Origin of the sequence: Polymorphospora sp. A560 (assembly GCF_045781765.1) — a bacterium.
GTDB lineage: Bacteria > Actinomycetota > Actinomycetes > Mycobacteriales > Micromonosporaceae > Polymorphospora > Polymorphospora lycopeni.
Genome location: NZ_CP122282.1, coordinates 4129508 through 4187178 on the forward strand (window position 1 = coordinate 4129508; position 57671 = coordinate 4187178).

Below are 57671 nucleotides of genomic sequence, written 5' to 3' on the forward strand. Positions count from 1 at the left end.
GCCGCCCGGCGACCTGGCCCGCCAGGAGGCACTGACCCGCCGCCTGCTGACCAGCCGCCCGGTGTACGCCGAACCGCCCCCGACCGACTGGCCGACAGCGGTGGAGCAGCATCTCGGCACCCCGGTCCTGGTGACCTCGGACGGCCCCACCGCCCGCCACAAAACCCCCCGCGTCCCCGGCCTGGCGCCGGCCGCGCGCTGACCCCGCCCGCGCCGGCGCCGCGGGCGGGGTCGCGGGCGGCCGGCACGGCCGGCGGCGCGGCCGCCGACGCGTTGATCAAGGACTTGTTGCGCGACATATGGTGCGAGTCGGGCACGCTTTGTCCTCGATCGAGCCTCATTGGCGGGCGGCGCCGCCCGGGCGAGAGGCAGCGGGCCGCGGCGAGGGCGGGGCAGCGCGGTACGCGGCGACAAAAGGGCTATAAAGGGTGAATGGCATGGTCGTGGTCCTGGCTGACCCACAGTTACCAGGAGCAGATCGTCGCGCCCGGCAAGCAGGCCGTCCTCCTGCTGCTCGTCGGACTCGTCCTCGGCTTCGCCTTCATCCGCACCAGCACCCGGCTGATCCGCGCCCAGGTCCGCTGGTGGCCCGGCAACGTGTCGGCCGGCGGGGTGCACCTGCACCACGAACTGTTCGGCGTACTGATCATGCTGGTGGCGGGCACCGTCAACTTCGCCGTACGCACCGACGGGCCGGCCCGCGACCTGCTCGCGTTCGCCTTCGGGGTCGGTGCGGGGCTGGTGCTCGACGAGTTCGCGCTGCTGCTGCACCTCGAGGACGTCTACTGGACGCGGCAGGGCCGGACCTCGATCGACGCGGTCCTGGTCGCCGTCGCCGGCACCGGCATGCTCCTGGTCGGTGCCGTCCCCTTCGGGCTTTCCGGCATCAGCGACGCGGAGGCCTCGGCCCGCTGGCTCGCCGTGGCGGGTGTCGTGGTCAACCTGAGCCTGAGCGTCGTCACCGCGCTGAAGGGCAAGCCGTGGCTGGCGCTGCTCAGCGTGGCCGTGTCGCTGGCCGGGCTGCTGGGCGCGATCCGGCTGGCCGCGCCCGACAGCCCGTGGGCCCGGCGGTTCTACCGCGACCGGCCGGATCGGCGGCGCCGGGCCACCGTACGGGCGACACGGTGGACCCGGCGCAAGAACCGGCTGGTCGACCTGCTCGGCGGCCCGCTGCTGCCGACCCCTCCCCCGGACCGCCACCCCGACGCCCCGGACTGACCGCCCGGCCATAAGTGGAGCGCCGGCCGATCACGGAGAAACCGTGCCCGGTCCGCACGGTATGTCGCGCGACAACTCCTTGATCGACGCGGCAAGCCGGCGCCGGCGCGGCAAGCCGGCGCTCGCGCGGGGCGCCGGGCCAGGGGCCGGGGCGGTCAGCTTGCTACGCGGCCGCCGGTCACGGCCAGGGTCTCGGCGGTGATGTAGCTGGACTCCTGCGAGGCGAGGAAGACGTACGCCGGCGCCAGCTCGGCCGGCTGCGCGGCCCGGCCGAGCGGGGTCTGCTCGCCGAACGACGCCACCTTGTCCGGCGGCATCGTCGCCGGGATCAGCGGCGTCCACACCGGACCGGGCGCCACCGAGTTGACCCGTACGCCCTGGCCGATGACCTCCTTGGCCAGCGCCCTGGTGAAGTTCACGATCGCCGCCTTGGTGGAGGCGTAGTCGAGCAGGTTCGGCGACGGTTCGAAGCCCTGGATCGACGACGTGTTGATGATCGTGGCGCCGGGCGGCATGTGCGGCAGCGCGGCGCGGCACAGCCAGAACATGGCGTACACGTTGGTCTTGAAGACCCGGTCGAACTGTTCGGTGGACAGTTCCGCGATCCCGTCGACCGACATCTGGTAGGCGGCGTTGTTGACCAGGATGTCGACGCCGCCGAACTCCTCGACGGCCCGCTCGACGAGCCGGCCGCAGTGCGCCTCGTCGCGTACGTCGCCGGGGACCGGTACCGCGCGCCGGCCGGCGGCCTCGACCAGTTCCACCGTCCGCTTCGCGTCGTCCTCCTCCTCGGGCAGGTACGACAGGAGCACGTCGGCGCCCTCCCTGGCGAACGCGAGCGCGACGGCCCGGCCGATTCCCGAGTCGGCGCCGGTGACGATCGCCTTGCGGTCGGTCAGCCGGCCGCTGCCCCGGTACGTCTCCTCGCCGTGGTCGGCCTCCAGCCGCATCGCCTCGTCGGAGCCGGGTGCGGACTGCTGTTCGGCGCCCTGCGCCTGCGGCCGGGGGTACTGGGTGCGCGGGTCCTGCCGGGTGAACTGGTCGGGCATGCTCCGAATCTCCTCGTCTCGCCGGGCGGTGCCGGACGCACCGCGGTTGATCTTCTTCCTTTCCTGTCCGGACCGGTTCAATCCCCCGATCCGCCGCGCACCCTCGATCCGCCGGCGGCCCCTAATCCACCGCGCCGCCTCGATCCGCCGCGACGAGGTGGTCGAGGGTGTCGCGGCGGCGGGTCGGGGCCCGGCCGGCCGGGGCGGGCGGCTCGGCGCCCGGGTCGGCCAGCGGCGGCACCGGCCGGGTCACCGGCGCGGCGCCGGTCACCGTGAGCGGCTCCCCGTGGTGGCACAGGTCGACCGACGCGGCCGGCCCGCCGCCGTCGAGGCGGTACGTCACCGAGCCGGCGGGGCTGCCGGGGCCGGTGCCGGCGGTGACCGCCACCCGCAGCCGCAGCCCACGCCAGGCGATCGAGAACCGCAGCGCCGGCAGGTGACTGGGCAGCCGGGGCACGAACGACAGGGTGCCGTCGTGGTCGCGCAGGCCGCCGAAACCCATCACCACCGCCGTCCACGCCCCGGCCAGCGACGCCACGTGCAGCCCGTCGCCGGTCTTGTCGCCGAGGTTGCGCAGGTCCTGCAACGCCGACTCGGCCAGGTAGTCGTGGGCGAGTTCGAGGTGCCCCACCTCCGCCGCCAGTACCGCCTGGCTGGACGGCGACAGCGAGGAGTCGCGTACGGTGCGCTGCTCGTAGTAGGCGAAGTTGCGGGCCTTCTCCTCGGGCGTGAACGACTCGCCGCAGCACAGCATCGCGAGGACCACGTCGGCCTGCTTCACCACCTGCTTGCGGTACAGCTCGAAGTACGGGTAGTGCAGCAGCAGCGGATAGTCGTCGGCGCCGGTGCCGGCGAAGTCCCACTCGGCGAGCCGGGTGAACCCGGCCGCCTGCTCGTGCACGCCGAGCTTGTCGTCGTACGGCAGGTGGGTCGCCGCCGCCGCGGCCCGCCAGGCGGCCGTCTCGTGCCGGTCGACGCCGAGGTCGGCGGCCCGGTCCGGATACCGGTCGGCGGCGTCGGCCGCGGCCCGCAGGTTGCGGCGGGCCATGACGTTGGTGAACAGGTTGTCGTTGACGACCGCGGTGTACTCGTCGGGCCCGGTCACCCCGTCGAGGTGGAAGCCGCCCTCGTCGTCGTAGCGGCCGACGTGCCGCCACAGCCGGGCCGTCTCCACCAGCAGTTCGAGGCCGGCCCGCGCGCGAACCCGGTGTCGCCGGTCGCGGCGACGTAGCGCAGCACCGCGTCGGCGATGTCGGCGTTGATGTGCAGCGCGGCCGTGCCGGCGGGCCAGTAGCCGGAGCATTCCGGGCCGCCGATGGTCCGCCACGGGAACGCGGCCCCGGCCAGCCGCAGTTCGCGCGCCCGCTCACGGGCGGTCGGCAGGTTGGCGTGCCGCCACCGCAGCGCGTCCCGGACCGCGTCCGGGCAGGTGTACGTCAACACCGGCAGCACGAAGCTCTCGGTGTCCCACAGCACGTGGCCGTCGTAGCCGTTGCCGGTCAGGCCCTTGGCGGGGATCGGGGCGACGCCGGCCCGGGCGCCGGACTGCAGCACGTGGAACAGGTCGAACCGGACCGCCTGCTGCACCTCCGGGTCGCCGTCGAGTTCGACGTCGGCGAGGTCCCAGAAGTCGTCGAGCCGGGCCCGCTGCTCGGCGGCCAGCGCGTCCCAGCCGGCCCGGCGCGCGTCGTCGACCGCCGCGGTGGCCTCGGCACACAGCGCGTCGACCGGCGCCGTCCCGTCCACCGCGGTGGTGGCCCACGCGTACCCGATCAGTTTGCGGATCCGCAGCGTGCCGCCGACCGGCAGGTCGGCGGTGACCGTCGTACGCACCAGGTCCGGCCGCGCCGTCGACGTGCAGGTCACGCCGTCCGGGCCGGTGACGTCGTGGTCGACGGCCGACACGACCGGCAACCGGCTGCGCCGCGTACGGTGCGCCAGCAGCCCGCCGGTGCGCCCGGCCCGGTGCCGTACGGCGCTCAGCGGCGCGGTGAGCGCGGTCGCGGCCCGCGGGTCGTCGCGGTCCCCCGGGGTGTCCTCGTCGGCGAGCAGGTCCGACTCGATCCGCAGCCGGACCGGGTGGTCGACGGCGGTCACCTCGTAGTCGATCGCCGCCACCGCCGGCCGGGTCAGCGACACCAGCCGGGTGCTGCGCAGCCGGACCGCCGCACCGGCCGGGCTGATCCACTCCACGGTCCGCCGCAGCGTGCCGGCCCGCAGGTCGAGGACCCGTTCGTGGTGCGACAACGTCCCGGTGCGTACGTCGAACGGCACCTCGTCCACGTACAGCCGGATCAGCTTGCCGTTCGGCGCGTTGACGACGGTCTGGCCCCGCTCGGGGAAGGCGTAGCCGCTCTCCGGATAGTCGAGGTCGTACTCCTCGTACAGCGAGTTGAGGTAGGTGCCCGGCACGCCGGCCGGATCGCCCTCGTCGAGGTTGCCGCGCAGGCCGACGTGCCCGTTCGACAGCGCGAACGTCGACTCGGCCTCGGCCAGCCAGTCCAGGTCCAGGTCGGGTTCGCGGACCTGCCACGGCTCGACCGGGAAACGCGGCCGCGCCCTCATCGGGCCGCTCCGGGCGCGGCGGGACCGGGCGACGGGGCTGGTGCGGCGGGACTTGCCATCCGGTGGGGCCTTCCGGTCGGGTGCGATCGGTATGCCCCGGAACATCTCCACTCGCGGGCCGGCTGAATCCCACCACCGGGCGGGTGACAGGAAACTCCCAGGTTCGCCGGCCGGCGAACCCGGGAGTCCCGGCGCTCAGCCGGGCTTGCGGGCGACCCCGGCCCAGTAGTAGGCGGCGTTCGGGTCGGCCGGCGGTGGGCCGTCCGGCCGCCACGCCAGCACCGGCACCACGCCGGGCTCCACGAGTTCCCAGTCGCCGAAGAACCGCTCCACCTCGGTGCGGGTGCGGGGCACCAGGGTCATGCCGCCGCGGCCGGCCGCCTCGACCACCTTCGCCATCGCCGCCGGGTCGAAGTCCTGGCCGGGGTGGGTGACGACGACGTAGCTGCCGGGCGGCAGGGCGTCCATCAACTCCCGGGACGTGCCCCACGGGTCGTCCTCGTCGGCGATCAGCATCAGCATCGCGACCAGCATCAGGGCCACCGGCCGGTCCAGGTCGAGGGTGCGGGCCAGCACCGGGTCGGCCAGGATCGACGCCGGGTCGCGCAGGTCGGCGTGGATGTATTCGGTCGCACCGGCACCGGCGTCGCCGATCAGCGCCCGGGAGTGGGCGAGCACGATCGGGTCGTTGTCGACGTAGACCACCCGGGCGTCGGGGACGTTCCGCTGGGCGACCTCGTGCAGGTTGGGGCTGGTCGGGATGCCGCTGCCGATGTCGAGGAACTGCCGTACGCCGGCCTCGCGCACCAGGTGGTCGACGACCCGGTCGAGGAACCGGCGGTTCTCCCGGGCCATCGTGCGGATGTCCGGGATCGCCTCGGCGAAGGCGGCGCCGACCGCCCGGTCGACCGCGAAGTTGTCGGTGCCGCCGAGCCACCAGTCGTACATCCGGGCCGAGTGGGCCACCGTGATGTCGACGCCGGGCGGGGCGATCTCGCGATCGGCCCGGACGTCCCGATCACCGGAGTCGTCCACTGTGGTGTCCCGCGCCGCCACCGCACCGCTGTCCTGAGCCACGATCACGCCTCCCGTCGCATCGCCGTCGATCCAGCCGACCTTAGCCGGCACTCAGTCCCGCCGGCAGCCCCGCCGGCGCGAGAGGGGCACGGTGAGCGGACGCGGCCCGCCAGGCTAACCGGCATGGTCCAGGGCGAACTCCTCCGCGCCGATGTCCGCGTAGACGTCGTCGCCGTTCTCGTCCAGTTCGCCGACATCGTCGAACCGCCGGCTGAACTCACGGACCACCTCCAGCGGGTGGCCGACGTGGTCCGCCATCATCCGCCAGAGCGCCCTGGTCCGAACCGGATCCACCGAACCCACCCCCGCCGGGGTCACGTACACGGTGACGCGATCGGAGTGCTCCTCCTTCACCGCCTTGCCCAGGCAGAGGGTCACCCGGCACTCCCAGCAGACCAGCCACGCCGCTTCCGACACTTCGCCGTCATCCCGTCCGGGGCCGCACCGCCGGCCCGTGGTCGTCGCCCACCCTGACCTCGCCCACCCGCTGCCTCCCACGATCGCGGCGGTCTCCGGATGCCGGGGGCGTCGGGAACCCCATCCGGGGGGTGGGGCGGTCCGGGGTGTCGGCAGGTCCGTTGCGGACCGCCCGGGACCCGGCCGTGTGCCCCGTCCGGGGGCTAGGGTCCAGGGACGCCCGCGACGCCGGCGGGCACTCGGGAAGGGAGAGCGCCGGTGACGACGCCCGGTCCACGCACCGACGCCGACGTGCCCGGCTACGTGCGCGGACTCGGCCTGCCCGGGCTGGCCGACGTGCACGTGCACTTCCTGCCCGAGCCGATGCTGCGCAAGGTGTGGGCGTACTTCGACCGGGCCGAGCGGAACTACGGCCTGCCGTGGCCGATCCACTACCGCACCGACGAGGCCGACCGTCTGCGCCGGCTGCGCGCCCTCGGCCTGCACGCGATCCCCGCCCTGTCGTACGCGCACAAGCCCGGGATGGCGCGCTGGCTCAACGACTGGGCCGCGGACTTCGCCGGCCGGGTCCCCGGCGGGCTGCACTGCGCCACCTTCTACCCCGAGCCGGACGTCACCGACGTCGTCCGCGACGCGCTGCGGCGTGGGGCGCGACTGTTCAAGGTGCACGTCCAGGTGGGCCGGTTCGCCCCGGACGACCCGCGCCTCGGCGACGCCTGGAGCCTGCTCGAGGCGGCCGGGGTCCCGGTCGTGATCCACGCCGGCTCCGCGCCGCTGGCCGGCGAGCACACCGGCACCGCGCCCGTACGCCGGCTGCTCGCCGACCACCCGCGGCTCACGCTGGTGATCGCCCACCTCGGCATGCCCGAGTACGACGGGTTCGCCGACCTCGTCGAGGCGTACCCGAACGTCCACCTCGACACCACGATGGCCGGCACCGACTTCAGCGACCGGTTCGCCCCGCTGCCGCGCCGGTACGTCGACCGGCTCGCCGGTCTCGGCCACCGCGTCGCGCTCGGCAGCGACTTCCCCAACATCCCCTACCCGTACGCGCACCAGCTCGCGGCGCTGGCCCGGCTGGATCTCGGCGACGGCTGGATGCGCGACGTGCTGTGGCACACCGGCGCCCGGCTGCTGCGGCTGCCCGGCTGAGCCGCCGGGAGTCAGCGTCCGGTCAGGGGCAGCTCGCCGACGGTCTGTCCGCCGCTGGTCTCCCCCGTCGGGCGGAAGCCGAGCCGCAGGTAGAACCCCTCCGGCCCGGACTCGCCCGGCTCCCAGGTCACCGTCGCCCGGTCCGCGCCGCGCCGGCGTACCTCGTCGCACACCGCGCCGACGGCGAAGCGGCCGTATCCCCGGCCCTGGTGTTCGGCGGCGATGTTCAGCCGCCAGATGCCGGACCGGACGTCGCCCGGGTCGTCCGGGGTCCACCTGACGGCGAGGAATCCCATCACGAAGCCGACGAGCCGGTCGCCGTCGTAGACCAGCCGGGGCCAGGCGACCTCGGGCCGCGCGTACGCCTCGGCCAGCGACCATGCGACCGGCTCGACGAAACGCTCCTGCTCGGGCCGGATCGCCAGGCGGCAGGCCGCCTCGACGTTGTCCGGGGTGACCTTCTCCAGCCGTAATGACGAAGACATGCCGGCACCGTACAAACCCGACCCCGGTGGGTTCGACGGATTAACCGCCGGGCGGCGTGGCGGGGCGTGCCGGCGGAGGGTCCAGCGGCGGGAGCGGGCGGCCGCGCAGGACGGCGGCGAACAGCAGGCCGAAGCCGAGCGCCATCAGCGGCAGCCCGGGCCCGAACGGCAGCTCGCCGACCCAGTTGCTGCTGCTCCGCTCGGGCATCGCCCCGAGGCTGACCGCGACCACGGCGAGCGCGAGGAACATGCCGGCGACCCCGGCGGTCACCGCCGTCATCGCCGCCGCCACCGAGCGGCCGGCCCACAGGCTGGCCACGACCGCCCCGGCGAGGAAGGGGATCGTCAGCAGCGTCCACCCGCCGCCGGTGCTCAGGGTCGCGTACTCCCATCCCGAGTACCACCACAGGTACGACGGGCCGACCTTGAACCACGGCAGCAGGTAGCCGGCGAGGGCGGCGACGGCGCCGACCAGCATCGCCGCGTCGGGCGCGGGCCGGTAGGGCCGCTCGTGGGCAGTCATCGCGGTCGACGGTAACAGCGCCCGACCAGTGCGTTGCGGCACCGGTCCGGCGCCGGCCGGCCTACGCGTCGAGGAACTCGTCGACCATCGGGGCCAGCCACTCGGCCCGCTGCGGCAGGCTCGTGTGCGTGGTGCCGGGCAGCACCGCCAGCCGGCACCGCGGCAACCCCACCAGGTCGCCGGCGACGCCGCCGCCGAGCAGCCGGAACATCCGCACCGCGTGCTCCGGCACGACGATGTCGGAGTCGGCGAGCACGACCATGGTCGGGGCGGCGAGGGCGCGGATCTGGTCGGCGGACCAGCGCGGCGGGTCGGCGTCGAGCCGCTTCACCTTGCCGACCAGGTTCGCCCATCCGGCCGGGTCCGGGGCGGTACGCAGGTACTCCTCGTGGAACTGCGAGCCGCGCAGGTGCTCGGGCCGCAGGTCCTGGATGCCGTCGAGCAGGCCGGGGTGCAGGCCGGACTCGTCGAAGCTTCCCGAGGCCAGGACGAGGCGGCCGACGCGGTCGGGGTGGTCGGTGCCGAGCCGCAGGGCGACGCCCGCGCCCATGCTCCACCCGAGTACGTCGGCGACGTCGACGCCCAGGTGGTCGAGCAGGCCGACGACGTCGGCGGCGAACCTCTCGTACGTCAGCGGCCGGTCGGCGTCGGCGGTACGGCCGTGCGCCTGGAACTCGACGGCGACGACCCGTCTCGTCCTCGCCAGCAGTGGCAGGAGGGCGCCGAACGAGGTGCCGATCGCGGAGAGCGCGCCGTGGAGCAGGACGAGCGGCCGGCCCTCGGCGGTGCCGTGCTCCTCGTAGTACATGCGCAGGTCGTCGACGGTCGCGTAGCTCATGGCGGGTTCCCCTCGGTGTGGCGGTGCGGGCGACGTCCACACCGTGCGGCACGCCGCTTACGGCCGGCTTCAGCTCGGCTTACCGCTTGTAGGGTGGCCGGCATGCAGTTCGGCGTACTCGGGCCGCTCGCCGTCACCACCGACGCCGGCGGGCCGGTCACCGTACCCGGGGCCAAGGTCCGGGCGCTGCTCGCCGACCTGCTGGCGAACCGCAACCAGGTCGTCTCCGCCGACCGGCTCATCGACGACCTGTGGGGTGACGCCCCGCCCGCGAACGCCGCCGGTGCGCTCCAGGTGCGGGTCTCGCAGCTCCGCAAGGCCCTCGACGACGCCGAACCGGGCGCCCGCGATCTGGTCGAGTCCCGGCCGCCCGGCTACGTCCTGCGGACCACGGCGGTCGACGCGGACCGCTTCGCCGAACTGTCCGGGGCGGGCGACGTCGAGCGGCTGGCGGCAGCGCTCGAACTGTGGCGCGGCGAGCCGTACGCCGACATCGCCGACGCGGAGTTCGTCCGCGCCGAGGCGACCGGCCTGGCCGAGCGGCGGCTCGCCGTGCACGAGCGGCTGGCCGACGCCCGGCTCGCCCGCGGCGAGCACGACCTGGTCGCCGCCGACCTCGCCGCGCTGGTCGCCCGCTATCCGCTGCGGGAGGGCCTGCGGGCACTGCACCTGCGCGCCCTGTACGCCGCCGGCCGCCAGTCCGAGGCCCTGGACAGCTACGCCGACCTGCGCGACCGGCTCGCCGACGAGCTGGGTCTCGACCCCGGTCCGGACCTCGTCGCCCTGCACCGCCGGATCCTGGCGCAGGACGCCGGCCTCAGCGCGCCACCGAGGTCCGCGCCGCCGGCCGCCGCACTGGTGATGCCTGGGCCGCCGCCGGCCGCCGCACTGGTGCGGAACAGCATCCCGGCCCGGTTGGACGAACTGGTCGGCCGGGCCGAGGCGCTGACCGAGCTGCGCGTCCTGCTGGCCGGGCGGCGGCTGGTGACGCTCGTCGGGCCGGGCGGCGTCGGCAAGACGCGGCTGGCGACCGAGGCCGCCCGGGAGGCCGGCACCGCGCCGGACGGTGTGGACGGGCCGGTGTTCCCGGACGGGGTCCACCTGGTCGAGCTGGCGGCGCTGCCGGCCGGTGACCCGGGCGTCGCCGACCGGGTCCTCGCCGCGCTGGACGTCCACGAGAGCACGGGCGCCGGCGGCGCCGCCGGGGGCCGGCTGCTGGCGGCGCTGCGGCACCGGCGGCTGCTGCTCGTGCTCGACAACTGCGAACATGTGGTCGAACCGGCCGCCGACCTGGTCGCCCGGCTGCTGCGCGACGCGCCCGGGGTCACCGTACTGGCGACCAGCCGGGAGCCGCTCGGGCTGACCGGGGAGCTGCTGTGGGACGTACCGCCGCTCGCCGTGCCCGCCGACGACGGCGACGTCGACGCGGTACGCCGGTCGGCGGCGGCCCGGTTGTTCGCGGCCCGGGCCGCCGCCCGGCAGCGCGACTTCCGCCTCGACGAGCGGACGGCGCCGGCCGTCGCGCGGCTCTGCCGCCGGCTCGACGGCCTGCCGCTGGCCCTGGAGCTGGCGGCGACCCGGGTCCGGTCGCTCGGCCTGGCCGGTGTCGTCGACCGGCTCGACGACCGGTTCGGGCTGCTCGCCACCTCCGCCCGTGACGTGCCGGCCCGGCAGCGCACGCTGACCGCGGTGATCGGCTGGAGCTGGGACCTGCTCGACGACCGGGAACGTGCGGTGCTCGCGCGGCTCGCCGTGTTCGGCGACGGCTGCACCCTGGACGCGGCCCGGGCGGTCTGCGCCGCCGACTCCGACGTGCTGGGCCGGCTGGTCGACCGGTCGCTGTTGGTCCTGGACGAGACGGCCGGCGGCCCGCGCTACCGGCTGCTGGAGTCGGTCGCGGCGTTCGCGCTGGAGCGGCTGGCCGACGCCGACGCCGTACGGGCCCGGCACGCCTCGTACCACACCGAGCTGGCCGAGCGCGCCGATCCGGCCCTGCGCGGCCCCGGACAGCGGTCGTGGCTGGCCCGGCTCGACGCCGAGGACGCGAACCTGCGGCTGGCGCTCGCGTACGGCGACGGGTCCCGCCTCGCCGTCGCCCTGACCTGGTACTGGTTTCTGCGCGGGCGGTTCACCGAGGCGGCGCAGGCGCTGTCGGCGGCCGGCGACGACGCCCGGGCGGTCGCCTGGCGGGCCGGCTTCGCACTGTTGCAGGGCGCCCACGTGTCGCCCGCCGAGGCCCGCGCCGCCGTGGCCCGCGCCGCCGACCCGCGGGTCACCTGGTTCGTCGCGTACGCGCTGGTCGACCGCGGCGAGCTGGACCTGGCCGCGGAGCTGCTGTCCGTGGCGGCCGACGCCGGCGACCGCTGGACCGAGGCCGCCGTGCTCAGCTCCCGGGCCAAGCTGGCGCACGCCGCCGGTGACCTGGCCGCCCTCGAGCGCGACGCCACGCGCTGCGCCCGGCTGTTCGCCGAACTCGGCGACCGGTGGGGTCGGCTCCAGGCGACCGACTGGGTCGGTGGCCTCGCCGACCTGCGGGGCGAGTACGACCGCGCCGCCGCGATGCACCACGAGGGCCTGCGGTGGGCACGGGAGCTGACGCTGTGGCCGGAGGTGGGCAGCAAGCTCTCCTGGCTGGCGTGGATCGCCGTGCAGACCCGCGACTACGCCCGGGCCCGCGAGCTGGGTGAGGAGGCCTACCGGCTGGCGGTCGAGCAGGCCGCGCCGGCGGCGATGGTCTTCGCGGAACTGAGCCTGGGCATTGCGGCCCGTCGCGACGGCAAGCTCGACGTGGCGGTCACCCACCTGGAGCACCTGGTGGAGATGGGTCGCCGCGACCCCCAGCCGGCGCTGTTCCTGCCGATGGTCCTGCTGGAGCTGGGCTACGCGGCCGAGCAGGGCGGCGATCCGGCGGCCGCGCTGGCGCTGCACGCCGAGGCGTTCGACCTGGCGTGGGCGATGGCCGCCCAGCGGGACGCGGTCGGCGCGCTGGAGGGCATGGCGTCGGCGGCGGGTGACCCGGGCGTGGCGGCCCGGCTGCTGGGCGCGGCGCGGGCGGCCCGGTCCGCGGCCGACTTCGGGGCGGCGCCGGCCGAGCGTGACGCACTCGACCGGATCACCGCCCGGCTGGTCGCCGCGCTCGGCCGGGCCGAGTTCGACGCCCTGGTCGCGCGGGGGCGCGACCTGGGCCCGGCGGAGGCCCGGGCCCTGGTCCGGCCGTCGCCGGCTACCGCCCCGCCGGCCGGTACGTCGCGATGATCACGCCGTTCTTCATGACCCGGGTGTCGGCGAGTTCCAGGGTCGCCGTGGCGTCGGCGAGCGGGGACGTGACGCTGGGACCACCGACGAGGACCGGGTGGATCCAGAACACGGCCTCGTCGAGCAGGCCGGCGGCGAGCAGGGTGTGGGCGACCGGGCCGTAGCCGTACATGAGGATGTTCTTCCCGTCCTGGGCCTTGAGCCTGGTGACCTCCTCGACCAGGTCGCCCCGCAGGACCGTGGTGTTGTTCCAGGCCGGGTCGGTCAGGGTGGTCGAGGCGACGTACTTGCGGACGCCGTTCATGTAGCCGGCGCCGTCGGCCTCCGACATCTTCGGCCACGCCTCGGCGAAGCCCTCGTAGGTGGCGCGGCCCATCAGCAGGGCGTCGGCGCCCTTCTGCAACGAGTCGGCGAACGCACCGGCCTCGTCGTCGAAGTACGGCATCGTCCACATCGGGTTCTCGATGACACCGTCGAGGGTGATGTACGTCGACGCGATGATCTTGCGCATTGCTTCCTCCAGGCTGTTCTCCGTTGACACCCGGAACACTGCCCGCTCCCCCTTACGGTTTCCTTCAGGTGGCCTTACCGGTCACCCGGCGCGAGGTGTCGTACGGCCGTGCCACCGTGTGGGCATGACCGAATTCGTGACCTCTGCGGACGGGACCCGGATCGCCTTCGACGTCGAGGGTGACGGGCCGCCGGTCATCCTGATCGGCGGGGCGATGCAGTTCCGCGCCTTCGACCCCGACACCGTCCAGCTCGCCCACCGGCTCGCGGCCCGTGGCTTCACGGTCGTCAACTACGACCGGCGCGGGCGCGGGGAGAGCGGCGCCGGGTCGGTCGGTGCCCTGGAGTCCGAGATCGACGACCTGGCGGCGCTGGTCGGGCGGGTCGGCGGCCGGGCCGCGCTCTACGGGAGTTCGTCGGGCGCGGTCATCGCGTTGTGGGCCGCGCAGGCCGGGGTCGGCGCGACCCGGCTCGCGCTGTGGGAGGCACCGCTGGCGCTGGAGGGGCAGGGCGACGGCGGGGAGACCCTTCGCGGCCTGCGGGAGCGGATCGCGGCCGGTGACCACGAGGGCGCCGTCGAGTTCTTCATGCGCGACATGCCGCCGGAGTGGCTCGCCGGCTCGAAGGCCGGCCCGGCCTGGCCGGTGATGGTGGGGATCGCGCCGTCGCTGGTCGCCGACGCGGCGGCGCTGACGAGGGCGCAGGAGGCGCCGTGGGCGCGGCAGTGGTCGGCGGTGGACGTGCCGGTGCTGGCCATCGTCGGCGAGCGGACGCTGCCGCTCTTCCCGCCGGCCGCCGCCGCGCTGGTGGCCGCGCTCCCCCGCGCCCGGCGGGTGACCGTGCCGGGCACCGACCACGGCTGGCAGCTCGACGCGATGACCGACACCCTCGCCGGATTCCTGACGGACTGAGAAAGCGTCAACTGCCAGTTGACGACCGTTCGTCGTCAACTTATGGTTGACGCATGACGAACCCTGTTCAGATGCCCGCCGAGGTACGCCTCGACGACCTCATCGAGGGCATCAAGAAGGTCCACACCGACGCGCTCGAGCGGCTCTCCACCGCCGTCATCGCCGCCGACCACCTCGGCGAGATCGCCGACCACCTCATCGGCCACTTCGTCGACCAGGCCCGCCGCTCCGGCGCCTCCTGGACGGATATCGGCCGCAGCATGGGGGTCAGCAAGCAGGCGGCGCAGAAGCGTTTCGTCGCCAAGGCCGGCGACGTGCCGGTCTTCGATCCCAGCCAGGGCTTCAACCGCTTCACCGACCGGGCCCGCAACGTGGTCATGGCCGCGCAGGAGGAGGCCCGGGCCGCCGGCAACGACGAGATCCGCCCGGCGCACATGGTGCTCGGACTGCTGGCCGAGCCGGAAGGGCTGGCCGTCAAGGCGATCGCCGCCCAGGGCGTACCGCCGGAGCGGGTGCGCGACGTCGCCGCCGCCACCCTGCCGGCGGCGACGGCCGAGGTACCGGAGCTGATCCCGTACGACGCGCAGGCGAAGAAGGCGCTGGAGTTGACGTTCCGGGAGGCGATCCGGCTCGGTCACAACTACATCGGCACCGAGCACATCCTGCTCGCCCTGCTGGAGTTCGAGAACGGCACCGGGGTGCTCGCCGACCTCGGCGTCGACAAGGCCGCCGCCCGCGAGTGGATCGAGACCGTACTGCGCAAGTACCGGGCGTGAGGGTCCGCCGCGGTCAGCTCCCGTCGGCCGCGACGATCTGCCGCAACGCCCGTACGTGGGCCGAGTAGGCCCGGGCACCCTCGGGCGTGAGCGACAGCCACACCCTGCTGCGCAGGTCGCGGGTCGCCCGGTCCTGCCGGACGTAGCCGGCGTCGGCGAGCTGGGTCAGGTGCTTGCTGAGCGCGGACTTGGAGAGTCCGAGGTGGTCCTGCAGGTGCTGGAACTCCACCTTGCGGGCGGCGCTGAGCATGGCGCAGATCCGCAGCCGGTGGGGTGCGTGGATCATCTCGTTGAAGGCGGGGATCTCAGCGTCCATCGCCGTACGCCCGCCGGTAGACGTGTCCGGTACGCAGGACGACCGCGGCCGCCACGACACCTCCGACGATCCAGATCCACCAGGCGCCGGTGAGCGCCGAGACGGCCCAGCATCCGCCGAAGGTGGCGAGCATGACGGCCAGGAACGGGGCCATGTCGGTGAACTTCACCGCGGCCCACGACACTCCCTCGCGGTTGAGCCAGTACCTCGCCCCGAGAACGATCGCGACGACGGTCAGGGCGAGGCTCGCCTTGCCCGCGTCGGACGGCGGCAGGAGGCGGACCACATGGAGTCCGGCCACGAGGGCCGCCATCGCGACGAAGAACCAGCGCGGGATCGGCGGGTAGCGGACGGCGTCCTCGTCGTCGGCGAGTTGGCGGAGCATTTCCCGGGCCTGCCGGGGCGAAGGGTTCGACTCTGTTTCCATGACGGAAACTGTACGGGTGAGTTTCCATGATGGCAACTCACCCGTACGGCGGGGTTCGGGAAGGTCGGCGGCGTGCCGGCCGGGGCACCGTGGCCCCGACCGTCACGCCGTCCGGGTCAGCTCCCGGAGCAGGAGGCCACCGGAGCACGGTTGGCCCCGGTCCACGATCCGAGGAAGCCGAAGGTGGTGCTGGCGCCGGCCGCAAGGGTGCCGTTGTAGCTCACATTGCGGGCGGTCACCGCCGACCCACTGCTGGTGACCGTCGCGTTCCACGCGTTGGAGACGGTCTGGCCGTCGGCGAACGTCCAGGTCACCGTCCACTGCCGCAACGCCGTGTTCCCGGCGGTCACCCGCACCTCACCCTGGAACCCGCCCGGCCACTGGTTCAGCACCGTGTACGTGGCGGTGCAGGCACCGGCCGGCGGCGTGGGCGTCGGCGGGGTCGTGGGCGGGGTCGTGGGCGGCGTGGTCGGCGTCGTTCCGCCGAAGATGGTCGCCTCCCGCGCGGTGGCCCGGATGCCGTGCGGGCCGTTGAAGATGCGCTCGCCCCAGGTGGTGAGCCGGGCGGGGTCGAAGCTGGTGGCCATGTCCAGGATCGGGTCGGTGTTACCGCTCCACGACCACCCGAGGTAGCCGAGGTCGCGGGCGTCCGCCTCGGCGAGCAGGGTTTCGTGGTCGACCTCGCCGGCGTTGAACCGCCAGCCGAACTCGCCGATGACCAGCGGCCAGCCGTTGGCCTCGAAGTGGTCGAGGTAGCCGACGATGCTCGCCGCGGTGTTGTAGACGGCGTACATGTGGATCGACAGCACGGTGTTCCGCCGCACGTCGGCGTCGAGGATCGTCTGCGCGTCGTTCCGCATGACGGACTGCCAGTCCTGGCCCCAGTTCGGGCCGTCGACCATCAGCAGGTGCTGGAAGCCGTTGGCACGCATGCGCTGGATCGCGGCGGCGGTCGCGGCGGTCCACTGGCCGGCGTTCACGTTGCCGATCGGCTCGTTGCCGATGTTGATCACAACGTAGTTCTCCTCGCCCACCAGGGCGCTCTTCTGGCTGATCCAGTAGTCGACGGCCTCGTCCAGGGAGGCGGCCGCGCCCTCCTCGCCGTACCCGGTGGTGTCGTGCACCTCCAGCACGCAGATCAGCTTGTTCTGCTTGCACAGGCCGATCACGGCGGCGACGTCGTTGGACGGGCCCCACCGCTTGCCGGTGCCCAGCACGACGCGCACGGTGTTGGCCCCGAGCGCCTTGACGTCGGCGAACGAGTCGGTCTCGCCGGTGAACCAGACGTGCGGGTGGTTCACCCCACGCATGACGAACGGTTCGCCGTTGGCCTCGACGATGGTGGTCCCGTCGATGTGCAGACCGACCGCGGCGTGGGCCGGTGGTACGAACATCAGGGCGGAGGCGGCGAGCGCGACGATCGCGGCGCCGACGACGGTGAGTGGTCTTCTCATGAGCTGCCTCGAAGGTGAGGGCCGGCCCCGGAGCCGGGGCACGACGGCGTACGCCACGGGCATGGGCCCCGGCGAGCGCTGCCCCTGCGCTCGCGGACGTGCCCGGCCCGCTGACGTGTGACGATTGTCCCGGCTCGGGGACGAAGGTTACGCGTCGAGGCTGATCGATGCAATGTGAGCGCTCACCGACGCCGGGCCGGCGGGCACCGGACCGGCTCAGCACCCGGGCTGGTGGATCCACCCCACGCCGACGCCGTGGACGGAGTCGACGGCGCCGATCGTCCGTACGCACTCGACCGGGGCGTAGAGCATGTCGCCCCAGCTCACCGCGCCGGCGACCCAGGGCTGCGTCCAGGTGAACCGGGCTTCCCCGGGCGGCGTGTCGCGGTAGATGTTCGTCGTCATCCCGCCGGGCCATCCGGTCGGCGCCGCGAACCTCGTCCGTACGGAGATCCAGTTGGTCCCGCAGTTCCTGCTGTACCAGAGGTATCCCGTGCCGACACTCGTGGCGGAGAAGGTCACGATGTCGACCGTCTGGAGCAGGACCATGGAGGACGCACACCCGCTGTCGTACGGGTCCTGGTTGTCGTATCCGTATCCGCTGCGCGCGGCGGCCGGGGCGGCGCCGCCGAGGGCGGCGACGAGGCCCGCGACCACGGCGACCGCCACCGACGCCGATCGTCCGAATCCCATCCATCTCTCCGTTCCGGTCCGGCCGATCCGGCGACCCTCCGTCGCCGCGACCGCTCGACCCGGTGTCGACGCTAGGTCTGCGCGGGCCGGCCGGACCGGCCTCGTTGCACGGGCGAAGAATCCCGCAACGGCGGCTGTCGACCGCCCACCGAACGGCATCCGGCGGCCCCTGGGGGACGGCGCCGCACCGGCACTCTCGGGCAGGAAAGTTTCCGAATGTTACGAACGGCTGTCAGATATTGACATAGATCCCCTTCTCAGTCACGCTCGTCGATGCGCTTGATCCCCACCACAAATGGAGGCTCACGAATGTTCAGACGTGCTTCGAAGATGCTGGCGGCGCTCGTCCTCACAGCCGCGGCCACACTGGTCGGCGCCACCGTCGGCGCGTCCCCCGCCTACGCCGACGGCTGCTACACCTGGGGCCGCACCCTCCAGCAGGGCGCCTCGGGCGAGGACGTACGGCAGCTCCAGATCCGGGTCGCCGGCTACCCGGGCTACAACGCCCAGCTCGCCATCGACGGCGTCTTCGGCCCGGCCACCCGCTCGGCCGTCATCCGCTTCCAGCAGGCGTACGGCCTGGCCGCCGACGGCGTCGCCGGCCCCAACACGTTCAACCGCATCTACGCGCTGCAGGACAACGACTGCACCCCGGTCAACTTCAGCTACGCCGAACTCAACAAGTGCAACAGCACCTGGTCCGGCGGTGCGGTGTCAGCCGCGACCGCCCGCGCCAACGCGCTGGTCAGCATGTGGAAGCTCCAGGCGCTGCGGCGCGCGCTGGGCGACCAGCCGATCCGGGTGACCAGCGGCTTCCGCAGCTACTCGTGCAACAGCGCGGTCGGCGGCGCGAGCAACAGCCGGCACCTCTACGGCGACGCCGTAGACCTCGGCGCCGGCCCGCACACCCTGTGCCGCCTCGCCCAGCAGGCCCGCTACCACGGCTTCCGGCAGATCCTCGGCCCCGGCTACCCCGGCCACAACGACCACACCCACGTCGCCGCGGTAGGCGGCTGGTCCGCCCCGTCCTGCGGCATGTAACCCCCACTCCCCCGCGATCTTGCACTAGTCACCCGACAAACCCAGACAAAGGCGGGAGACAACTGCAAGATCGCGGGGGCTCGGGGGCGCCCGGGGCGCCCCGAAGCTCAGGGCTCGGGGGCGATGCGTACGCCCAGGGCGGCGGCGAAGACGTGGGCCAACTGGATCAGGTCGGCCGCCTCGACGACCGCGCCCCGCCAGTTCGTCACCCCGGCCACGTCCAGCAGCACACAGTCGCGGAACCGGGTGCCGGTCATCGTGGCGTTGTCGAACCGGGCGCCGGTCAGGTCGCAGCCGACGAACGCCGCCCCGCCCAGGTCGGCACCGGTGAAGTCGGCGCCGGTGAGGTTGCAGCCCTCGAAGCGTACGGCCGTGAAGCGGGTGAACCGCCAGCCCGACAGATCCATCCGGCACGCCTCGAACACCACGTCGCAGGCGACCGCGTCGACGAGGGCGAAGCCGGTCATCCGCGAGTCGGCGGCCCGCACCCGGAGCAGGGTCGCCGACGGCATCCGCAGGTTGGCCCAGTCGCCGCTCTCGACCAGACAGTCGGTGAGGCGGGCCCGGGACAGCGTCGTACCGGCCAGCGTGGTGTGGCGCATCCGGCACTGGGTGAACTCGACCGCCTCGGCCCGCCGGCCGGACAGGTCGAGGTCGACGAAGCCGAGCCGCTCGTAGCCGGCCTCGGTGTCGAGGTCGTGGTCGGGCAGCACGGCCGGGTCGAGTGACGCCGGCGGCCGCGGCCGGGCCGGCTCGGCCGGCACCCGCGCCGGTCGGGTTCGCGGTCGGGACAGGGACACCGGGTCACCCTACGGCAGCGCCGGGGCCGGGCCGGCACCTGCGGTGACCGGCGACACGTTCCGGAATGATCAAGCTCTGGACCAGCTTGTACGTCGAATAGACCCTACTTTTCCGGTAGGCGATCGACGACTGTGACGGAGTGACGCGATGACGGCCCTGCCCACCCCACTGGTCTCCACCGACTGGCTCGCCGATCACCTCGACGACCCCGACGTACGGATCCTCGACGCGACCGTGCACCTGGCCGCGCCGGAGCCGGGCAGCACGCAGTGGAGCCAGCGGTCCGGACACGACGACTACCTCGCCGCCCACATCCCGGGCGCGGCGTTCGCCGACATCATCGACGACCTGTCCGAGCCCGACGGCGGCTGGTTCACCAAGCCGTCCCCGGCCCGGTTCGCCGCCGCCGCCGGCCGCCTCGGTATCGGCCCGGACAGCCGCGTCGTCGTCTACTCGCTCGACCCGTTCTGGGCCACCCGGGTCTGGTGGCTGCTGCGGGCCAACGGCTTCGACAACGTCGCCGTGCTCGACGGCGGCTTCCGCAAGTGGACCGCGGAGGGCCGGCCGACCCGCGCCGGCGCGGAGAGCTACCCGGCGGCCGGGTTCGTCGGCAGCCCACGCCCGCAACTGTTCGCCGAACTCGCCGAGGTCGAGCGGGTCGTCGAGAGCGGCTCCGGGGCATGCCTGATCAACAGCCTGTCGCCGCAGGACCACCACGCGACGCAGACCAACAGCTACCCCCGCCCCGGCCGGATCCCCGGCAGCGTCAACGTGTTCGTCGGCGCGCTGCTCGACCCGGCCGACGGCACGTTCAGGCCGGTCGACGAGCTGCGCGAGATCTTCGCCGACGTACTGGCCCGGCCGGGCCGCAAGGTCACGTACTGCGGTGGCGGGATCGCGGCGACCGGCGACGCGCTGGCGCTGACCCTGCTCGGCGAGGCCGACGTCGCCGTCTACGACGGCTCGCTGCGCGAGTGGACCAGCGACCCCCGGCTGCCGCTCGAGGTCGGCTGATCCACCCACGCGCGTGGCGTCAGGCCGGGCTGCCGAACGGCGCCCACCCGGCGCTGCCGAGCGGACCCTCGCAGAACGGCGCGGTGCGGGCCGCCGGTCTCACGCCGTTGCCGGCCCCGTACTCCGACTCCTCCAGGTCCTCGGCGTAGAGGTCGAGTTCCACCGGGTTCGTCAGCTCCATGACTGCCTCCTTCTGATCGGACCGTCCCGGCCGTGACCGGCCGGGACACCGGGTGAGCGCCCGCTGGGGTCGGCGCTCACCCGGTGGCTGTGGGGTTTCCCAGGGCGACGGCGAACAACGGCTGCCGGCGTACGCCGTCGCAGTGCAACGGCCGGCGTACGGCGGCCGGCACCAGGCCGGCGAAGACGCAGCCGACCAGGTCACGGGCGACCGCGTCGAGCCACATCGCGTACGCGGCGGCGCCGGCGCGGGCCAGCAGCAGTCGGTAGCCGTGCCCGTCGCGGCGGGCGGTGGCCGACCCGATGTCGCCGAGGATCGTGACGATCGCGCCGGCGTCGGCAAACTCCGGGTCGGCGAGCAGGTCCGCGCCGGCGTCCCGATTCGGCAGCGGCAGCACCGGGGTGACGGTCCGGGTGGCCGCGTCGTAGCGGTGGACACCGGCCCGGAGGCCGTCGACACGCAACGCCACGACCAGCACCTCCAGCGGGTCGTGGTCGACCTCGGTCGGCCGGTCCCGGCGGTCCGCCGCGATCCCCGCCGCGACGGCCGCGCCGAGTTCGGGCAGCCGCAGCGGGGTGGCCGCGAACCGTCGTACCGCCCGCCGGCGCGACAGCGCGGTGAGCAGGTCGGACCGTCGTCCGAAGGCGGCCGGTACGGCCACCGGCGGCCCGGTGGCGGGCAGCGCGGGCAGGGCCGGGAGCCCTTCGGCGGGCGGGCGGGTGGCGTCGAAGGAGCGCAGCAGCGCGAGCGCGAGGCCGGCGGGCGAGGTCACGCGGGCACCTCCCGGTCTCCCGGGGCGCGCCGGTCCACCGCCCGCTCCAGCAGGTCGATCACGGCGGTGACGGGTTCGGCGGCACGGTCGACGCCGAGCACGGCGGCGAGCCCGGCGTCGTCCCACTCCGGGCGGGGCGGCGCGGTCAGGCCCAGCGGGATCGCGGCGGCGCCGGTGGCGGCCTGGGCGCAGCCGGCGTCGAGCAGCACCAGGCGCAGCGCGGTCGCGTCGTACTCGCCGACCGCCCGGCGCAGGTCGGCGGTGAGCACGATCGAGGCGGGCGCGGTCCCACGTACGCCGTCCGTCAGGTCCGCGAGGCGGGCGAGCGCGTGCCGGTCGGCGACGTAGCCGTAGACGCCCGCGGGCAGGCCGGCGACGTCGCGGGCCACGAGGTGCGCCACGACCGAGCCGAGGTTTCCGGCGGTCGCGGTCCAGCGCAGCACCCGGTCCGGGGTCTCGCCGCGCCAGCCGGCACAGACCGCCAGCAGCACCCCGACCGCGGCCAGGTCGACCCGGTCGCCGGTCCGGCCGTCGCGCAGCAGGTCCGTCGCGGGCGCGGGCAGCGGCGTACGCGGCGCGAGCGGCCACGTCTTCGCGGCGCGGCGGGACGCCGGCCCGGCCGGCCGGTAGTGCGCCCGGTGCCGCCCGGCGTCGGGGAAGTCCCGGGGCGCGCGGCCGACCGCCGCCTCGTAGCGGGCCGCCGGCGGCGCCTCGCCCGGCTCGCCCGGCTCGCCCGGCTCGGCCGAGCAGTCGGGACAGCCGGGGCGGGTGGTGGCGGCGTGCCGCTCCTGGGTGAGATCGGTGAGGTCGACGCCGCGCCACCGCATCGGCAGGGCGACCTGGGTGGCCCTGCCGACCAGCCCGAAGATCTCGTTGGCGGCCAGCGCGGCGGCGAGCGCGAGATCGTCGGGGTCGGGTGGGCCAGCGGGATCGGGTGGGCCGGCGGGGCGCCCGGTGGCGCAGGCGGGGCACGGGGTGAACCGGGAATCGACGTACGGGCCGAGGTGGGCGACGCCGTCGCGGACCGACACCCACAGCAGCGGGATGCCGCTCCGCCAGCAGTCGGCGACCGTGTCCGCGTCGTCGTCCGGTCCCGGTGCCGCCAGCACGACCAGCGTGGCGGCACCGGCGGGGAACGGCCCCGCGCCCCGGCTCACCGCGATGTGCGCGCCGAGTTCGGTGGCCAGCGCCGCCGCCAGCGGGCCGTCGCCGCGTACCTCGACGTGCGCGGCCGCGAGCCGGGCGGCGGTCAGCTCCCAGGCGGCGTCGGCGCCGGTCGCGTCACCGATCCGGGACAGGAAGTCGGCCAGGTGGTCGGGCACCGCGGTCACGTCGGCACCGGCCGGCGCGGCCTCCTCGACGGCTCCGCAGGCCCACAGCAGGGTCACCGCCTGGAACAGTGCCCGGGGCGTGATGCCGAGCGTGGCGGCCAGGGTCGGGTGGTCGCGGCTGCCGTCCATCAACGGCAGCAGGCGCGCGACCAGCTCGACGGCGGCCCCGCCGAGGCGCTTGCGGCGCGCCACGCCGTCGATGACCAGCCCGTCCCCGGCCCGGTACGTCAGCACCCCACGCCGGGTACGCGGCCGTACCGGCACCGCGAACCGCCGGTCGGTCAGCGCCGCCCGCGCCACGAACCCGGCCGTGACGACGCCGCTCATGCCGGGCCCCCGGTCCCCTCGCGGCGGGCGTCCGGCACACCGGGTTCCCCGGGCCGGCGCAGGCGCGCGGCGAGGTCGTCGAGTCGTGCCGCGTGGTCGCGCGGCGGCCGGCAGCGGGGGCAGCGGTCGACCGCCACCACCCCGTGCCGCCCGGTCGTGCCGGTGACCAGGTCGACGGTACGTACCCAGCCGCCGGGCCGCTCGCCGGACGGCGCCCAGGCGTCGCGGACGGCGCGGCGGGCCAGCGCCACCGCGAGCCCGACGTGGTGGTCGGCGTATCCGGGGATCGGCCGTTCGACGGTCCCGGTGTCCGGGCCGCCGTGCTGCCGGCGGCGGCGCTGGAAGCAGTCGTGGCAGGCGGTGCGCCCGGGCACCACGACCGGGCCGCAGCGCAGGTGGGGGTGGTCGAGCAGGACCGGGAACCAGGGCCGGCGGGCGGCGTACGCGGCCCGGTCGACGGCGTCGGCCAGCGCGGGCCGGTCGTGGCCGGCGGCCAGCACCACGATGTCCGCCGCCGGCCGGCTCACCGGCCGGTCGGTGACGGTCGAGCCGGGATGGCCGGCGGCGAGCCGCGCGGCGACCCGGTGCCCGAAGTCGCCGGACGCGACGACCAGCAGCGTCGGGGTGGCTGGCTCAAGCCGGGCACCCTGATCGCGCACGTCTCGCTCGACGGTGGCGTACATCGTGGTCCTCCGTGGTGCGGTCGGTCAGGCGAACGGTTGCGGTACGGGGTTGACGTCGGCCTCGGCGCGCACCGGATGCCCCATGGCGGCCGGGGCGGCGTAGAGGCGGGGGTGGGCGAGGTAGCGGGCCCGGTGCACGAACGACAGCGGCATGAGCTGCGGTACGAGCACCCGGACCACGACCGCGCCGGCCTGCTCGGCCTCGTCGGTGGTCAGGTCGACGACGACGACCTCGCAGCCACCGGCCCGCAGCCGCGCCAGCAGCCAGTGCAGGACGGTGATCGGCTCCCCCGGCGGCGGCGCCGGCAGGTCGGCGAGACGGCGTACCGGGCGGTCGCCGTCGAGCAGGAAGTCGAAGTGGTGCCGCCGGTCGCGGCGGCCGAGTGCGATCGCCCCGTCGACGACGCTGGCGACGTCCGGCCCGGCCGGCGGCGTACGGGCGGCGGCCGCCGCCCGCAGCGCGATCCGCAGGGCGGCGGCCTCGCGGTACACCTTGGCCACCGCCGCGCGCGGATCCGCCACGCAGGCGGCGGCCACGAGCTGGGCGAGGTGCCGGTCGTGGTCGGCGAGCTGCAGGCCGAACAGGACCGGGATGCCGAGGTCGGTCGTCGCGTCGAAGAGCAGCGTGTGCACGTACGGCACCCGGCCCCGGCCGACGAGCTCCCGGGACCGGTCGTCGAGGTCGGCCGGGTCGACGGCCAGCCGGGGCAGCCGGAGACGTTGCAGCCAGGCGAGGCTGACCGCGTCGCGCTCGACGACCTCCAGCAGGCCGGCGACGACGGCCGCGACCGGATCGGTGTGCGCCGCGCAGCCGGTCGAGGTCGGGTTGGTGACCGCCTCCGCCGCCGACTCCGGCGGGTTCTTCAGCCAGACGTGGGCGGCCGGCACGTACACCGGCCGGTCGGCGGTCAGCGACCAGCCGCGTACCCAGCGGCGCGGGGCGGCCCGGTCGGGTGCGACCAGGCCGCAGCGCGGGTCGGCGAGTTCGGCCGGCGAGCAGCGCGGCCACGAGTCGAGGTCGACCGCCTCGGCGCCGAGTTCGTCGGCGCTGGCCCGGATGGTCCGGTCGGGGTCCACGGCGCAGGAGGAGTACCGCTCGACGGCCTCGGCGACGGCCAGGTGTGCCGCCCGGGCGGGGTCGAGGTCGCCGCCCGCGCCGTCGAGGTTGCCGTGCTCGGGGCGGTGCGACCAGCGGCGGTGCGGGTCGAGCACCGGGCCGGGGTCCCCGAGCCGGGCGACGAAGGTCGGCAGGTCGGCCTCCCCGTCGGCGGCCGGCAGCCGGGTCACGGCGCCGACCAGCCCGTACGGCGAGACAAGGGCACCGAACCGGCGCAGGCCGGTCGGTACGGTCGAAGTGTCGGATAGCGGACGCGATTCGCGGTCGGGTCCGCTGTGGATCCCGGTCACCGCTGGGTTCATCGTCGCCGCCTGTCGTCGTCCACCTCGGATGCCGACCCAGTGTGGGCGGCCCGGCGGCCCCCCGCCTGAGTGCCGGGTACTCAAAAGTCACGGCGCGGCCGGAGAGCGGTTACTCATCCGGACCGGGCCGACCGGCGGCGGCCGGCCGGGGCGGGCGAAGAGGATACGACCCGCACGCACCCGCCCCGTTCAGCCGCTAGACGCCGCTGTCTAACTTGCCGGTAAACCGCATGAGTAGCTGGAGGACGCGGGGATGCGGATGGTTGCGGATCGGTTGTCGGTGGACGGCCCGCTGGTCGGGCGCGACGACGAACGGGAGCGGATCGCGGGGGCGCTGACCGCCGTGCCGGGCTCCGGGGTGCTGCTGGTCGGCCGGCCAGGGGTGGGCAAGAGCCGGCTCGCCGCGGCGGCCCTGGACGACCACGAGCGGGCCGGTGCCGCCGTCGTCCGGCTGGCCGCGACGCCCGGCTGGCGGGAGGTGCCGTTCGGCGCGGTCGTCGACCTGTTACCCGGCGCGGCCCTCGGCGTCACGGACGTGTTCCGTGAGGTGGAGCGCCGCCTGCACGCCATCGCCGCCGGCCGGCCGGTCGTGGTCGGCGTCGACGACCTGCACTTCCTCGACGACGCCTCCGCCGCCCTGCTGGAACGGCTCGTCGTCGGCGGCTCCGTGCAGGTGCTGGCCAGCACCCTCGACGCCACCGTCGACGCCCCGCCGGTCGCGCTGCTGCGCCGGGCCGGCGCGCTGGCCCGGGTCGAGGTGGCACCGCTGGCGTTCGCCGACTTCCGTGATCTGGTCTCGGCGCTGCTCGACGGCCCGGCCGACGGGCTCACCCTCGACGCGCTGTGGCGGCTCACGCTGGGCAACCCGCTGTTCGTACGGGAGGTGCTGCGGGCCGGTTTCGCCGACGCGGCGCTGCGCCGGGAGAACGGCATGTGGCACTGGCGGCCCGAGCACCTGGGCACGCCCGGGCTGCCGGAGGTGGTCGGGCTGACCGTCGGCGCACTGACCACCGCGGAGTCGTCGGCGCTGGCGTACGTCGCGTACGGCGCCCCGGTCCCGCTGCCGCTGCTCGAACGGCTGGTGCCCGCCGACGTCACCGAGGACCTCGAGGAGCGCGGCCTGATCCGGCTCGACCAGACCGGCCAGCGCACCGTGGTCCGGCTCGGCCACCCGCTGTACGGCGAGGCGGTGCGGGCCCGTACCGGCCGGCTACGGACCCGGCGGATCCTGCGCGAACTGGCCGACGCCCTGGAACCGGAGACGGCCGGCGTCGAGGACCGCATCCAGGTGGTGTCGTGGCGGGTCGAGGCGGGGCTCGAGGTCGACCCGGCCGAACTGCTCGGCACCGCGACCGAGGCGCTGCGCCGCGGCGGCGCCGGGCTGGCGCTGCGGCTGGCCGAACGGGTGCCGACCGCCGCCGGGGCGTGGCACGCCGGCCGGGCCCTGGTCGCGCTCGGCCGGCACCAGGAAGCCGACGACCGGCTGCGGCGCGGCCACGCGGAGATGGAGGTGCCCCGCGACCGGGCGCAGGCCGCCGCGCTGCGCGCCCTGAACCTCTTCTGGGGGCTGCGCCGCCCCGACGACGCCCTGCGGGTGCTGGCCGACGCCGAGCGGACCCTACCGGACGGGGTGCACCACGAGCTGCTGTCGGCGCAGGCCGGGATCGCGGTGTTCTGCGGTCGCGGCCACGAGGCGCTGGCGACGATCGCGACCGCGCTGGAACAGCCGTCGCAGGACCCGCTGCTGGCCACCGCGATCGCGCCGCTGCGGCCGTACGTGATGGTCTTCGCCGGGGCGCCCGGCCAGGTCGCCGCCGCGTTCGCGGCCGGCGACCCGGCGCTGCCCGAGGTGTGGCCGACGATGCGGGCCGCCACCCAGACCTGCCACGTGCAGGCGCTGGTGATGGCCGGTCGCATCGTGGAGGCGACCGAGGCCGCGGAACGCTACTACGCCGACGCCGTCGCCCACGGCGCGCCGGACGGGGTGGGCCTGATCGCGATGGCACGCGGCATCTGCGCCGGCGAACGCGGCCAGATCGAGGTGGCCTCCCGCTGGATCGACGAGGCGCTGGCGGTGACCGATCCGGCGACGGTGTTCCCGATCCGGGTGAAGATCCTGGCGATGCGGGCCTGGTGGGCGGCGCACCGGCGCCGGTTCGACGAGGGCTGGGCGGCGCTCGATGAGGTGACCCGGCTGGTCCCGGACGGCAGCTCCGCCGGCGACTACGCCCGGCTGAGCGAGGCGTGGCTGCTGGCGATGTCGGGCGAGCAGACCCGGGCGGTGACGCTGCTGCGGGAGCTGACGGACGCGTTCCTGGCCGGCGGGCAACTGTCGGTGGGGATGGACGCCGTGCACCTGTGGTCGCGGCTGGAGCCGTCGGCGGCCGTCGCCGCCGAGGCCCGCCGGATCGCCGACCTGTGCGACACCCCGCTGTTCGGCTGGTACGCCGACTACGCCGAGGCGCTGGCGGCCGGCGACCCGCTGCGGCTGGAGGAGATCAGCCAGGCGTGGGAGGAGCACCGGTACGACCTGCTGGCGCTGGAGGCGGCGGTGCAGGCGGCCCGCTGCCAGCCGCCGGACGGCCGTACGGCGAGCCGGTTGGCCCGCCGGGTCGAGCGGCTGCGCCAGGAGTGCGCCGGGTTCTGGCCCGCGTGGCTCGACGAACCGGACCCGGCCGGCCCGCTGACCCCGCGCGAACGGGAGGTGAGCGCGCTGGCGGCGGCCGGGCTGGGCAACCCGGAGATCGCCGAGCGGCTGGTGCTGTCGGTGCGGACGGTCGAGAACCACCTGCAACGGGCGTACGGCAAACTCGGCATCCGGGACCGCCGGGAACTGGCGGCGGCGATCGGCGCTCCCCCGACGCCGGTCCGTTAGGGGAGGTGGGCCGGGGTACGTGGGCTGTGGGGTACGTGGGCGGCCGTGGTGCCGCCCACCGCCCGTGCCCCGCGCCGCCTGTACGGGCCGTCCGCGCGTTGCCCACCCACGCAACAACTTTCTCTTTGGTGCTCGTGGGTGCAGGCTCGGCGCCATGCGTTGGACCTACGACGGGACCATCAGGAACGTGCTCTGGATCGGTGGCGCGCAATGGGCCGGCAAGACCACGGTCGCCGCCATCCTGACCAGCCGGTACGGGCTCACCCACTACCACTGCGACTACCATGATTCCCGAGCCCACGAGGATCGCCGGAACGCGGCCCGCGCCCGTCAGGGGCAACCACCTCAGCGTGCCACCGCCCTGGGCATACGGGTGATCGAGGTGGACGGTACCGAGAACGCGGAGTCCATCGCCGACGAGGTAGCCGACCACTTCAGTGCTGTCATGACCGCCTGATCGATCTCGACCTTGCCATCACGCTCGGCCGCCGCCATCCGCTTGCAGTGATGCGCTATCGAGGACTCGTTGCCGAAATCGTGCCCCGTAATGCCTGAAACATCCCCTCGATCGGCGCGACCGGGGCGGTTCGGCCTTGATCGACTCGGCGGTCGGCCTCGCCGGGCCGTACGCCGCGCCGGCCGGGCTCGCCGATCTAGGACTTGTTGCCGGACTCCTGCCCCGTAATGCCCGAGACATCCCCTTGATCGGCGCGGCCATCCGGAGCGGCGCGGCCATCCGGAGCGGCGGCGCGAGCGGGAACGGCACCAGCGGGAGCGGGGGCAGCACCGGGGGCGGCGCCGTCCGGGGCGGCCTGACCGGGGGTGGGGCGGGGGTTCGTGCCGGGGAGGATCAGGCGGCCCAGGGCGGTGTTCGCCACCGTGGCGCAGGCCGCCGAGCCGGTCGCTATCCCCCAGCCGACCGGGCCGAGCGGCGTACACCCGAAGAACTGGCTCAGCCCCGGCGTCTGGATCACCGCCACAAGTGCTCCAACGGACACCGCCGCGGTCGCCAGGACGGCGGGGCTGGCGCCGCCGGTCAGCACCGTCTGGCCGAGCTGGGTGCCGACCAGGGCGGCGAGGGCGACCGTGCCGGCCCGCTTGCGGCGGCCGGTCGCCCGGGCCAGGGTCCAGCCGGCGGTGGCGCCGAACGTGGTCGCGCCGGCCCGCAGTCCGATCTCCCGGTTGAGGCTGGCCCCGAGCGACGCGTCCGGGCCCTCGGCGAGCAGGTCGACGCCGGCCTCCGGGCGGGGCGGGCGGACCGCGATCGCCATCGCCGGTGCCAGGTCGGTGAGCAGGTTGACCAGCAGGAGTTGGCGGGAGCTCAGCGCGGAGCGGCCGGTGACGGCGGCGGTGACGACGCTGAAGGCGATCTCGCCGAGGTTGCCGCCGACCAGGACGCTCAGCGCGTGCCGTACCGACGACCACATGGCCCGTCCCTCGACCAGGGTGGCGATGATCGTCTCGAGCCGGTCGTCGGTGACGACGAGGTCGGCGGCGGCGTGCGCGGCGGGGGTGCCGCGCTGGCCGAGCGCGATCCCGACGTCGGCGAGCCGGATCGCCGGGGCGTCGTTGGCGCCGTCGCCGGTCATCGCGACGGTCCGGCCGGCGCCGCGCAGGGCCTGGATGATGCGTACCTTGTGGGCCGGGGTGCAGCGGGCCACGACGTCGGTCGCGGCCAGCCGCTCGGCGAGCGCCGGATCGTCGAGCGCGTCGAGTTCGGCTCCGGTGGCGACCCGCTGGCCGGGCCCGTCGGTGCTGATGATGGCGGCGATCGCCGCGGCGGTGGCCGGGTGGTCGCCGGTCACCATGATGGTGTGCACGCCGGCCTCCCGGATCCGCCGGACGGCCGGTGCCGCGCTGTCGCGTACGACGTCGGCCAGGGCGACGAAGCCCAGGAACGTCAGCCCTTCGACGTCGCCGTCGGCGACCGACGAGGTGGTGGCGACCGGGCACTCGGCGACGGCGAGGACCCGCTGCCCGGCGGCGGCGTGCCCGGTCAGCAGTTCTTGCAGCGCCGACCGGCCGGCCGCGTCCAGCGGTACGTCGCCGCCGGGGTCGCGCCGCAGGGAGCAGCGTGGCAGCACCACCTCCGGGGCGCCCTTGACGCTGAGCAGCAGGGCGCCGTCCGGGCCGCCGACGGTGGCGTGGTAGCCCCGGGACGCCTCGAACGGCAGTGCCGCCGTCAGGTGCCAGCCGGGCGAACCGGTGTCCGGCCCGATCCCGGCGGCGCGGGCACCGGCCAGTACGGCGGCGTCGGTCTGCTGCGGCAGGTCGGCCGGCTCGTCGGCCTCGGGCGTGGCCCGCAGCGCCGCCGCCAGCACCGGGCGCAGTTCGTCGGACAGTTCGTCGAGGGCGGCGTACCGGCCCGGGTCGCCGACCCCGGCGAGCCGCAACCGGCCCTCGGTCAGGGTGCCGGTCTTGTCGAAGCAGAGCACGTCGACCCGGCCGAGCGCCTCGATGGTGCGTGGGTTGCGGACCAGGGCGCCGTGGTAGGCGAGCCGGCGGGCGGCGGCGAGCTGCGCGGCGGAGACCAGGAACGGCAGGCCCTCGGGTACGGACGCGACGGCCAGGTTGGCGGCGGTCGCCGCGGTCTGTGCCAGCGGTACGCCGTGCAGGAGTCCCGCGCCGGCGACGGCGACCGCCGCACCGGCGGCCAGTGGCAGCGACGAACTGGTCAGGTGGGTGAGGCGGGCCTCGACGCCGCTGGCCGGGGCGGCGCCGCGGGCGAGTGCCATGCCGCGGCCGGCCTCGGTGTCGGCGCCGGTGGCGACGACGACCGCGGCGCCGTGGCCGGCGGCGACGCTGGTGCCCTGGTAGACCATCGATCTGCGGTCGGCGACCTCGCCGGCGACGACGGCGGCGGTGTCCTTGCCCACCGGCAGCGACTCGCCGGTCAGCGAGGACTCGTCGGTTTCCAGGCCGACCGCCTCGATCACCCGGCAGTCGGCGGGTACGGCGTCGCCGGGGCAGAGCAGGACCAGGTCGCCGGGGACGAGGTCGGCGCCGCTGATGGTCTGTTCGGTGCCGCCGCGCCGGACCCGTACGGTGACCTCGGCGCGGGCGAAGAGCCGCCCGAGGGCGTGTTCGGTGGCCGCCTGCTGGGCGGCGCCGACCAGGGCCGACAGGGCCAGGACCCCGCCGACGAGGCCGGCGTCGACGACCGAGCCGACGGCCGCGGACAGGCCGGCGCCGAGTGCCAGCACCGGGGTGAGCGGGTTGGCGAGTTCGTCGACGAAGGCGCGGGCGAAGCCGGCGCCGGCGGGTGGTTCGCCGCCGGTCTGCCGGACCCGCCGGCCGGCCTCCTCCTCGGTGAGGCCGGCCGGCCCGCTGCCGAGCCGGTCGAAGACGACCGGTACCGGCATGAGGTGCCACGGCGTGGTCGGCGCGGGCGGCGTCGGCGGGTTGCGGGGCAGTTCGTTGGCGCGCCAGACGCCGTTGCCGAGTGCGACGGCGGCCGTGACGTGCAGCGGCATCTGGGACCGGCCCGGCAGGTCCCCGGGCGGGCTGGTGAGCGCCGTCACCGCCCCGAGGCCGGTGCCGGCGCCGGACAGCACGATGCACTGCTGGATCATGCGCCGGGCTCCGCCGGCGGCCTCGACCACCATGGCGGCGACGTCGATGTCGGTGTCGACGATCAGGTGGGCGCCCCAGGCGGGCAGGCCGTCGGTGCGGGCGGTGCCGATGCCGCAGTCGGCGGCGGCCAGTGCCCGCCGGTCGCCGGAGACGAGCATGACCATCGCCCCGTCGGCCTGGAGGTCCCGTACGGTCGAGGCCAGCGGGACGGTGTCCGGGGTGGCGACGACCAGTCGCAGCCCGGCCCGGCGGGCGGCGTCGGGCAGGATCTGGCTGGCGCGGGCGGGTTCGGCGGTGGCGCCGGCGAGCGCGACGAGCCGCCCGTCGTGCGCGAGCCCGAGCACGGTGTCGACCCGTTTCCGCAGTTCGCCGACTTGTTCGGCGCCGGCGCCGGGGGCGAGGTCGCCGACCGGGGCGAGTTCCCAGCCGTCGGCGGTGTGCCGGCCGGTGGGGTGGTCGGCGTCGAAGAGGGCGAAGGCGCGGGCGACGGTCTCCTGCTCGTCGGGTGCCCGGTCGTCGGGTGCCGGTAGCGGGACCAGGTCGGTGAGCACGGCCCGCGAGGACCGCAGCACCTCGGGGTCGACGACGAGGGTGTCGATCCGGTCGAGTTCGCGCAGCACGTCGCGGTCGACCACGACCACGCCCCGGCGGGCGAGCAGCGCGCCGAGCCGGGCGGCGTAGCCTTCCCGGCCGGCGGCGGCGGCCTTCGGCAGGGTGGACAGGGCGACGGCGGCGGCCCGCTTGGCGCCGCCGAACGGCAGGGTGGCGGCGCCGGCGAGGGCCCCGGCGGCCATTACCCGGACCGCGTACCGCTCGACCGGGCCGTCCGGTTTGGCGACCGGCCGGTCCTGTGCGATGCACGGCGCGGCGGCCCGTTCCGGGGTGCCGGTGAGCCGTGCCTCGGCCTTCTCCCAGGCGGCGAGTTCGGCGCGGGCCTCCTGCCATTCCAGCAGCCGCCTGCCGGTGTCGAGCACGATGCTGGGCCAGCCGCCGGACAGTCCGTGGGCCAGCGACTCGGCCAGCGGCAGCACCGAGTCGGCGCGCGGAGCGCCCTGGAGTCCCTTGCCGGCGAGCATGTGCAGCCTGGGGTGCAGGTCGACGACCTTGAGCAGGCCGGCGAACTCGCCGGGTAGGGAGGTGAACGGCAGTACCCGGGTCGCGACGGCGAGGCCGAGGCCGAGCGTGTCGGCGGCGAGGGTGGTGACGGCCCGCCCGGTACGCGGCCCCTCCTCCGGCGGGTGCGGCGGGTCGATGTCCGGGTCGGGGGCGTAGCCGTCGTTGCGCTCGATGCCGCTGATCACCGACATCAGCTGGTCGAGGCTCGGCCCCGGCTGCTCGACGGCGACGACGACGCGACCGGTCGGCGGGTTGATCCGGGCCCAGGCCACGCCGGGGACCTTGGACAGCGCCGCCTCGACCCGTCGGCCCAGCCGGCCGCCGGCCGGTTCGGCGACGCCCCGGACCTCGATGTGGTGGCGGCCGGGCCGGGACCAGACACCCCGCTGGTTGATCCCGGCGGCCCGGGCCAGTCCGGCCACGACGGCGCCGGCGTGCGCGACGGCCGTACGGCCGACGGCCGCCAGGGGTCGCCACCCCGTCGGAATCATCGATCGCTGTCGGTTGCCTGCGGCTCCGTGCCCCACGCCATGTCGCCTCCCACGCCTGTCGGTAGGCCCGTGGGCTTCCCAGTTCCGGGCGGTCTATTCCGCCGGTCGGGCGAGGTGCGGCGGGTCAGCCGATGCGCAGGCCGAGGGCCTGGGCGATGACGACGGCCTGGGCGGCGTCGATGACGGCGCCGGACAGGCGTACGGCCGACGGGTCGAGCGCGGTGAGGTCGCTGCCGCGCAGGTCGGCGCCGGACAGGTCGGCGCCGGTGAGGGTGGCCGCCGACAGGTCGACGCCGGTCAGGGTGGCACCGGTGCAGTCGGCGCGGGACAGGTCGACCTCGCGCATGCGTACGTCGGTGAACGTGACCCCGCGCAGGTCGGCGCCGGTCAGCGTGACGAAGGACCAGTCGCCACCGGTCACCCGCAGCGGGCGGGTGCCGCAGTCGGTGATGGTGCTGCCGGTGAGCTTGCAGCCGGTGAACTCGGCGTCGAAGAGTTCGCTGCGTTCGATGACGCACCGCACCAGGGCGGTGTCGTGGTGGCGGGAGGCGTTGAACCGTACGTTGGCGAAGGTGCATCCGGTGAAGGTGACCCGGCGGGTGGTCGCCTCGGTCAGGTCGACGCGGCGGAAGGTGCATCCGGAGTAGACGCGGTCGACCATGTCCTCGCCGTACCAGTCCTCGTCGGCGAACTCGCGCCCCTCCACCACCAGTTCGGGCATGGCTGACACGGTAGCGCCCGCCGGACGGTGGAGGTGGAGTCGGGGGTTCGTCCGATCCCGACACCGGCTGTTAGGACGAGCAACTTCACTGTAAGGACTACTTACTAATTCACATGCCTCTTACTAGCGTGACTGCCAGCGCGCACGGACCGGTCGCCCGAGCAACCGGATCGCCCGGCCGCGTACGCAGACGAGGGGCTGACATGCTGACCCACCCGGCGCACGCCCGCCACACCCTGATCGAGGTCGCGGACCTGCGGCAGGACCCACCGCCCCAGGCGGTACGCGGCCATGAGCGGGCGCTGCGCACCGTCGTCGACTGGGCCCGGGAGTACCTGTGCCAACCGCACCCCGACCTCGGACGCACCGGCAACGTCTGCCCGTACGCCCAAGGTTCGCTGGACCGCGACGTCTTCCACCTGGCGGTGGCCCCCGGCCGCACACACGCCCCCGCCGACCTGGACCGGCTGCTGGTCACCTACCGGGACTGGTTCGTCGACCTCGCCGCGCGGCGCGGGTCCGCCGCGCAGTTCTCCACCATCCTGATCGTCTTCCCGGACCTGCTGCCCGACGACGTACCGCTCGTGGTCGACCGCACCCAGGAGCGGCTCAAGTCGCGGTTCGTGGCGCACGGGCTGATGCTCGGCGAGTTCCACGACGGCCCGCCGGCCAAGGGCGGGCTGTGGAACCCGGACTTCCCGGCACTGCGCTGCCCGGTCCCGCTGCTGGCGATCCGGCACATGGTGCCGACCGACTTCCTCTTCCTGCGCGACGACCCGGACCACGTACGCGCCTACCTGGCCCGCCACGCCGGCCAGGTCCCGCCGCACCTGCGGGCGACCGTACGCGACGCCGTCGACCGCTTCGGACTCGAGCCCGTCGCCGGCGGTGCCGGTGCGCGCTGAGCCCCCGACGACGGTGCCGGCCCTGCTGGCGGCGCGGGCCGACGACGAGCCGGACCGGGTCGCGCTGGTGCTCGACGGGGTGGGGACCCTCACCTTCGGACAGTGGCGGGCCCGTGCCGACGCGGGCGCCCACGAACTGCGCGACCGCGGCGTGGGCCGGGGCGACCGGATCGGGCTCGTCTTCGGCGGGCCGGACTGGCTCGACTTCGCGGTCGGGTATGCCGCGGTCACCGCGGCCGGCGCGGTCGCCGTGCCGCTGTCGGACCGGACCCCGGCCGCCGCCGACCTGCTCGCCGGCTGTGGCGCCACCGGCGTGCTGCACGCCGGCACGGCACCGCGAGGTCCATGGTGGACACTGCACGCGGACGGGCTGGGCCGGACCGCCTCCCCCGGCCCGCCCGACGGCGACGTACGCCCCGGCGACCTGGCCCAGATCGTGCACACCTCGGGCACCACCGGCCGACCGAAGGGGGTGGCCGCCACCCACGCCAACCTGACGTTCGGCGCCGCCCCGCGCCCCCGGCGCCGACCGCTGGCGCACTCCGACCACTTCGTGCACGCCTTCCCGATCGGCACCAACGCCGCGCAGACCATGCTGGTCCAGGCGCTGACCGCCCGGCCGGCCGCCGTGGTGGCGCCCCGCTTCGACGCCGACGGCTTCGCCGCGCTGGTCGCCCGGCACCGGGCCGGGACCGTCTTCGTGGTGCCGTCGATGGCGATCGACCTGCTGCGCGCCCGCGCGGCCGAGCGGCACGACCTGTCCGACGTACTGCTGGTCGCCTCGACCGGCGCGGCGCTGCCACCCGCGGTGGCCCGCGACCTCACCACCGCCCTGCCCGGCGCCACGGTCGTCAACAACTACACCTCGACCGAGGCCGCCCCGGCCCACACCACCGTCGTCTACGACCCGGACCGGCCGACCGCGCTCGGCCGGCCGGCCGCCGGTGCCGAACTGCGGATCACCGACCAGGACGGGGTGCCGCTGCCGGCCGGCGCGACCGGCGAGGTGTGGCTGCGGGCCGACACCGTGCCCCGGACGTACTTCGGCGACCCGGCGGCCAGCGCCAGGGTCTTCCGCGACGGCTGGGTCCGGATGGGCGACCTCGGCCACCTCGACGCCGACGGCTACCTGCACCTGGTCGACCGGGACGGCGACACCGTCAAGACCGGCGGGTTCAAGGTGTCGACGCTGCATGTCGAGTCGGTGCTCTTCGACCACCCCGACGTCGCCGACGCGGCCGTGGTCGGGCTGCCGCACGCCACGCTGGGCGCGATGGTCGCCGCCGCGGTGGTGCCCGGCCGCCCGGTCACCGCCGACGCGCTGCGGGCCCACCTGGCCGAGCGGCTCGCCCCGCAGGAACGGCCGCTGCGGCTGCTGCTGGTCGACGCGCTGCCGCGCAACGACGGCGGCAAGGTGGTCCGGGCCGCGCTGCGCGACCTGTTCGCCCGGCGGCCCGACGACGGCGACGGGGCGCCGGTGACGGCGGCGGAACGTACGCTCGCCGCGCTGTGGGGCCGGGTGCTCGGGGTGCCGTCGGCCGGCCGGCACGACGACTTCTTCGCGCTCGGCGGCGACTCGCTCAAGGCCGCCCAGATCGCCACGCTGGCCGCCGCCGAGTTCGGCGTCGCCGTACCGGCCTCGGTGGTGTTCGACCGGCCGGTGCTGGCCGCGCAGGCCGGCTGGCTGGCCGCCGCGAGCGCCGCAGGGCCGGCGGCGGAGATCGCGGAGACGGCGACGACGGCCGCGCCGGAGACGAACGGCGACGGCGGGCGGGACATGCCGCTCACCGCCCAGCAGGACAACTTCCTGGCCTGGATGTACGCCACCGACGAGCCCCGCGACCCGGGCCCGATCAGCGTCGCGATCCGGATCACCGACGACCTCGACCCGGCCCTGCTGGAGGCGGCGCTGGGCGTGCTGGTGACCCGGCACGAGGCGCTGCGCACCGTGTTCCGCGCGGCCGGCGGGGCACCGCGTGGCCACCTGCTCGCCGACTGCCCGCCGGCGGTGACGGTCACCGCCGCCGCCGACGAGGCACACGCCGCGCGGCTGGTGTGCGCCGACCGGGAACTGCGGTTCGGGCTGGCTCAGGGGCCGCTGGTGCGGGCGGTCGTGGTCCGGCTCGGCGACGCCGACCACGTGCTCGGCCTCGCCGTGCACCACCTGGTCTTCGACGGCTGGTCGATGGGGGTGCTGCTGCGCGAACTCGGCCTGGTCTACTCGGCGCTGCGCACCGGCCGCCGACCCGTCCTGCCGGCGCCGCCGGTGCCGTACGTCGAGGCGGTGGCCTGGACCCGGGCGCAGTGGCCGCGCACCCGCCGCTACTGGCTGGACCGCCTCGACGGGGCGCCGGCCGTCGTCGCGCCGTTCCCGGGCCGGCGGCACGCCGTCCGGCTGCACAGCGACTCGCTGGAGTTCCGGGTCGACGCGGACGCCGCCGGCCGGCTGCGGTCCCTGGCCAGGGACCGGGGCGCCAGCACGGCGATGCTGGTCACGGCGGCGTGGGCGGCGGTGCTGACCGGGTGGAGCGGGGTGCCGGACCTGGTCGTCATGTCCCCGGTCCCGGGGCGCGGCCGGCCGGAGTTCGAGGTGCTGGTCGGCTGCCTGGTGCAGTCGCTGCCGCTGCGGATCGACGCCGGCGGCGACCCGACCTTCGCCGACCTGCTCGACCGGGTACGCGCCACCACGCTCGCCGCCGTCGACCACCAGTACTACCCGTTCGCCGAGTTCTACGCCCGCTTCCCGGCCGCCGCCTGGCTGCGCTTCGAGAGCTGGGGCGGCGACCCGCACTTTCCCGGCCTGATCTCGCAGGGGTTCCCGCTGCCGCGCGCGCTGGACGCCGACTGGCCGACACCGGACGGGCAGCCGGACCTCGGGGTGCCGGAGCTGGCGGTGGTCGAACAGCCGGACGGTTCGCTGTCCGGCTGGCTGCTGTGGAACTCGTACGCCTTCGACCGGTCCACCCCGCGCCGGCTCGCCGCCGGCCTGCTGCGCCTGCTGCACGCGCTGCCGGCCGGCGCCACGACACCGGTGTCGGAGCTGACCGGCGAGCGCTTCCCGGAGACGGAGGTAGTGTGACCACTGTGGACTTACCGCGGCTCGGTCCGGCTTCGGCCGCCCAGCACGGGCTGTGGTTCACCGAGCGGATCGGCGCGGCCGGCTCGGCCTACCACATGCCGCTGCCGGTACGGCTGTCCGGCGCGCTCGACGCCGACGCGCTCGCCGACGCCTGCGACGCCGTCGTACGGCGGCATCCGGTGCTGGCGTACGCCTTCGACGACACCGACGGCGAGCTGGCGCTGGTCGCCGCCGGCCCGCCCCGGCTGACCCGGCGGGAGGTGCGGCCCGCCGACGTCGCCGCCGTGGTCCGGGCCGAGACGTTGCGCCCGTTCGACCTGCGGCGCGGCCCGCTGGTCCGCTTCACCCTGCTCGGCCTGGCCCCGACCGAGCACCTGCTGCTCGTCGTCGCCCACCACCTGGTCTTCGACGGCGAGTCCAAGGACGTGCTGCTGCGCGAGCTGGCGGCGGCGTACGGCGCCCGGGTCACCGGCGCGACCGGTGCGCCCATCCCGCCGGTGCCGTACGCCGGGCACGCCGCCGACGAGGCGGCCCGCATCGCCGCCGCCCTGCCCGCCGCCCGCGAGTTCTGGGCGGACCGCTGGTGGGAGCCGGCCCCGGTGGTGCTGCCGGGGCTGACCCGCGTGCCGGACGGGGTCGAGCCCGGCGAGGCCGTCGAGTTCGACCTGACCCCGGCCCGGCGGTCGGCGCTGGCCGGCTGCGCCGACCGGTCCGGGCACACCCGCTTCGAGGTGCTGCTCGCCGCGGTGCAGGCCGTCCTGCACCGCTACGGCAACGCCGCGCCGACGGTCGCCGTCGACCTCGGTACGCGTACCGCCGCGACCCGCGACGCGATCGGGCTGTTCGTCAACGAGCTGCCGGTGGCCGTCCGCCCCGACCCGGACCGGCCGTTCGCCGACCTGGTCGCCGCCACCCGCGCCGAACTGCGCCGCACCTACCCGGTCCGGGTGGTGCCGCTGGCCCGCGCCGTCGACGGGCTGCGGCCCCGGCCGGCACTGGCCCCGGTGTCGGTCAGCTACCGGCGCCGCACCGGCCCCGACCCGGTCTTCGCCGGGCTGCGCACCGAGGTCCGCTGGACCGCGTTCAACCACGCCGCCCGCAACGCCCTGCACGTGCAGGTGGTCGACGGCCCGGACCGGACCACGGTCAACCTCCAGCACGCCGCCGGCGGCGTCGACCGGGACAGCGTCGACCGGATCGCCGGACACCTGACCACGCTGCTCGACGCGGCGACCGCCGCACCGGACACGCCGCTGCGCGCGCTGCCGGTGCTCGGCGAGCCGGAACGCCGCCTGCTGCTGGCCGGCTGGCAGTCGTCGGCCGGGCCGGCCGCGCCCGCCACCGACCGCCTCGACCCGGCCGCGCGGCGATCTCGTCCCGGCGACCGGCCGGGCGACCGGCCCGCTGACGGGGACGGTGCCGGAACTGGTCGCCGGCTGGGCGGCGGCCACCCCGGACGCGCCCGCGGTCGTCTTCGCCGAGCGCGGTGACGACGTACGCCGAACTGGACCGGGCCGCCGCCGCGCTCGCCGGCCGGCTGCGGGCCGCCGGCGCCGGCCCCGGCACCCGGGTCGCGGTCCGGCTGCGGCGGTCACCGGACCTGCTCGCCGGGCTGCTCGCGGTGCTGCGCACCGGTGCCGCGTACGTGCCGCTCGACCCCGACCACCCGCCGGCCCGGCGGGCGTACGTGCTCGACGACACCACCCCGGCGGTGCTGCTGACCGCCGCCGGCACCGCCGACGACCCGGCCACGCACCGGCCGGTGGTGGTGCACGTCGACGCCCCGACCGGCCCGGCCACCGGACCGGACGTGCTCGCCGCCGACCCGGACGCGGTCGCGTACGTGGTGCACACCTCCGGCTCCACCGGCCGGCCCAAGGGCGTCGAGGTCACCCACCGGTCGCTGGCACACCTGCTGGACGCGATGCGCGCCGTCCTCACCAGCGGCCCCGCCGACGGCTGGCTGGCGCTGGCCTCGGCGACGTTCGACATGGCCAAGCCGGAACTGTTCCTGCCGCTGGTCACCGGCGGCCGGATCGTGCTCGCCGCCGGCGACGACACCCGCGACGGCGCCGCCCTGCTCGACCTGGTCCGCCGGCACGGGGTCAGCCACGTGCACGCCACCCCGACGACGTGGCGGCTGCTGCTCGACGCCGGTCTCGCCGAGCCGGTCGTGGCGCTGTGCGGCGCCGAGCCGCTGCCACCCGCGCTCGCCCGCGAGCTGCGGCCCCGGGTACGCCGGCTGTTCAACCTGTACGGGCCGACCGAGGCCACCGTCTGGGCGACCGTGGCCGAACTGCCCGACCCGGTCGACGCGGTCACCATCGGCCGGCCGCTGCCCGGCGCCCGGGCCTACGTGCTCGACCCGCTGCTGCGGCCGGCCCCGGTCGGCGTGCCCGGGGAGATCCACATCGCCGGGACCGGGGTGGCGCGCGGCTACCTGCACCGGCCCGGGCTGACCGCGGCCCGTTTCCGGCCCGACCCGTACGGCCCGCCCGGCTCACGCCTCTACGCCACCGGTGACCTGGGCCGGTGGCGCCCGGACGGGCGGCTGGAGTTCCTCGGCCGCATCGACCGGCAGGTGAAGGTACGCGGGCACCGGGTCGAGCCGGGCGAGATCGAGGCGACCCTGGACGGGCATCCGGACGTGCACCGCTCCGCGGTCGTGCTCCGCGCCGACGACGGCCGGCCGCGCCTGGTCGCGTACGTCGAGTTCCGGCCCGGCCGGCAGGTGACCGACGCCGACCTGCGCCGGTTCCTGCGCGAGACGCTGCCGGGCTGGATGGTGCCGGAGGTGGTGGTGCCGCTGGCGGCGCTGCCGACCACGCCGAACGGCAAGCTCGACCGGGCCGCGCTGCCGGCCCCGGCCACCGTGCCGCCGCCGGCCGGGACGGAGCCGGCGACGGACGGGGCAGAGCCGGAGCCGGACGGGCTCGGCGCCGCCGTCACCGAGATCTGGCGGCAGGTGCTGCGGGTGGACCGGATCGGCCCGCACGACGACCTCTTCGACGACCTGGGCGGGCACTCGCTCAGCGTCACCCAGATCGCCGCCCGGATGCGCCGGCAGCTCGGCGTCGACCTGCCGCTGCACGTCTTCTTCGACACCCCGACGGTCGCCGGCGTCCTCGCCGCCGTCGCCGGGGACGACAGCCCGCCCGACGCCGACGAGCCACGACGGCCATGAACGAACACCACTATCACCGAGGAGGCCGTCCCATGACGACCACCACCACCCCGGCGGGCGCGGACCGACCCGGCCACGGCGGCGTGGCCGCCCTGTCACCGCAGCGCCAGGAGCTCCTGGCCCGCAGGCTGGCCCAGCTCGGCCTGGGCAGCGCCGCCGAGCCGGCGATCCCGCGGGTGCCGCGCACCGGGGGCGAGCAGAGCTTCGCGTGCTCGTCCGGGCAGCAGCGGATGTGGCTGGCCGCCCAGTACGACCCGGCCGACCCGTCGTTCCACGTCGCGATGTCTCAGCGGCTCACCGGCACCCTCGACGTCGGCGCGCTGCGGGCGGCGCTGCGCGACCTGGTCGCCCGGCACGAGGTGCTGCGCACCGTCTACGTCGGCGTCGACGGCGAGCCCCGCCAGGTGGTCCGGCCGACCGGCGACGTGCCGGTGACCGAGGTCGACCTGCGGCACCTGCCGGCCGCCGGGCGCGAGGACCGGGCCCGTGAACTGGCCCGGGACGCCTTCGCGGTGCCGTTCGACCTGGCCGCCGGCCCGGTGCTGCGGGCATCGCTGTTCCGGCTCGCCGACGACGACCACGTGCTGCTGGCGACCAGCCACCACATCGCGATCGACGGCTGGTCGATCGGCAACGCGCTGCGCGAACTCGCCGCCCTCTACGCGTGGCGGCTCGACGGCGGCACCGGTACCCCGCCCCTGCCCGAGCTGCCGGTCCAGTACGCCGACTACGCGCAGTGGCAGCACGACGGCACGGCCGGCGGCGCCCTTACGCCGGGGCTGGCGTACTGGCGCGAGCACCTGGCGGCGCCCCGGGCCGACGCGCACCTGCCGATCGCCCGCAGGCACGCCGGACCGGCCCGCGCCGGCGGCGCGAAGGTGCACCTGACGATCGGCCCGGACCTGGTCGAGGGACTGCGTACGGCGGCCGGCGGGGCGCGCGGCACCACCCCGTTCGTCACCCTGCTCACCACGTTCAAGGCGCTGCTGGCCCGCTACACCGGGCAGCGGGACGTCACCGTCGGCACCCTGGTCGCGGCCCGTACCCACGTGGAGTTGGAGCCGCTGATCGGCTACTTCGCCAACCCGATCGCGATGCGCACCGACGTCGACCCCGACCTGACGTTCGCGCAGACCGCCGGCCGGGTACGGCGGGCCGTCATCGACGGCTTCGCCCACCAGAACGTGCCGTTCGACACGGTCGTGCAGGAACTGGCGCCGCGCCGCGACGCCGACCGGCACCCGTTCTTCCAGACCGCGGTGATCCTGCACAACTTCACCGGCGGCGGCCCGTCGGCGTGGCCGGGCCTGGCGGTGTCGTGGTGGGACAGCCAGCTCGACGACATGCTCTTCGACCTGACCCTGGTCGGGGTGCCGCAGCCCGACGGCGGGCTGGAACTCACCTTCTCCTACCGCACCGAGGTCTTCGACGCGCCCGACGTCGACCGGTTCGCCGGGCATTTCCGGCAACTGCTCGCCGCCGTGGTCGCCGACCCGGCCCGGCCGCTCGGCGACGTGCCGCTGCTCACCGACGAGGAGCGGCGACGCGCCCTGTCCGACTGGCAGGGGCCGGCACGCGAGATCGCGGCGGCCGGGTTCACCGAGCTGTTCGCCGCCTCGTGCGCCCGCACCCCGGACGCGGTCGCGGTCGGTGACGCCGGCGGCGAGCTGACGTACCGGGAACTCGACGCCCGCGCCGACCGGCTCGCCGCGCTGCTGCGCGGGCGCGGGGTCGGACCGGAGACCCCGGTCGGGATCTGCCTGGACCGGTCGGCGGCGATGCTAATCGCGATGCTCGGCGTGTGGCGGGCCGGCGGCGCGTACGTGCCGCTGGACCCGGCGTTCCCGGCGGACCGGCTGCGGCTGATGGTCGACGACGCGGGTGTGGACGTGCTGGTGACCCAGCGGTCGGTCCGGGACCGGCTGCCCGACCTGTGCGCCGGCCCCGGCGTGGTCTGCCTCGACGACGGGCCGGACGCCGCCCCCGGTGACGTCGTGCCCACGGCCACCCCGCCCCGCGCCGACCAGCTCGCGTACGTCATCTACACCTCCGGGTCGACCGGCCGGCCCAAGGGCGTCGAGGTCACCCACGGCGCGGTCGCCAACCTGCTGCTGTCGTTCCGCGACGGGCTCGGCCTCACCGACGACGACCGGCTGCTCGCCGTCACCACGCTGTCGTTCGACATCTCCGTGCTCGAACTGCTGCTGCCGCTGGTCTGCGGGGCCCGGGTCCTGGTCGCCACCTCCGCCGAGGTGGTCGACGGAGCGGCGCTGCGGGCGCGGGCCGAACGGGAACAGGCGACGGTGTTGCAGGCCACCCCGGCGACCTGGCGGATGCTGCTGTCCGCCGGCGGGGTGCCGGCCGGCGTACGGCACCGGCTGTGCGGCGGCGAGGCGTTCTCCCGCGACCTGGCCGCCGAGCTGGCCGGCGGCCGGCTGTGGAACGTGTACGGCCCGACCGAGACGACGGTGTGGTCGGCGGCCGGCGTCGTCGAGCCCGGCGACGGGCCGATCGCCATCGGGCCGCCGATCGACAACACCCGCGTCCACCTGCTCGACGGCCGGGGCCAGCCGGTGCCGGTCGGTGTCGCCGGCGAGGTCCACATCGGCGGGCTCGGCCTGGCCCGCGGCTACCGGGACCGGCCCGCGCTGACCGCCGAACGCTTCGTGCCGGACCCGTTCGGCGACACGCCGGGCGGCCGCCTGTACGCCACCGGCGACCTGGCCCGCTACCTGCCGGACGGGCGGCTGGAGTTCCTCGGCCGCGGCGACCACCAGGTGAAGGTGCGTGGTTTCCGGGTCGAGCTCGGCGAGATCGAGGTGGCGCTGCGGGCGCAGGACGGCGTCCGCGACGCGGCGGTGACCGCCTGGCACGGCACCGCCGACGGCGACGCCCGCCTGGTCGGGTACGCCGTCGCCGACGACCCCGGCGCCGACCCGGCGGCGCTGTGGGCCGCCGTCCAGCCCGGCCTGGCCGCCCGGCTGCCCGGCTACATGGTGCCGGCGACCCTGGTCGTCCTCGACGCGCTGCCACTGACCCCGAACGGCAAGGTCGACCGGCGGGCGCTGCCGGCACCCGACTGGGGCGCGGCCGACGCCACCCCGTACGTCGCCCCGCGCGACCTCGTCGAGGCGGCCGTCGTCCGGATCTGGGAGGAGGTCCTCGACGTGCGGCCGATCGGTGTCGACGCCGACTTCTTCGCCCTCGGCGGGCACTCGCTGCTCGCCGAGCGGGTGCTGGCCCGGGTACGGGCGTACTTCCAGCTGGAGGCGCCGACCCGGGCCCTGTTCGAGGCACCGACCGTGGCCGGTCTGGCCGCCGCGCTGGCCGACCTCGAACCGGTGCCCGGCCAGGTCGCGGCGGTCGCCGAACTGCGGGCGCAGATCGAGTCGATGTCGCCCGAGGCAGTGGAACTCATGCTCGCCGAGGAGGGCGGTCGGTGACCGCGTCGACCGACCAACTGCTGGCCGTACTGCTCGCCCGGCGCGGTATCGAGGTCGCCGGCACGCAGGCGATCCGGCCCGGTGACCGCGGCGGGGACCTGCCGCTGTCCCCGGCGCAGCAGCGGATCTGGTTCCTCGACCGGCTCGGCGTCGGCGACTCGACCTACCTGATGGGTGGCGCGCACCGGCTCACCGGGCCGGTCGACCCGGACGCGCTGGCCGGGGCGCTGCGGCTGCTGGTGCGCCGGCACGAGCCGCTGCGGACCCGGTTCACCGACCACGACGGCCACCCGGTGCAGCGGATCCTGGCCGCCACCGACCCGCGCGCCGTCGTACCGCTGCCGGTCGTCGACCTGGGCGACCTGCCGGCGGCGACGCGCGACACCCGGCTGCGCCGGCTGGCCGGGTACGAACTCGGCCGCCCGTTCGACCTGCGGGAGGCGCCGCTGGTGCGGGCCGTCCTGGTCCGGCTGGCCGCCGACGACCACGTGCTGCTGCTCACCTTCCACCACATCGTCTGCGACGACGTGTCGGCCGGGGTGCTGTTCGCCGACCTGATGGCCGGGTACGCCGCCCTGGCCGCCGGCCGCGCCCCGGACCTGCCGCCGCTGCCGGTACAGTACGCCGACTACGTACGGTGGCTCGGCGAGCGCGACCCGGGTGTCGTCGCCGGCCAGGAGGCGTACTGGCGGGAGCGGCTCGCCGGTGCCCCGGCCCACCTCGACCTGCCGACCGACCGGCCCCGGCCGGACCGGCCCCGGTCACCGGCCGGCAGCCACCCGTTCCGGCTGTCCGGCCGGCTCACCGCGGCGGTCGAGGCGCTGCGCCAGCGCGAGGACTGCACCACGTTCACCGTGCTGCTGGCCGCGTTCAAGATCGTGCTGGCCCGGCACAGCGGCCAGGACGACCTCGTCGTCGGCGTACCGGCGGCCAACCGGTCGCTGCCGGAACTCGAGTCGATGGTCGGCATGTTCGTCAACACCCTGGCGCTGCGCACCGGCCTGGGTGGCGACCCGACGCTGCGCGAGGTGCTGCGCCGGGTCCGGCAGACCGGCCTCGGCGGGCTCGGTCACCGCGACGTGCCGCTGGAACGCGTCGCCGAACTGGTCCGGCCGGACCGGGGCGCCGGCCGGCAGCCGCTGTTCCAGGTGATGTTCGTGCTCAACGGCGGGCCGGGGGCGAAGCGGCCGCCGGCACCGGGCGGCGGCCTGACCGTGGCGCCGGCCGGGCTCGGCGGCGGCACCGCCCGCTTCGACCTGACGCTGCTGATGGTCGACGGCGCCGGGCCGCTCGCCGGCCAGCTCGACTACGACGCCGAACTGTTCACCCCGGCGACCGTCGCCCGGCTGGCCGCCCACCTGGAGCTGGCCCTGACCGCGCTGGTCGACACCCCCGACCTGCGGCTCGGCGACCTCGCCCTGCACACCCCCGCCGATCTGGAACTGCTGCGCTCCGGGCTGTCCCCGGCGGCCGGCCCCGGGCCCGCCGCCCCGGCCGGATACGTCGACGACCTGATCGCGGCGCAGGCCGCCCGGACCCCGCACGCCCCGGCGGTGACCGGCGACGGCCAGGAGCTGACGTACGGCGACCTGCTGTCGCGGGCCGACCGGCTGGCCCGACGGCTGCGGGCGGCCGGCGTCGGCGGGCGGACGCCGGTCGGGATGGCGTTGCGGGCCGGGCCCGACGGCATCGTCGCGCTGCTGGCGATCCTGCGGGCCGGCGGCGCCTACCTGGCACTCGATCCGGGCCACCCGGTCGACCGGATCGGCGGGCTGCTCGCCGACGCCGGGGCGACGGTCCTGGTCGGCGACGCGGCCGGCCGGGAGCGGCTGACCGGGCTGCCGGTCACCTTCGTCGACGTCACGGACACCGGGGATACGGCCGACGACGCCGGCCCGGAGCGGGAACGACGGCCGGACGACCTCGCGTACGTCGTCTACACGTCGGGGTCGACCGGCCGGCCCAAGGGCGTGATGGTGACCCACCGTACGCTGACCGCCCTGGCGACCTCGTTCCGCGACGTCCACGCGTTCGGGCCGGGGCAGCGGATCCTGATGATCCCGCCACTGACCTTCGACGCCTCCGTCGGTGACGTGTTCCCGGCCCTGATCAGCGGCGCGGCGCTGCTGGTGCACCCCGACCCGGCGGCGCTCACCGGGCCGGCGCTGCTCGACCTGTGCGTAGCCGAGCGGATCACCGCCGTCGACGCCCCGGCGGCGCTGTGGCAGCGCTGGGTCGACGACCTCGCCGGCCACGAGGTCCCCGCCGACCTGCCGCTGACGGTCATGATGGTCGGCGGCGAGCGGGTGTCGGCCGACAAGCTCGACACCTGGCACCGGCTGACCGGCGGCCGGACCACGTTCTACAACCACTACGGGCCGACCGAGGCGACGGTGTGCGCCACCGTGCTGCGGTCCGCCGGTCCCGCCGACGGGTACGCCCCCGGCGGGCACCTGCCGGTCGGCCGGCCGCTGCCGCACGTGCGGGCGTACGTGCTGGACCGGCGGATGCGGCCGGCGCCGTACGGCGCCCCCGGCGAACTGCACCTCGGCGGCGACTGCCTGGCCCGCGGCTACCTGGGCCGGCCCGACCTGACCGCCACCGCGTTCGTACCCGACCCGTTCTCGGCCGTCCCCGGCGCGCGCCTCTACCGCACCGGTGACCTGGCCCGGGTCGGGCCGGACGGCCAGCTCGAGTTCCTCGGCCGGGTCGACCGGCAGTTGAAGATCCGCGGGCACCGGATCGAACCGGCCGAGATCGAGGCGGTCCTCGACGGGAACCCGGCCGTCGCCCGGTCGGTCGTCGTGGCCCGCGGGCAGCGGCTGGCCGCCTTCGTCGTGCCGCGCGGGGCGGCGCCCGACGCCGACGACCTGCGCGCCTTCCTGCGGGCGCGGCTGCCGGAATACCTGGTCCCGGCGACGTTCACCGCACTGCCCCGGCTGCCGCTGACCGCGCACGGCAAGGTCGACCACGACCGGCTGCCCGCCGAGGTCCCGGACGACGGGCCGCCGTACGTCGCCCCGCGCACCCCCGCCGAGGTCACGGTGGCGCGGGTGTGGGCGCGGGCGCTGGGCCGCGACCGGGTCGGGGTCGCCGACGGCTTCTTCGACCTGGGCGGACACTCGCTGCTGGCGGCGCCGGTGCTCAGCGAGGTGAACCGGCGCTTCGGCACCCGGCTGCCGCTGCGGGCGCTGTTCGAGGCGCCTCGGCTGGACACGTTCGCCGCCCTGGTCGACGCCGCCCTGGCCGACACCGGCACGGCCGACACCGGCGGTGCCCCGGCCGGCCCGGTCCCGGCGGCCCCGGCACCACGGCGGGTCGACCTGCGCGCCGAGGCGGACCTGCCCGACGACGTACGCCCCGCCGGCCGGTACGTCCCGGCGGCCGACCCGGCCGGGGTGCTGCTGACCGGCGCGACCGGGTTCCTCGGCGCATACCTGCTCGACGACGTGCTGCGGCACACCACCGCCGACGTGTACTGCCTGGTCCGGGCCGGGTCCGAGGCCGCCGCGGTGGCCCGGATCGAGGCGAACCTGCGCCGGTACGGGCTCTGGCGGCCGGCGTACCCGGCCCGGATCGTCCCGGTCACCGGTGATCTCGCCACGCCCCGGCTCGGGCTTCGCGCGCGGGACTTCGACGCGCTCGCCGACCGGGTCGACGTGGTGCTGCACAACGGCGGCACCGTCCACTTCGTGCAGCCGTACGAGCGGCTGGCGCCGGCCAACGTCGCCGGGACCGTGGAGGTGCTGCGGCTGGCGTCCCGGGGGCGGCCGAAGGCGGTGCACCACGTGTCGACGCTCGGCGTCTACCTGTGCCCGGCGTACGCGTCACGGACCGTGACCGAGGCGGTGCCGCCGGACGAGCCGGACGGCCTGCACGGCGGCTACAACGAGAGCAAGTGGGTCGCCGACCGGCTGGTCCGGGCCGCGCGGGAACGGGGCCTGCCGGTGTCGGTGCACCGGCCGGCGCGGATCACCGGCGACAGCCGCACCGGCGCCGGCAACGACGACGACTACTTCAGCCGGCTGCTGCGGACCTTCGTCGACGTCGGTGCGGTGCCGGAACTGGGGTACGACGAGGACATGGCACCGGTCGACCTGGTGGCGGCGGCGATCGGCGGACTGTCGCGGCGGCCGGACGCGCTGGCCGGCGACCGGCACTACTACACGCCGGGGCTGTCGTATCCGGCGATCGCGGAGGTGCTGCGCGGGCTCGGCCGTCCGGTACGGCTGCTGCCGTACCGGGAGTGGCGGGCCGAGGTGGTGCGGGCCGGGGCCGGGGTGGCGCTCGGCCCGTTCGTGCCGACGCTGCCGGAGGAGGACGGTCCACGCGACCACCCGCTGTTCGACTGCGCCGACACCCGACGGTCGACGACGGCGGCCGGCATCCCCGCCCCGCCTTCCCCCACCACCCTCCTGAACCGCTACCTGGGCACCCCGCAACGGCCGTAGCGGGGGCACTGCCCCCGCCCCGCCGCCGCACCCCGCCGCGTTGATCAAGGGGATGTATCAGACGAACCCGGTCAAGATCTTGACAACAAGTCCTTGATCAACACGGCGGACGGACGGGGCGGACGGACTGGCGGGGCGGACACGCGGCGGACGGGGCGGGTAGGGCGGGGCCGGGTCAGGCGATCGTGGAGCGGCGGACGGTGTCGGTGCCGTTGCCGTTGGAGGTGGTGAACCAGATGGCGTTGGTGCCGGGCACCTTCTCCACCGCGCGGATGCGGCCGTACGTGCCCTGCCAGTACACCGACGACGCGCCGATGCTGGTGCCGCTCAGTTCGAGCCGCCACAGCCGCTGGCCGCGCAGTGCGCCGAGGTAGATCGCGCCGTCGACGATCGCCAGGCCGCTGCACGAGCACTCGGCGGTGCTGCGCTGCCACTTCGGGCTCTCGTACGCCGGGTTGCCGCAGGTTCCCTCACAGACCGGCCAGCCGTAGTTGCGGCCGGGCAGGATCAGGTTGATCTCGTCCCAGGTGTTCTGGCCGAACTCGGCCGCCCACAGCCGGCCGGCGGAGTCCCACGAGATGCCCTGCGGGTTGCGGTGGCCGAGGCTGTAGACCCGGCTGCCGGCGGTCGGGTTGCCGGGGGCGGCGGCGCCGGTCCGGGTGATCCGCAGGATCTTGCCGTTGAGCGAGGACGGGTTCTGCGCCAGGTTGGTCTGCTGGGCGTCACCGGTGGTGACGTAGAGGTTGCCGTCGGGGCCGAACTTGAGCCGGCCGCCGTTGTGGGTCGAGGCGCGGACGATGCCGGTGAGGATCGGCGTCGAGCCGGCGGTCAGGCTGCTGCCGCCGGTGTAGGCCATCCGCACGACCCGGTTGTCGCTGCTGCTGGTGTGCATGAAGAAGACGTCCCGGTCGGTGCCGCCGTTCCAGGTGGGTGACACGGCGCAGCCGAGCAGGCCGCCCTCGCCGCCGGCGAGCACGCCGGGCACGGTGCCGAGCAGGGTCCGCACTCCGGCGGGGGTGAGCCGGTATACCCGGCCGCTGTTGCGTTCGGTGATCAGCGCCGCCGCGCCGCCGGGGAGCCAGCAGACGTCCCAGGGGATGGTCAGGCCGCTGGTCAGCGTGGTCGGGGTCTGCGGCACGGCCAGGATCGACGCACCGTGGCCGGGGTCGCGGGCGGGGGCGGCGCTCGCCGGGGCGGCCGACGTGAGCACCATGACGGCGGCCAGCAGGGCGGCCGCGTACGACGTGGTTCGGACGGTTCTCATGCCTTCTCCTCGGAGGGTGGGAGATCGGAAAGGCAACCGGATCATCTATCGGCATCCATCGATGCCATTTCGAGGATACGGACAGCTCAACCGGCACGCATCCCGACGATGCCGCTTTTCCGCCGACGACACCCGGGCCGGGACCGCCGGACGGAACAGGCGGTCGACGCGAGCGACGGGACCGCCCGCCCGAGACGGAGGGGGACGGTGAGCCACCTGTGCCAATGCGGAGCATTGGGACTAAAGGGGCATTACGGAGAGTTTGCGGGTCCGCGATGAAGCGCCTCGACCGCGATCAGACCGTTACAGAATGTGACTCATGATCGAGGGAACGAGGTGGAGATCGTGAGAGTACGGCAACGCACCGCAGGGCCGGTGATCGTCGTCGCCGCCGCCCTGCCACTCATCCTGTCGAGTTGCACGAGCCGGACCGAGTCGAAGTCCGCACAGCAGGCCCCGCCACCACCACCAACACTGACCGTCACCCCCGCGGCCGACGCCCGCGACGTACCGCTCAGTGCCGAGGTCGGCCTGGCGGTCGCCGGCGGAAAGATCACCGCCGTGACGCTCAGCGACAGCAAGGGGGCCGCGGTCGACGGCGCGATGCGCGACGACGGCACGTCCTGGATACCGAACCGCCCGCTGAATCCCAAGCAGGCGTACTCGGTGCAGGTCACGGCCGCAAACGACACCGGGCAGACGAGCACCTGGTCGAGCGCGTTCACCACGATGGCCAAGCCGACCAAGCTCCAGCAGAGCACGCTCTACTTCCAGAACAACATGACGTACGGCGTCGCGATGCCGGTGACGGTGGCGTTCGACCCCGGCATCCCCAAGGAGTCGCGGGCCGACGTACAGAAGCGTCTGTTCGTCACCACCGACCCGCCGCAGCCGGGCGCCTGGCACTGGGACGAGTCCGGCCGCCAGGTCTACTACCGGGCCCCGGACTTCTGGAAGACCGGGACCAAGATCAGCGTACGGTCGGCGCTGACCGGCGTGCCGATGGGCAAGAACGGTCACGGCGACGCCGACCGCACGGCCTCGGCCACCGTCGGCGACCACGTCACGATGGAGATCGACAACGCGACCAAGGAGATGTCGGTCTTCAAGGACAACCAGCTGGTCAAGAAGATCCCGGTGAGCATGGGCAAGCCGAGCACACCGACGTCCAGCGGCAAGATGGTGATCATGGAGAAGTTCGAGACCACGGTCTTCGACACCCGTGGCGACCCGAACGGCGGCTACGTGGTCCAGGTCAACGACGCCCAGCGGCTCACCTGGGGCGGCGAGTTCATCCACGCCGCGCCGTGGTCCGTCGGCGACCAGGGCGAGCGCAACGTCTCGCACGGCTGCACCAACGTCTCCAACGCCAACGCCGACTGGCTCATGAAGAACACCAACGTCGGCGACCTGGTCACCATCAAGGGCACCGAGGTCACGCTCGACCCCGGCAACGGCTGGACCGCGTGGAACATGACCTGGGACGAGTACGTCAAGGGCAGCGCGCTTCCGGTGCCACCGGACCTGCGCCCGGCCGGCGAACAGGCGGCCAACCCCGGCGCCCCGGTGGCCGGCGCGCCACCCGCCGGCCCGCCCACACCGGCCGCCCCGGCGACCCCGACCCCCGCCGGGGCCGGTGACTGAGGGCCGTACCGCACGGCGGCCGCGCTGACGGCGCCGCCCCACCGGCGCCAGGGCCGGGCCCCGGACGCCTCCCACACCGATGTGGGACCGGCGTCCGGGGCCCGGCCCACTCACCGGTACGGGGCGAGCAGGTCGAGCACCGCCGCCGGATCCTCCACGTGCGCGTTGTGCCCCAGCCCGGCCAGGGTCGCGGTGGGGACGCCGAGCGCGGCGAGTTCGGCGTCGCCGACCATCGGGTCGTGCTCGCCGCGCGCCAGCACCACCGGCGCCCGGCAGCCGGCGAGCAGGGCCGGCATGTCCGGCGCGTCGACGGCGAAGGCCGCCGGGTCCATCGCCAGCCGCCACCGGCCGTCCCGCTCGACCAGGCCGGCGTCAACGGCCGGGTCCGCCTCGTCGACGAGCCCGGCCAGCCCGGAGACCCGCAGGTAACGGGCGGCGGCCTCGGCCCGCGACGGGAACCAGGTGACCGGCCGGCCGGCCAGCGCCGTCATCCGCGCCAGTTCGTCGGGCGTCCAGGCGACCTTCACGCCCAGCGCGGCGACGGCCTCGACGCCGACCCCCGCGCCGGCCAGCGCCAGGCCGACCACCCCGCCGTACGAGTGGCCGAGCACGACGACCCGGTCACCGGGTCCGAGCGCGGCGGCGACCTCGGCCGCCACGGCCGGATACGGGTATCCGGAAAGCGGCGCCGCACGACCGTGGCCCGGCAGGTCGGGAGCCAGCCACCGGCCCGGCCACCCGCTCGCCAGCGGCGTACGCCAGCCCTCCCAGACCGCGCCCGTGGCGCCAATCCCGTGCAGCAGCAGGAGCACCCGGTGCCCGCTCCCGCCGCCGCGGACACGTACCTCGTCGACCATGCCGAGCAGTCTGCCACCGGCGGGCGGACCGCGCGCCCGCCGACCGGCGTGTGATCATGGCCGGATGCCGGTACGCAGCGTCCACGACCGCACCGAACTGGCCGGCCTGCTGGCCCGCCACCCCGCCCTGTACGCGTACCAGCTCGGCGACCTCGACGACTTCTTCTGGCCGTACACGACCTGGTACCGGCGGGCCGACGCGGTCGCGCTGGTCTACCACGGCGGCGCGGTGCCGACCGTGCTCGCCCTGCACCCCGACGACGGCACCGACCAGCTCACCGACCTGCTGCACGGGCTGGCGCCGCTGCTCCCGGCGCACTTCGACGCCCACCTGTCCCCCGGCGCCGAGACCGCGCTGCACCCCCGGTTCACCGGCCACGACCACGGCCCGCACCTGAAGATGGCGCTGACCGACCCCGTACGGCTGGCCGAAGCGCGACCGGCCGGCGACGTCCTGACCCGCGCCGACCTGCCCGACCTGACCGGGCTGTACGCGACCGCGTACCCGGACAACTGGTTCGACCCGAGGATGCTCGACACCGGCCACTACGTCGGGCTGCGCCGCGACGGGGAACTGCTCGCCGTGGCCGGGGTGCACGTGTGGTCGCCGGTCCACCGGGTCGCCGCCCTGGGCAACGTCACCACCCACCCGCGGGCCCGGGGCACCGGGCTGGCCACCGCCGTCGTCGCGGCGCTCTGCCGCCGGCTGGCCGACTCGGTCGACCACGTCACCCTCAACGTACGGGCCGACAACGCCGCCGCCCGCGCCGTCTACGCCCGGCTCGGCTTCACCGTGGCGGCCCGGTACGCCGAGCACACGTTCACCGCCCGCCGGCCCTGACGCCGGCCAGCCGGGTGTCCCACACCGCCACCCCGGCCAGCACCAGCGTCGCCAGCAACGACAGCGGCAGCGGCGACACCAGCAGCCCCAGCGGCGCCAGCAGCACGAGCACGGCCACGGCCACCAGCCGGTCCCGCGACGGGCGCCCGAACACCACCCGCTTGAACAGCGCGTGCCCGGCCAGGAACAGCGCCGGACCGCCCAGCACCGTCACGACGACGGCGAGGTCGCTCCGGCCGGTCGGCCCGGCGAGGGTCAGCTTGTCACCGACGGCGGTCACGATGACGCCGGCGACGATCGGCAGGTGGCCGTACGTGTAGGCGGACCGGCCCAGCCGGCCCGGCTCCCGTACCCGGTCGATGACCCCGCCGGCCGCCTCGGCGACCCGGCCGAAATACACCCACCACAACGCGACGCTGCCGAGGAACGCCGCCGCGAACGCGGCCACGGCGGCGGGCCCGAACCGCAGCCCGGCGAAGGCGGCACCGGTCACCAGGATCGACTCGCCCAGCGCGATGATGATGAACAACTGGCAGCGCTCGGCCAGGTGCCGGCCGCTGATCCGCCAGTCCGCCGGCGTCGACCGCCCCCAGCCCGGGATCCAGAACCCCGACGCCGCCGCGAAGTACTCCCCCACGACCGCGACCGTCCACAACGCCACCCGCGACGGCCCGTCGGCGAACGCCCCGGCCAGCCACAGCACCCCCGACGCGGCCCGCCACACCGTGATCCGCTGGAAGTTGCGGCGCAGGTCCGGCCGGCCGCGGCTCTCCACCGCCGCGAACGTCGACCGGCCGACCTGCATCGCGACGTACGCCCCGGCGAACCACCACCCCCGGTCGCCGTACGCCTGCGGCAGCGTCGCGGACATGACCAGCGCGAGCAGCATCACCGCGACCAGCATCAGCCGTACGGTGGCCCGCCCGGGATCGAACCAGTTGGTCACCCACGCGGTGTCGACCCACGCCCACCACACCACGACGAGCAGCAGCAGGGTACGTAGCGCCCCCGCCGGGGTCAGGTCCGCCAGCAGCAGGTCGGTGAGCTGGGTGACGGCGAAGACGTAGACCAGGTCGAAGAACAGCTCCATCGGCGTGACCTGACGTACGTCCCCGCGCAGCAGATCAGCCCGGTCGCCCCCGCCCGTCACCGCCCCAGTCTCCGCCCCGGGAGCGGCTCCCGCCCCCGAATCCCCGCCCCCGCCTTCCGACCCGGGGGCCGCGTTGATCAAGGACAAGTCGCGCGACAGGTCCACACAGACCGGGCACGCTTTGTCCTTGATCGCGCCTGCGGGCCGGCGCGCGCCGGCCCGCGACACGCGGGGTGGGCGGTCAGCGCGAGGCGGTCAGCGCAGGGCGTCGTCCACGCCGGTCTCGCGCGGGCCGAGGAAGACCGGGTCCCGGCGGGTGTACACGTCCCACACCGCCTTCACCCCGGCGAACCGCTCCCGGAACGAACCCCACCGCCAGGCCCGCTCGAAACGGCTGACCGAGTCGTCGCCGACCCCGACCGCGTCCAGCCCGACCTGCCGGCACACCGCGACCGCCCGCTCGATGTGGAAACTCTGCGTCACCACGATCACCTGCTCGACACCGAAGATCCGGTTGGCGCGCAGGCACGAGTCGTACGTGTCGAAGCCGGCGTGGTCCAGGACCACCTTCTCGTCGGGGACGCCGTGGTCGACCAGCCACCGACGCATCGCGCCCGGCTCGTCGTACTCCGGCTGACCGTGGTCGCCGGAGACCAGGACCGCCCGGACGGTGCCCCGCTCGAACAGCTGCCGGGCCAGATCGAGGCGGGCGGCGAGGAACTGCGACGGCTGGCCGTCGGGCTGCACCTGCGCGCCCAGCACCAGAACGACCGGTGCCGGCGGCACCGACTCCAGGTCGTACACGTGGCCCCGCGCGGCCCGGCTGATCCAGCTCCCGCTGCCCGCCACCGCGGCCGGGACGACAAGGACGACCGCCACCACGACGGCGATCACCAGCCGTACGATCCACCGACGGCGCCGGGACGGTGCGGGAACGGGCCGGGCCGAAGGGTCGATCATGACCCTATTGTGCCGCCCGTCGGCCACGCCGCTCGGCCCGGAGGGCACCGGACCGCACCGGCGAACCGACCCTCGGTCGGCGTGCGGCCGTCCGCGCCGCTCAGCCGGCGCGCCGCCGGGCCCGCCTGGCCGCCAGCTCGTCGTGCCCGGCCTCGTCGACCGGGTCGGCCGCCAGGTCGTCGACCGAGCGGGCACCGGCCGCCGGTTCGGCGGGCAGGTGCGACAGCGATCCCTGGATCTCCTTGAACGCCCCGCCGATCGCGATGCCGAAAACGCCCTGACCGCCCTGCAGCAGGTCGACGACCTCCTCCGGCGACCGACATTCGTAGACGGTCGTCCCGTCGGAGATCAGCGTGATGCCGGCCAGGTCGGCGACCCCGCGCGAACGCAGCGCCTCGATCGCCCGGCGGATGTTCTGCAACGACACCCCGGCGTCGAGCAGCCGCTTGACGACCTTGAGAACGACCAGGTCACGAAATGAGTAGAGCCGCTGGGTGCCGGAGCCGGACGCGTCCCGGACGCTCGGCACGACAAGCTGCGTACGCGCCCAGTAGTCCAGTTGCCGGTAACTGATCCCGGCCGCGTGGCACGCCGTCACACCCCGGTAGCCGACCGACTCGTCGTCGAACGCGATCTCAACGCCCGGCACTCCGCCGACCCCGGGATGATCAGACGGACCGGGCTCAGGTTCTCGGGACTCGTGCATGCGGACACCCTCCCCGCCAGTGCGGTGGCACGTCGTTTCCGGGACGTGCACCCCTCGACAGGCCAACCCTATAGCTCAGAAGGAGGGGCGCCGGGCAAGCTTTGCCACGACACGCCGCGTATGGGCGACCACGCCCCGCGTATGGTCCGGATGGCGCCAGCCGGATCAGCCGAACGGTCAGGTCAGCCGGCGAAGTCCTCCGGCCGGACCTGCTCCAGGAACTCCCGGAACCGCTCGACCTCGTCCTCCTGCTCGTCCGGGATGACGATGCCGGCCTCGGTCAGTACCTGGTCCGTACAGCGGATCGGCGCCCCCACCCGCAACGCCAGGGCGATCGAGTCACTCGGCCGCGCCGACACCCGCAGACCGTCACCGATCAACAGGTCGGCGTAGAACACGTTGTCCTTCAACTCGGTGATCTCCACCGCCCGCAGGGGCGCCTCCAGCGCCGCCAGGATGTCGCGCAACAGATCATGGGTCAACGGCCGGGCCGGCTTGACCCCCTGCTGCTCGTAGGCGATGGCGGTGGCCTCCACCGCACCGATCCAGATCGGCAGGTAGCGGTCGCCGTCAACCTCCCTGAGCAGGACGATCGGCTGGTTGCTGGGTAGTTCCACCCGAACCCCGACCACGCTCAGCTCGCGCACCGCCGCCTCCGTGTCGTTGTCTGCTTCCCCGGCACCGGGCACTTCTCCTGCACGGTACACGTGCCCCGCGACGACCGTCTCCCGCGCATCGGGCCCGTTTCCCGCCGCCCACACCGCTTACCCCGCAGAGCCTACGGCACGCCCGTCGCAACCCACCTTCGCGCACCGCCGGGAGCGGCCCGGCTCACCGGCCCAGCGGGGCCCGCAGACCGGTCCGGACGAGAGCCGCGTGCAACTGCTGCGACAGCCCCACCAGCTCCCGCGCCGTCTCGGCCGCCCTAGCCCGGGCCGCCGGGTCGTTCTGCCGGGCCAACGGCGCGATCAACTGGGCGAACAGACCCACCTCGCGATCGGCCGACGTCCGGTAGGCACGCAGGTGGCGCGGCTCCAGCCCGAAGGCCGCCAGCCCCACCACCGCCTGCACGATCACCAGGGCGTCGGCGTCGTACAGCCCCGGCGACCGGGGCACCACCAGGCCGAGGCGCTCCAACTCGGCCAGCACCGACTCCTCGATCCCGCCGCGCGACAGCAGATCGGTGCGGGTCAGCCGGACGTCGACCGGCTCCGCCGCCACCGGCTCGCCGCCGCG

Annotated in this window: 44 protein-coding genes and 1 pseudogene (2 of these 45 running past the window's edge); 18 read left to right on the forward strand and 27 right to left on the reverse strand. The window is 75.2% G+C overall.

The features are described from left to right. Together QCD66_RS18430 and QCD66_RS18435 are read left to right on the forward strand one after the other, a co-directional pair. On the forward strand, window positions 1–202 hold the final stretch of the coding sequence (locus tag QCD66_RS18430) for an adenylosuccinate synthetase (RefSeq protein ID WP_364219868.1). Its footprint begins 1055 nt before the window's first position; 202 of the gene's 1257 nt are visible here — the last part of the coding sequence; its start codon lies beyond the left edge, outside the window; the stop codon is at window positions 200–202. A 230-nt stretch (window positions 203–432) separates the two neighbouring features. Beyond that, window positions 433–1218, forward strand: coding sequence for a hypothetical protein (locus QCD66_RS18435; RefSeq protein WP_407566686.1), 786 nt, complete (start codon window positions 433–435; stop codon window positions 1216–1218). A gap of 155 nt (window positions 1219–1373) precedes the next feature. Here QCD66_RS18435 and QCD66_RS18440 read toward each other — a convergent pair whose 3' ends face one another. The 4 genes and pseudogenes from QCD66_RS18440 to QCD66_RS18455 all read right to left on the reverse strand — a co-directional run bounded on the left by QCD66_RS18440 (window position 1374) and on the right by QCD66_RS18455 (window position 6326). Next, entirely contained in the window at window positions 1374–2267 is an 894-nt protein-coding gene (locus QCD66_RS18440) for a glucose 1-dehydrogenase (RefSeq protein WP_357542036.1), read from the reverse strand. Between the two features lie 121 nt (window positions 2268–2388). Next, window positions 2389–4832: pseudogene (locus QCD66_RS18445) on the reverse strand (glycoside hydrolase family 65 protein). 195 nt (window positions 4833–5027) lie between these two features. After that, window positions 5028–5825 carry an SAM-dependent methyltransferase gene (locus tag QCD66_RS18450; protein ID WP_364220046.1) on the reverse strand — a complete coding sequence of 266 codons (798 nt, stop codon included), beginning with the start codon at window positions 5823–5825 and terminating at the stop codon, window positions 5028–5030. 198 nt (window positions 5826–6023) lie between these two features. Then, entirely contained in the window at window positions 6024–6326 is a 303-nt protein-coding gene (locus QCD66_RS18455; protein WP_375736925.1) for a hypothetical protein, read from the reverse strand. Window positions 6327–6584: 258 nt separating this feature from the next. Here QCD66_RS18455 and QCD66_RS18460 point away from each other — a divergent pair, with 258 nt between their 5' ends. Next, window positions 6585–7478 (forward strand): amidohydrolase family protein, encoded by an 894-nt coding sequence (locus QCD66_RS18460; protein ID WP_364219853.1) that lies wholly within the window; start codon window positions 6585–6587, stop codon window positions 7476–7478. 11 nt (window positions 7479–7489) lie between these two features. On the opposite strand, the gene QCD66_RS18465 is transcribed toward QCD66_RS18460, so the two are convergent. The 3 genes from QCD66_RS18465 to QCD66_RS18475 all read right to left on the reverse strand — a co-directional run bounded on the left by QCD66_RS18465 (window position 7490) and on the right by QCD66_RS18475 (window position 9324). After that, entirely contained in the window at window positions 7490–7963 is a 474-nt protein-coding gene (locus QCD66_RS18465) for a GNAT family N-acetyltransferase (protein ID WP_364219850.1), read from the reverse strand. A gap of 40 nt (window positions 7964–8003) precedes the next feature. Then, the gene (locus QCD66_RS18470; protein ID WP_407566687.1) at window positions 8004–8486 is read right to left on the reverse strand and encodes a hypothetical protein; all 483 of its coding nucleotides are present in this window, start codon (window positions 8484–8486) and stop codon (window positions 8004–8006) included. Window positions 8487–8547: 61 nt separating this feature from the next. Continuing rightward, complete coding sequence (locus QCD66_RS18475; RefSeq protein ID WP_364219844.1) at window positions 8548–9324, reverse strand: alpha/beta fold hydrolase; 777 nt, start codon at window positions 9322–9324, stop codon at window positions 8548–8550. A gap of 102 nt (window positions 9325–9426) precedes the next feature. Between QCD66_RS18475 and QCD66_RS18480 the strand changes: the two genes are divergently transcribed. After that, entirely contained in the window at window positions 9427–12579 is a 3153-nt protein-coding gene (locus QCD66_RS18480) for a BTAD domain-containing putative transcriptional regulator (protein WP_407566688.1), read from the forward strand. Here the strand turns inward: QCD66_RS18480 and QCD66_RS18485 are convergent. Next, the gene (locus tag QCD66_RS18485) at window positions 12548–13129 is read right to left on the reverse strand and encodes a dihydrofolate reductase family protein (RefSeq protein ID WP_375736954.1); all 582 of its coding nucleotides are present in this window, start codon (window positions 13127–13129) and stop codon (window positions 12548–12550) included. The two genes, QCD66_RS18480 and QCD66_RS18485, sit on opposite strands and share 32 nt — an antisense overlap. A gap of 85 nt (window positions 13130–13214) precedes the next feature. Between QCD66_RS18485 and QCD66_RS18490 the strand changes: the two genes are divergently transcribed. Further along, on the forward strand, window positions 13215–14000 hold the full coding sequence (locus QCD66_RS18490) for an alpha/beta fold hydrolase (protein WP_364219835.1): 786 nt from the start codon (window positions 13215–13217) through the stop codon (window positions 13998–14000). 53 nt (window positions 14001–14053) lie between these two features. Further along, complete coding sequence (locus QCD66_RS18495; protein WP_407566689.1) at window positions 14054–14776, forward strand: Clp protease N-terminal domain-containing protein; 723 nt, start codon at window positions 14054–14056, stop codon at window positions 14774–14776. Window positions 14777–14789: 13 nt separating this feature from the next. On the opposite strand, the gene QCD66_RS18500 is transcribed toward QCD66_RS18495, so the two are convergent. The 4 genes from QCD66_RS18500 to QCD66_RS18515 all read right to left on the reverse strand — a co-directional run bounded on the left by QCD66_RS18500 (window position 14790) and on the right by QCD66_RS18515 (window position 17666). Continuing rightward, window positions 14790–15092 carry a transcriptional regulator gene (locus QCD66_RS18500; RefSeq protein ID WP_364219829.1) on the reverse strand — a complete coding sequence of 101 codons (303 nt, stop codon included), beginning with the start codon at window positions 15090–15092 and terminating at the stop codon, window positions 14790–14792. Continuing rightward, complete coding sequence (locus QCD66_RS18505; RefSeq protein ID WP_364219826.1) at window positions 15082–15519, reverse strand: hypothetical protein; 438 nt, start codon at window positions 15517–15519, stop codon at window positions 15082–15084. The genes QCD66_RS18500 and QCD66_RS18505 overlap by 11 nt, the downstream gene beginning before the upstream one ends. 116 nt (window positions 15520–15635) lie before the next feature. Continuing rightward, the gene (locus QCD66_RS18510; protein ID WP_375736956.1) at window positions 15636–16973 is read right to left on the reverse strand and encodes a cellulase family glycosylhydrolase; all 1338 of its coding nucleotides are present in this window, start codon (window positions 16971–16973) and stop codon (window positions 15636–15638) included. A gap of 216 nt (window positions 16974–17189) precedes the next feature. Continuing rightward, window positions 17190–17666, reverse strand: coding sequence for a hypothetical protein (locus QCD66_RS18515; RefSeq protein ID WP_375736957.1), 477 nt, complete (start codon window positions 17664–17666; stop codon window positions 17190–17192). 309 nt (window positions 17667–17975) lie between these two features. On the opposite strand from QCD66_RS18515, the gene QCD66_RS18520 reads away from it, so the two are divergent. Next, complete coding sequence (locus QCD66_RS18520; protein WP_375736958.1) at window positions 17976–18707, forward strand: D-Ala-D-Ala carboxypeptidase family metallohydrolase; 732 nt, start codon at window positions 17976–17978, stop codon at window positions 18705–18707. A 107-nt stretch (window positions 18708–18814) separates the two neighbouring features. On the opposite strand, the gene QCD66_RS18525 is transcribed toward QCD66_RS18520, so the two are convergent. Then, the gene (locus QCD66_RS18525) at window positions 18815–19507 is read right to left on the reverse strand and encodes a pentapeptide repeat-containing protein (RefSeq protein ID WP_375736959.1); all 693 of its coding nucleotides are present in this window, start codon (window positions 19505–19507) and stop codon (window positions 18815–18817) included. A gap of 148 nt (window positions 19508–19655) precedes the next feature. Between QCD66_RS18525 and QCD66_RS18530 the strand changes: the two genes are divergently transcribed. Continuing rightward, on the forward strand, window positions 19656–20522 hold the full coding sequence (locus tag QCD66_RS18530) for a sulfurtransferase (protein ID WP_375736960.1): 867 nt from the start codon (window positions 19656–19658) through the stop codon (window positions 20520–20522). A 19-nt stretch (window positions 20523–20541) separates the two neighbouring features. Here QCD66_RS18530 and QCD66_RS18535 read toward each other — a convergent pair whose 3' ends face one another. The 5 genes from QCD66_RS18535 to QCD66_RS18555 all read right to left on the reverse strand — a co-directional run bounded on the left by QCD66_RS18535 (window position 20542) and on the right by QCD66_RS18555 (window position 25235). Continuing rightward, entirely contained in the window at window positions 20542–20703 is a 162-nt protein-coding gene (locus QCD66_RS18535) for a hypothetical protein (protein WP_364219806.1), read from the reverse strand. 76 nt (window positions 20704–20779) lie between these two features. Further along, complete coding sequence (locus QCD66_RS18540) at window positions 20780–21475, reverse strand: nitroreductase family protein (protein WP_364219803.1); 696 nt, start codon at window positions 21473–21475, stop codon at window positions 20780–20782. Beyond that, window positions 21472–23133 carry a tpaE gene (locus tag QCD66_RS18545; RefSeq protein ID WP_407566690.1) on the reverse strand — a complete coding sequence of 554 codons (1662 nt, stop codon included), beginning with the start codon at window positions 23131–23133 and terminating at the stop codon, window positions 21472–21474. Before QCD66_RS18545 ends, QCD66_RS18540 begins: the two co-directional genes overlap by 4 nt. After that, window positions 23130–23816, reverse strand: coding sequence for a TOMM precursor leader peptide-binding protein (locus QCD66_RS18550; RefSeq protein WP_375736527.1), 687 nt, complete (start codon window positions 23814–23816; stop codon window positions 23130–23132). The genes QCD66_RS18545 and QCD66_RS18550 overlap by 4 nt, the downstream gene beginning before the upstream one ends. A gap of 24 nt (window positions 23817–23840) precedes the next feature. Further along, window positions 23841–25235, reverse strand: a complete 1395-nt coding sequence (locus QCD66_RS18555) for a YcaO-like family protein (protein ID WP_375736526.1) — start codon at window positions 25233–25235, stop codon at window positions 23841–23843. A gap of 253 nt (window positions 25236–25488) precedes the next feature. Here QCD66_RS18555 and QCD66_RS18560 point away from each other — a divergent pair, with 253 nt between their 5' ends. Together QCD66_RS18560 and QCD66_RS18565 are read left to right on the forward strand one after the other, a co-directional pair. Beyond that, the gene (locus tag QCD66_RS18560) at window positions 25489–28110 is read left to right on the forward strand and encodes a LuxR C-terminal-related transcriptional regulator (RefSeq protein WP_375736525.1); all 2622 of its coding nucleotides are present in this window, start codon (window positions 25489–25491) and stop codon (window positions 28108–28110) included. Window positions 28111–28264: 154 nt separating this feature from the next. Then, window positions 28265–28567 carry a hypothetical protein gene (locus tag QCD66_RS18565; protein ID WP_375736524.1) on the forward strand — a complete coding sequence of 101 codons (303 nt, stop codon included), beginning with the start codon at window positions 28265–28267 and terminating at the stop codon, window positions 28565–28567. 196 nt (window positions 28568–28763) lie between these two features. Here the strand turns inward: QCD66_RS18565 and QCD66_RS18570 are convergent, their stop codons facing one another. Both QCD66_RS18570 and QCD66_RS18575 read right to left on the reverse strand, forming a co-directional pair. Continuing rightward, window positions 28764–33290 carry an HAD-IC family P-type ATPase gene (locus QCD66_RS18570; RefSeq protein WP_375736523.1) on the reverse strand — a complete coding sequence of 1509 codons (4527 nt, stop codon included), beginning with the start codon at window positions 33288–33290 and terminating at the stop codon, window positions 28764–28766. 124 nt (window positions 33291–33414) lie between these two features. After that, window positions 33415–34011 carry a pentapeptide repeat-containing protein gene (locus QCD66_RS18575; RefSeq protein ID WP_364219783.1) on the reverse strand — a complete coding sequence of 199 codons (597 nt, stop codon included), beginning with the start codon at window positions 34009–34011 and terminating at the stop codon, window positions 33415–33417. A gap of 203 nt (window positions 34012–34214) precedes the next feature. Between QCD66_RS18575 and QCD66_RS18580 the strand changes: the two genes are divergently transcribed. Genes QCD66_RS18580 through QCD66_RS18605 form a run of 6 tightly spaced genes read left to right on the forward strand, consistent with a single transcriptional unit; the run spans window position 34215 to window position 49073 of the window. Next, window positions 34215–34916 carry a DUF6875 domain-containing protein gene (locus QCD66_RS18580; protein ID WP_364219781.1) on the forward strand — a complete coding sequence of 234 codons (702 nt, stop codon included), beginning with the start codon at window positions 34215–34217 and terminating at the stop codon, window positions 34914–34916. Further along, on the forward strand, window positions 34906–37995 hold the full coding sequence (locus tag QCD66_RS18585) for a condensation domain-containing protein (RefSeq protein WP_375736522.1): 3090 nt from the start codon (window positions 34906–34908) through the stop codon (window positions 37993–37995). The genes QCD66_RS18580 and QCD66_RS18585 overlap by 11 nt, the downstream gene beginning before the upstream one ends. Continuing rightward, complete coding sequence (locus QCD66_RS18590; RefSeq protein ID WP_407566691.1) at window positions 37992–39485, forward strand: condensation domain-containing protein; 1494 nt, start codon at window positions 37992–37994, stop codon at window positions 39483–39485. Before QCD66_RS18585 ends, QCD66_RS18590 begins: the two co-directional genes overlap by 4 nt. Further along, window positions 39482–41179 carry a non-ribosomal peptide synthetase gene (locus QCD66_RS18595; RefSeq protein ID WP_407566692.1) on the forward strand — a complete coding sequence of 566 codons (1698 nt, stop codon included), beginning with the start codon at window positions 39482–39484 and terminating at the stop codon, window positions 41177–41179. Before QCD66_RS18590 ends, QCD66_RS18595 begins: the two co-directional genes overlap by 4 nt. A gap of 32 nt (window positions 41180–41211) precedes the next feature. After that, on the forward strand, window positions 41212–44622 hold the full coding sequence (locus QCD66_RS18600) for an amino acid adenylation domain-containing protein (RefSeq protein WP_375736321.1): 3411 nt from the start codon (window positions 41212–41214) through the stop codon (window positions 44620–44622). Continuing rightward, complete coding sequence (locus tag QCD66_RS18605; RefSeq protein ID WP_375736322.1) at window positions 44619–49073, forward strand: amino acid adenylation domain-containing protein; 4455 nt, start codon at window positions 44619–44621, stop codon at window positions 49071–49073. Before QCD66_RS18600 ends, QCD66_RS18605 begins: the two co-directional genes overlap by 4 nt. A 175-nt stretch (window positions 49074–49248) precedes the next feature. On the opposite strand, the gene QCD66_RS18610 is transcribed toward QCD66_RS18605, so the two are convergent. Then, a complete protein-coding gene (locus QCD66_RS18610; protein ID WP_364219766.1) occupies window positions 49249–50337 on the reverse strand; it encodes a PQQ-dependent sugar dehydrogenase in 1089 nt (362 codons plus the stop codon). A gap of 345 nt (window positions 50338–50682) precedes the next feature. Here QCD66_RS18610 and QCD66_RS18615 point away from each other — a divergent pair, with 345 nt between their 5' ends. Further along, a complete protein-coding gene (locus QCD66_RS18615; RefSeq protein WP_375736323.1) occupies window positions 50683–51981 on the forward strand; it encodes an Ig-like domain-containing protein in 1299 nt (432 codons plus the stop codon). Window positions 51982–52091: 110 nt separating this feature from the next. Here QCD66_RS18615 and QCD66_RS18620 read toward each other — a convergent pair whose 3' ends face one another. Beyond that, the gene (locus QCD66_RS18620) at window positions 52092–52838 is read right to left on the reverse strand and encodes an alpha/beta fold hydrolase (protein WP_375736324.1); all 747 of its coding nucleotides are present in this window, start codon (window positions 52836–52838) and stop codon (window positions 52092–52094) included. A gap of 64 nt (window positions 52839–52902) precedes the next feature. Here QCD66_RS18620 and QCD66_RS18625 point away from each other — a divergent pair, with 64 nt between their 5' ends. Beyond that, entirely contained in the window at window positions 52903–53679 is a 777-nt protein-coding gene (locus QCD66_RS18625; protein WP_375736325.1) for a GNAT family N-acetyltransferase, read from the forward strand. On the opposite strand, the gene QCD66_RS18630 is transcribed toward QCD66_RS18625, so the two are convergent. From QCD66_RS18630 to QCD66_RS18650, 5 genes are all read right to left on the reverse strand, one after another. Further along, on the reverse strand, window positions 53660–54829 hold the full coding sequence (locus QCD66_RS18630; RefSeq protein WP_407566693.1) for a low temperature requirement protein A: 1170 nt from the start codon (window positions 54827–54829) through the stop codon (window positions 53660–53662). The genes QCD66_RS18625 and QCD66_RS18630 overlap by 20 nt on opposite strands. Window positions 54830–55024: 195 nt before the next feature. Further along, window positions 55025–55729 carry a vancomycin high temperature exclusion protein gene (locus QCD66_RS18635; protein ID WP_375736327.1) on the reverse strand — a complete coding sequence of 235 codons (705 nt, stop codon included), beginning with the start codon at window positions 55727–55729 and terminating at the stop codon, window positions 55025–55027. Window positions 55730–55829: 100 nt separating this feature from the next. Beyond that, entirely contained in the window at window positions 55830–56435 is a 606-nt protein-coding gene (locus tag QCD66_RS18640) for a MerR family transcriptional regulator (RefSeq protein ID WP_364223110.1), read from the reverse strand. A 182-nt stretch (window positions 56436–56617) separates the two neighbouring features. After that, on the reverse strand, window positions 56618–57082 hold the full coding sequence (locus QCD66_RS18645) for a bifunctional nuclease family protein (RefSeq protein ID WP_212818100.1): 465 nt from the start codon (window positions 57080–57082) through the stop codon (window positions 56618–56620). Between the two features lie 184 nt (window positions 57083–57266). After that, window positions 57267–57671, reverse strand: the 3' portion of a protein-coding gene (locus QCD66_RS18650) for a MerR family transcriptional regulator (RefSeq protein WP_375736329.1). 303 nt of this gene lie beyond the right edge of the window; 405 of the gene's 708 nt are visible here — the last part of the coding sequence; its start codon lies off the right edge, out of view; its stop codon occupies window positions 57267–57269.

What these genes read in the sequence shown, in the direction of transcription:
- QCD66_RS18495 (WP_407566689.1), top strand. Translation starts at nt 14,054, where the DNA reads ATGACGAACCCTGTTCAGATGCCCGCCGAGGTACGCCTCGACGACCTC.
- QCD66_RS18520 (WP_375736958.1), top strand. Translation starts at nt 17,976, where the DNA reads ATGTTCAGACGTGCTTCGAAGATGCTGGCGGCGCTCGTCCTCACAGCC.
- QCD66_RS18510 (WP_375736956.1), bottom strand. Translation starts at nt 16,973, where the DNA reads ATGAGAAGACCACTCACCGTCGTCGGCGCCGCGATCGTCGCGCTCGCC.
- QCD66_RS18640 (WP_364223110.1), bottom strand. Translation starts at nt 56,435, where the DNA reads ATGCACGAGTCCCGAGAACCTGAGCCCGGTCCGTCTGATCATCCCGGG.
- QCD66_RS18490 (WP_364219835.1), top strand. Translation starts at nt 13,215, where the DNA reads ATGACCGAATTCGTGACCTCTGCGGACGGGACCCGGATCGCCTTCGAC.
- QCD66_RS18635 (WP_375736327.1), bottom strand. Translation starts at nt 55,729, where the DNA reads ATGATCGACCCTTCGGCCCGGCCCGTTCCCGCACCGTCCCGGCGCCGT.
- QCD66_RS18600 (WP_375736321.1), top strand. Translation starts at nt 41,212, where the DNA reads ATGACGACCACCACCACCCCGGCGGGCGCGGACCGACCCGGCCACGGC.
- QCD66_RS18565 (WP_375736524.1), top strand. Translation starts at nt 28,265, where the DNA reads ATGCGTTGGACCTACGACGGGACCATCAGGAACGTGCTCTGGATCGGT.
- QCD66_RS18535 (WP_364219806.1), bottom strand. Translation starts at nt 20,703, where the DNA reads ATGGAGCTGACGAACCCGGTGGAACTCGACCTCTACGCCGAGGACCTG.
- QCD66_RS18575 (WP_364219783.1), bottom strand. Translation starts at nt 34,011, where the DNA reads ATGCCCGAACTGGTGGTGGAGGGGCGCGAGTTCGCCGACGAGGACTGG.
- QCD66_RS18480 (WP_407566688.1), top strand. Translation starts at nt 9,427, where the DNA reads ATGCAGTTCGGCGTACTCGGGCCGCTCGCCGTCACCACCGACGCCGGC.
- QCD66_RS18515 (WP_375736957.1), bottom strand. Translation starts at nt 17,666, where the DNA reads ATGGGATTCGGACGATCGGCGTCGGTGGCGGTCGCCGTGGTCGCGGGC.
- QCD66_RS18435 (WP_407566686.1), top strand. Translation starts at nt 433, where the DNA reads ATGGCATGGTCGTGGTCCTGGCTGACCCACAGTTACCAGGAGCAGATC.
- QCD66_RS18570 (WP_375736523.1), bottom strand. Translation starts at nt 33,290, where the DNA reads ATGATTCCGACGGGGTGGCGACCCCTGGCGGCCGTCGGCCGTACGGCC.
- QCD66_RS18555 (WP_375736526.1), bottom strand. Translation starts at nt 25,235, where the DNA reads ATGAACCCAGCGGTGACCGGGATCCACAGCGGACCCGACCGCGAATCG.
- QCD66_RS18470 (WP_407566687.1), bottom strand. Translation starts at nt 8,486, where the DNA reads ATGACTGCCCACGAGCGGCCCTACCGGCCCGCGCCCGACGCGGCGATG.
- QCD66_RS18560 (WP_375736525.1), top strand. Translation starts at nt 25,489, where the DNA reads ATGCGGATGGTTGCGGATCGGTTGTCGGTGGACGGCCCGCTGGTCGGG.
- QCD66_RS18505 (WP_364219826.1), bottom strand. Translation starts at nt 15,519, where the DNA reads ATGGAAACAGAGTCGAACCCTTCGCCCCGGCAGGCCCGGGAAATGCTC.
- QCD66_RS18625 (WP_375736325.1), top strand. Translation starts at nt 52,903, where the DNA reads ATGCCGGTACGCAGCGTCCACGACCGCACCGAACTGGCCGGCCTGCTG.
- QCD66_RS18500 (WP_364219829.1), bottom strand. Translation starts at nt 15,092, where the DNA reads ATGGACGCTGAGATCCCCGCCTTCAACGAGATGATCCACGCACCCCAC.
- QCD66_RS18610 (WP_364219766.1), bottom strand. Translation starts at nt 50,337, where the DNA reads ATGAGAACCGTCCGAACCACGTCGTACGCGGCCGCCCTGCTGGCCGCC.
- QCD66_RS18620 (WP_375736324.1), bottom strand. Translation starts at nt 52,838, where the DNA reads ATGGTCGACGAGGTACGTGTCCGCGGCGGCGGGAGCGGGCACCGGGTG.
- QCD66_RS18580 (WP_364219781.1), top strand. Translation starts at nt 34,215, where the DNA reads ATGCTGACCCACCCGGCGCACGCCCGCCACACCCTGATCGAGGTCGCG.
- QCD66_RS18550 (WP_375736527.1), bottom strand. Translation starts at nt 23,816, where the DNA reads ATGTACGCCACCGTCGAGCGAGACGTGCGCGATCAGGGTGCCCGGCTT.
- QCD66_RS18475 (WP_364219844.1), bottom strand. Translation starts at nt 9,324, where the DNA reads ATGAGCTACGCGACCGTCGACGACCTGCGCATGTACTACGAGGAGCAC.
- QCD66_RS18545 (WP_407566690.1), bottom strand. Translation starts at nt 23,133, where the DNA reads ATGAGCGGCGTCGTCACGGCCGGGTTCGTGGCGCGGGCGGCGCTGACC.
- QCD66_RS18530 (WP_375736960.1), top strand. Translation starts at nt 19,656, where the DNA reads ATGACGGCCCTGCCCACCCCACTGGTCTCCACCGACTGGCTCGCCGAT.
- QCD66_RS18440 (WP_357542036.1), bottom strand. Translation starts at nt 2,267, where the DNA reads ATGCCCGACCAGTTCACCCGGCAGGACCCGCGCACCCAGTACCCCCGG.
- QCD66_RS18465 (WP_364219850.1), bottom strand. Translation starts at nt 7,963, where the DNA reads ATGTCTTCGTCATTACGGCTGGAGAAGGTCACCCCGGACAACGTCGAG.